The sequence below is a fragment of the Methanoculleus nereidis genome (assembly GCF_032944295.1).
GTDB lineage: Archaea > Halobacteriota > Methanomicrobia > Methanomicrobiales > Methanoculleaceae > Methanoculleus > Methanoculleus nereidis.
In genome coordinates this window covers 721958-776670 of the sequence record NZ_JABFFQ010000001.1, presented here as the reverse complement: position 1 = coordinate 776670, position 54713 = coordinate 721958, and the positions used below count along the sequence as shown (strand labels likewise).

Annotated in this window: 60 protein-coding genes, 1 tRNA gene and 1 pseudogene (2 of these 62 running past the window's edge); 15 read left to right on the top strand and 47 right to left on the bottom strand. The window is 60.1% G+C overall.

All coding sequences use genetic code 11. The features are described 5' to 3' along the window. Positions 1-148, top strand: the end of a protein-coding gene (mtrA, locus tag HL657_RS04105; protein WP_317295543.1) for a tetrahydromethanopterin S-methyltransferase subunit A. 593 nt of this gene lie to the left of the window's left edge; only the last 148 of its 741 coding nucleotides appear in the window; its start codon lies off the left edge, out of view; it ends in the stop codon at positions 146-148. Positions 149-163: 15 nt separating this feature from the next. Then, the gene (mtrH, locus tag HL657_RS04100) at positions 164-1201 is read left to right on the top strand and encodes a tetrahydromethanopterin S-methyltransferase subunit H (protein ID WP_317295542.1); all 1038 of its coding nucleotides are present in this window, start codon (positions 164-166) and stop codon (positions 1199-1201) included. A 948-nt stretch (positions 1202-2149) separates the two neighbouring features. On the opposite strand, the pseudogene HL657_RS13430 reads toward mtrH, so the two are convergent. The 3 genes and pseudogenes from HL657_RS13430 to HL657_RS04090 form a co-directional block, all read right to left on the bottom strand. Next, positions 2150-2266 (bottom strand): annotated as a pseudogene (locus HL657_RS13430) (type II toxin-antitoxin system RelE family toxin); the annotation flags it as partial. A 151-nt stretch (positions 2267-2417) separates the two neighbouring features. Beyond that, entirely contained in the window at positions 2418-2597 is a 180-nt protein-coding gene (locus HL657_RS04095) for a type II toxin-antitoxin system Phd/YefM family antitoxin (RefSeq protein WP_317295541.1), read from the bottom strand. Positions 2598-2941: 344 nt separating this feature from the next. Beyond that, on the bottom strand, positions 2942-3907 hold the full coding sequence (locus tag HL657_RS04090; protein ID WP_317295540.1) for an EF-Tu/IF-2/RF-3 family GTPase: 966 nt from the start codon (positions 3905-3907) through the stop codon (positions 2942-2944). Between the two features lie 163 nt (positions 3908-4070). Here HL657_RS04090 and HL657_RS04085 point away from each other — a divergent pair, with 163 nt between their 5' ends. The 4 genes from HL657_RS04085 (at position 4071) to HL657_RS04070 (ending at position 8222) form a co-directional block, all read left to right on the top strand. Further along, entirely contained in the window at positions 4071-5021 is a 951-nt protein-coding gene (locus tag HL657_RS04085) for a FecCD family ABC transporter permease (protein WP_317295539.1), read from the top strand. After that, complete coding sequence (locus HL657_RS04080) at positions 5018-6274, top strand: ABC transporter ATP-binding protein (protein WP_317295538.1); 1257 nt, start codon at positions 5018-5020, stop codon at positions 6272-6274. Before HL657_RS04085 ends, HL657_RS04080 begins: the two co-directional genes overlap by 4 nt. A gap of 157 nt (positions 6275-6431) precedes the next feature. Further along, a complete protein-coding gene (locus HL657_RS04075; RefSeq protein WP_317295537.1) occupies positions 6432-7469 on the top strand; it encodes an ABC transporter substrate-binding protein in 1038 nt (345 codons plus the stop codon). Positions 7470-7487: 18 nt separating this feature from the next. Next, a complete protein-coding gene (locus HL657_RS04070; RefSeq protein WP_317295536.1) occupies positions 7488-8222 on the top strand; it encodes a sugar phosphate isomerase/epimerase family protein in 735 nt (244 codons plus the stop codon). A 4-nt stretch (positions 8223-8226) separates the two neighbouring features. On the opposite strand, the gene HL657_RS04065 is transcribed toward HL657_RS04070, so the two are convergent. From HL657_RS04065 to HL657_RS04040, 6 genes are all read right to left on the bottom strand, one after another. Further along, positions 8227-8625 carry a hypothetical protein gene (locus tag HL657_RS04065; protein WP_317295535.1) on the bottom strand — a complete coding sequence of 133 codons (399 nt, stop codon included), beginning with the start codon at positions 8623-8625 and terminating at the stop codon, positions 8227-8229. 6 nt (positions 8626-8631) lie between these two features. Continuing rightward, the gene (locus HL657_RS04060) at positions 8632-9417 is read right to left on the bottom strand and encodes an energy-coupling factor transporter transmembrane component T family protein (RefSeq protein WP_317295534.1); all 786 of its coding nucleotides are present in this window, start codon (positions 9415-9417) and stop codon (positions 8632-8634) included. Next, positions 9348-10880, bottom strand: a complete 1533-nt coding sequence (locus HL657_RS04055; RefSeq protein ID WP_317295533.1) for an ABC transporter ATP-binding protein — start codon at positions 10878-10880, stop codon at positions 9348-9350. The genes HL657_RS04060 and HL657_RS04055 overlap by 70 nt, the downstream gene beginning before the upstream one ends. Further along, a complete protein-coding gene (locus tag HL657_RS04050; RefSeq protein WP_317295532.1) occupies positions 10870-11436 on the bottom strand; it encodes a hypothetical protein in 567 nt (188 codons plus the stop codon). The genes HL657_RS04055 and HL657_RS04050 overlap by 11 nt, the downstream gene beginning before the upstream one ends. A 215-nt stretch (positions 11437-11651) precedes the next feature. After that, on the bottom strand, positions 11652-12206 hold the full coding sequence (locus HL657_RS04045; RefSeq protein ID WP_317295531.1) for a hypothetical protein: 555 nt from the start codon (positions 12204-12206) through the stop codon (positions 11652-11654). A gap of 47 nt (positions 12207-12253) precedes the next feature. Further along, a complete protein-coding gene (locus HL657_RS04040; protein ID WP_317295530.1) occupies positions 12254-13279 on the bottom strand; it encodes a histone deacetylase family protein in 1026 nt (341 codons plus the stop codon). 117 nt (positions 13280-13396) lie between these two features. On the opposite strand from HL657_RS04040, the gene HL657_RS04035 reads away from it, so the two are divergent. From HL657_RS04035 to HL657_RS04025, 3 genes are all read left to right on the top strand, one after another. Then, positions 13397-14041, top strand: coding sequence for a GyrI-like domain-containing protein (locus HL657_RS04035; RefSeq protein ID WP_317295529.1), 645 nt, complete (start codon positions 13397-13399; stop codon positions 14039-14041). A 220-nt stretch (positions 14042-14261) separates the two neighbouring features. Next, entirely contained in the window at positions 14262-15386 is a 1125-nt protein-coding gene (locus tag HL657_RS04030) for a V-type ATP synthase subunit C (RefSeq protein WP_317295528.1), read from the top strand. Positions 15387-15396: 10 nt separating this feature from the next. Further along, entirely contained in the window at positions 15397-16041 is a 645-nt protein-coding gene (locus HL657_RS04025) for a V-type ATP synthase subunit D (protein ID WP_317295527.1), read from the top strand. On the opposite strand, the gene cmk is transcribed toward HL657_RS04025, so the two are convergent. The 28 genes from cmk to HL657_RS03885 form a co-directional block, all read right to left on the bottom strand. After that, positions 16038-16583 (bottom strand): (d)CMP kinase, encoded by a 546-nt coding sequence (gene cmk, locus HL657_RS04020; RefSeq protein ID WP_317295526.1) that lies wholly within the window; start codon positions 16581-16583, stop codon positions 16038-16040. The genes HL657_RS04025 and cmk overlap by 4 nt on opposite strands. After that, on the bottom strand, positions 16583-17203 hold the full coding sequence (locus HL657_RS04015) for a DUF106 domain-containing protein (RefSeq protein ID WP_317295525.1): 621 nt from the start codon (positions 17201-17203) through the stop codon (positions 16583-16585). Before HL657_RS04015 ends, cmk begins: the two co-directional genes overlap by 1 nt. 6 nt (positions 17204-17209) lie before the next feature. Next, a complete protein-coding gene (locus tag HL657_RS04010) occupies positions 17210-17785 on the bottom strand; it encodes an adenylate kinase (RefSeq protein ID WP_317295524.1) in 576 nt (191 codons plus the stop codon). 231 nt (positions 17786-18016) lie between these two features. Continuing rightward, positions 18017-19450 (bottom strand): preprotein translocase subunit SecY, encoded by a 1434-nt coding sequence (gene secY / locus HL657_RS04005; protein WP_317295523.1) that lies wholly within the window; start codon positions 19448-19450, stop codon positions 18017-18019. Between the two features lie 20 nt (positions 19451-19470). Then, positions 19471-19896: an uL15m family ribosomal protein gene (locus tag HL657_RS04000; protein WP_317295522.1), complete on the bottom strand. Its 426-nt coding sequence runs from the start codon at positions 19894-19896 to the stop codon at positions 19471-19473. A 5-nt stretch (positions 19897-19901) separates the two neighbouring features. Further along, complete coding sequence (locus tag HL657_RS03995; protein WP_317295521.1) at positions 19902-20363, bottom strand: 50S ribosomal protein L30; 462 nt, start codon at positions 20361-20363, stop codon at positions 19902-19904. Continuing rightward, positions 20363-20980 carry a 30S ribosomal protein S5 gene (locus HL657_RS03990; RefSeq protein WP_317295520.1) on the bottom strand — a complete coding sequence of 206 codons (618 nt, stop codon included), beginning with the start codon at positions 20978-20980 and terminating at the stop codon, positions 20363-20365. The genes HL657_RS03995 and HL657_RS03990 overlap by 1 nt, the downstream gene beginning before the upstream one ends. Before the next feature lies 1 nt (position 20981). Then, the gene (locus tag HL657_RS03985; RefSeq protein WP_317295519.1) at positions 20982-21509 is read right to left on the bottom strand and encodes a 50S ribosomal protein L18; all 528 of its coding nucleotides are present in this window, start codon (positions 21507-21509) and stop codon (positions 20982-20984) included. Continuing rightward, positions 21509-21961: a 50S ribosomal protein L19e gene (locus HL657_RS03980; protein ID WP_317295518.1), complete on the bottom strand. Its 453-nt coding sequence runs from the start codon at positions 21959-21961 to the stop codon at positions 21509-21511. The genes HL657_RS03985 and HL657_RS03980 overlap by 1 nt, the downstream gene beginning before the upstream one ends. After that, complete coding sequence (locus HL657_RS03975; RefSeq protein WP_317295517.1) at positions 21954-22385, bottom strand: 50S ribosomal protein L32e; 432 nt, start codon at positions 22383-22385, stop codon at positions 21954-21956. The genes HL657_RS03980 and HL657_RS03975 overlap by 8 nt, the downstream gene beginning before the upstream one ends. Positions 22386-22390: 5 nt before the next feature. Continuing rightward, positions 22391-22915, bottom strand: coding sequence for a 50S ribosomal protein L6 (locus HL657_RS03970; protein WP_317295516.1), 525 nt, complete (start codon positions 22913-22915; stop codon positions 22391-22393). Positions 22916-22928: 13 nt separating this feature from the next. Next, positions 22929-23321, bottom strand: a complete 393-nt coding sequence (locus HL657_RS03965) for a 30S ribosomal protein S8 (RefSeq protein WP_317295515.1) — start codon at positions 23319-23321, stop codon at positions 22929-22931. 12 nt (positions 23322-23333) lie between these two features. After that, the gene (locus HL657_RS03960; RefSeq protein ID WP_317295514.1) at positions 23334-23513 is read right to left on the bottom strand and encodes a 30S ribosomal protein S14; all 180 of its coding nucleotides are present in this window, start codon (positions 23511-23513) and stop codon (positions 23334-23336) included. Between the two features lie 3 nt (positions 23514-23516). Further along, complete coding sequence (locus HL657_RS03955; RefSeq protein WP_317295513.1) at positions 23517-24020, bottom strand: 50S ribosomal protein L5; 504 nt, start codon at positions 24018-24020, stop codon at positions 23517-23519. Continuing rightward, entirely contained in the window at positions 24017-24751 is a 735-nt protein-coding gene (locus HL657_RS03950) for a 30S ribosomal protein S4e (RefSeq protein WP_317295512.1), read from the bottom strand. Before HL657_RS03950 ends, HL657_RS03955 begins: the two co-directional genes overlap by 4 nt. Then, the gene (gene rplX / locus HL657_RS03945; protein ID WP_317295511.1) at positions 24751-25116 is read right to left on the bottom strand and encodes a 50S ribosomal protein L24; all 366 of its coding nucleotides are present in this window, start codon (positions 25114-25116) and stop codon (positions 24751-24753) included. Before rplX ends, HL657_RS03950 begins: the two co-directional genes overlap by 1 nt. Positions 25117-25128: 12 nt before the next feature. Continuing rightward, positions 25129-25527, bottom strand: coding sequence for a 50S ribosomal protein L14 (gene rpl14p, locus HL657_RS03940; RefSeq protein WP_317295510.1), 399 nt, complete (start codon positions 25525-25527; stop codon positions 25129-25131). Further along, positions 25524-25850 (bottom strand): 30S ribosomal protein S17, encoded by a 327-nt coding sequence (locus HL657_RS03935; protein WP_292727671.1) that lies wholly within the window; start codon positions 25848-25850, stop codon positions 25524-25526. The genes rpl14p and HL657_RS03935 overlap by 4 nt, the downstream gene beginning before the upstream one ends. A gap of 13 nt (positions 25851-25863) precedes the next feature. Further along, positions 25864-26136 carry a ribonuclease P protein component 1 gene (gene rnp1 / locus HL657_RS03930; RefSeq protein WP_317295509.1) on the bottom strand — a complete coding sequence of 91 codons (273 nt, stop codon included), beginning with the start codon at positions 26134-26136 and terminating at the stop codon, positions 25864-25866. After that, positions 26133-26336, bottom strand: a complete 204-nt coding sequence (gene rpmC / locus HL657_RS03925; protein WP_317295508.1) for a 50S ribosomal protein L29 — start codon at positions 26334-26336, stop codon at positions 26133-26135. Before rpmC ends, rnp1 begins: the two co-directional genes overlap by 4 nt. Further along, positions 26337-27041 (bottom strand): 30S ribosomal protein S3, encoded by a 705-nt coding sequence (locus HL657_RS03920; RefSeq protein ID WP_317295507.1) that lies wholly within the window; start codon positions 27039-27041, stop codon positions 26337-26339. It abuts the gene before it with no gap. Further along, positions 27041-27502 carry a 50S ribosomal protein L22 gene (locus tag HL657_RS03915; protein WP_317295506.1) on the bottom strand — a complete coding sequence of 154 codons (462 nt, stop codon included), beginning with the start codon at positions 27500-27502 and terminating at the stop codon, positions 27041-27043. Before HL657_RS03915 ends, HL657_RS03920 begins: the two co-directional genes overlap by 1 nt. Before the next feature lie 5 nt (positions 27503-27507). Further along, complete coding sequence (locus tag HL657_RS03910; RefSeq protein ID WP_317295505.1) at positions 27508-27921, bottom strand: 30S ribosomal protein S19; 414 nt, start codon at positions 27919-27921, stop codon at positions 27508-27510. Between the two features lie 10 nt (positions 27922-27931). Then, positions 27932-28651 (bottom strand): 50S ribosomal protein L2, encoded by a 720-nt coding sequence (locus tag HL657_RS03905; RefSeq protein WP_317295504.1) that lies wholly within the window; start codon positions 28649-28651, stop codon positions 27932-27934. 11 nt (positions 28652-28662) lie between these two features. Further along, a complete protein-coding gene (locus tag HL657_RS03900) occupies positions 28663-28911 on the bottom strand; it encodes a 50S ribosomal protein L23 (protein ID WP_317295503.1) in 249 nt (82 codons plus the stop codon). Then, positions 28908-29657 carry a 50S ribosomal protein L4 gene (gene rpl4p, locus HL657_RS03895; protein ID WP_317295502.1) on the bottom strand — a complete coding sequence of 250 codons (750 nt, stop codon included), beginning with the start codon at positions 29655-29657 and terminating at the stop codon, positions 28908-28910. Before rpl4p ends, HL657_RS03900 begins: the two co-directional genes overlap by 4 nt. Before the next feature lie 6 nt (positions 29658-29663). Further along, positions 29664-30677, bottom strand: a complete 1014-nt coding sequence (locus tag HL657_RS03890) for a 50S ribosomal protein L3 (protein ID WP_317295501.1) — start codon at positions 30675-30677, stop codon at positions 29664-29666. An 809-nt stretch (positions 30678-31486) separates the two neighbouring features. Further along, positions 31487-31891, bottom strand: coding sequence for a Tfx family DNA-binding protein (locus tag HL657_RS03885; RefSeq protein ID WP_317295500.1), 405 nt, complete (start codon positions 31889-31891; stop codon positions 31487-31489). Positions 31892-32030: 139 nt separating this feature from the next. Between HL657_RS03885 and HL657_RS03880 the strand changes: the two genes are divergently transcribed. Then, positions 32031-32873, top strand: coding sequence for a F420-dependent methylenetetrahydromethanopterin dehydrogenase (locus tag HL657_RS03880; protein ID WP_317295499.1), 843 nt, complete (start codon positions 32031-32033; stop codon positions 32871-32873). A gap of 775 nt (positions 32874-33648) precedes the next feature. On the opposite strand, the gene HL657_RS03875 is transcribed toward HL657_RS03880, so the two are convergent. The 3 genes from HL657_RS03875 to HL657_RS03865 form a co-directional block, all read right to left on the bottom strand. After that, positions 33649-35070: an aldehyde dehydrogenase family protein gene (locus HL657_RS03875; RefSeq protein WP_317295498.1), complete on the bottom strand. Its 1422-nt coding sequence runs from the start codon at positions 35068-35070 to the stop codon at positions 33649-33651. Between the two features lie 159 nt (positions 35071-35229). Next, a complete protein-coding gene (locus HL657_RS03870; RefSeq protein ID WP_317295497.1) occupies positions 35230-36159 on the bottom strand; it encodes a galactose-1-phosphate uridylyltransferase in 930 nt (309 codons plus the stop codon). A 177-nt stretch (positions 36160-36336) separates the two neighbouring features. Further along, positions 36337-37344, bottom strand: coding sequence for a 5,10-methylenetetrahydromethanopterin reductase (locus tag HL657_RS03865; RefSeq protein WP_317295496.1), 1008 nt, complete (start codon positions 37342-37344; stop codon positions 36337-36339). A gap of 342 nt (positions 37345-37686) precedes the next feature. Here HL657_RS03865 and HL657_RS03860 point away from each other — a divergent pair, with 342 nt between their 5' ends. Next, complete coding sequence (locus HL657_RS03860) at positions 37687-39639, top strand: tubulin/FtsZ family protein (protein ID WP_317295495.1); 1953 nt, start codon at positions 37687-37689, stop codon at positions 39637-39639. Here HL657_RS03860 and HL657_RS03855 read toward each other — a convergent pair. Both HL657_RS03855 and HL657_RS03850 read right to left on the bottom strand, forming a co-directional pair. Next, a complete protein-coding gene (locus HL657_RS03855; RefSeq protein WP_317295494.1) occupies positions 39623-40591 on the bottom strand; it encodes a DUF128 domain-containing protein in 969 nt (322 codons plus the stop codon). The two genes, HL657_RS03860 and HL657_RS03855, sit on opposite strands and share 17 nt — an antisense overlap. Further along, complete coding sequence (locus HL657_RS03850) at positions 40588-41013, bottom strand: dCTP deaminase (RefSeq protein ID WP_317295493.1); 426 nt, start codon at positions 41011-41013, stop codon at positions 40588-40590. Before HL657_RS03850 ends, HL657_RS03855 begins: the two co-directional genes overlap by 4 nt. Positions 41014-41068: 55 nt before the next feature. Here HL657_RS03850 and HL657_RS03845 point away from each other — a divergent pair. Then, positions 41069-41140, top strand: a tRNA-Arg gene (locus HL657_RS03845). Positions 41141-41179: 39 nt separating this feature from the next. Here the strand turns inward: HL657_RS03845 and HL657_RS03840 are convergent. The 4 genes from HL657_RS03840 to HL657_RS03825 form a co-directional block, all read right to left on the bottom strand. Further along, entirely contained in the window at positions 41180-44110 is a 2931-nt protein-coding gene (locus tag HL657_RS03840; RefSeq protein ID WP_317295492.1) for an Ig-like domain-containing protein, read from the bottom strand. Positions 44111-44635: 525 nt separating this feature from the next. Next, positions 44636-47641, bottom strand: coding sequence for a VWA domain-containing protein (locus tag HL657_RS03835; protein ID WP_317295491.1), 3006 nt, complete (start codon positions 47639-47641; stop codon positions 44636-44638). A 403-nt stretch (positions 47642-48044) separates the two neighbouring features. Further along, complete coding sequence (locus HL657_RS03830) at positions 48045-49439, bottom strand: PEGA domain-containing protein (protein WP_317295490.1); 1395 nt, start codon at positions 49437-49439, stop codon at positions 48045-48047. 39 nt (positions 49440-49478) lie between these two features. Continuing rightward, positions 49479-51002: an AMP phosphorylase gene (locus tag HL657_RS03825; protein WP_317295489.1), complete on the bottom strand. Its 1524-nt coding sequence runs from the start codon at positions 51000-51002 to the stop codon at positions 49479-49481. 180 nt (positions 51003-51182) lie between these two features. Here HL657_RS03825 and HL657_RS03820 point away from each other — a divergent pair, with 180 nt between their 5' ends. The 3 genes from HL657_RS03820 (at position 51183) to tnpB (ending at position 53158) form a co-directional block, all read left to right on the top strand. Beyond that, positions 51183-51401: a type II toxin-antitoxin system HicA family toxin gene (locus tag HL657_RS03820; protein WP_153011839.1), complete on the top strand. Its 219-nt coding sequence runs from the start codon at positions 51183-51185 to the stop codon at positions 51399-51401. Positions 51402-51415: 14 nt separating this feature from the next. Then, entirely contained in the window at positions 51416-51643 is a 228-nt protein-coding gene (locus tag HL657_RS03815) for a type II toxin-antitoxin system HicB family antitoxin (RefSeq protein ID WP_317295488.1), read from the top strand. A 288-nt stretch (positions 51644-51931) separates the two neighbouring features. Then, complete coding sequence (gene tnpB / locus HL657_RS03810; RefSeq protein WP_317295487.1) at positions 51932-53158, top strand: IS200/IS605 family element RNA-guided endonuclease TnpB; 1227 nt, start codon at positions 51932-51934, stop codon at positions 53156-53158. A gap of 422 nt (positions 53159-53580) precedes the next feature. Here tnpB and HL657_RS03805 read toward each other — a convergent pair whose 3' ends face one another. Beyond that, positions 53581-54713 carry the 3' end of an MEMAR_RS02690 family S-layer glycoprotein gene (locus HL657_RS03805; RefSeq protein ID WP_317295619.1) on the bottom strand. It continues 1156 nt past the right edge of the window, so the window shows 1133 of its 2289 coding nt (coding positions 1157-2289); its start codon lies off the right edge, out of view; the stop codon is at positions 53581-53583.

Below are 54713 nucleotides of genomic sequence, written 5' to 3'. Positions count from 1 at the left end.
GAGGATAGAGTTCGTCGATGCAGAGATAGCCCAGCGTGTCGGAAGAAAAGTCGGGCGCGATATCGGCATCCTATACGGACTGGTCGCAGGTTTGATTGTATTCATGATGTTGTTGGTATTACTGCCCAAATTAATTGGGTACCTGTAAGGAGGATTGACGAATATGTTCAAATTCGAAAAAGAGCAGACGGTACACGACTTCAACGGTACCATGATCGGCGGGCAGCCTGGAGAGTACCCGACCGTGCTCGGTGCATCCATCTTCTACAACAAGCACGAAGTAGTTCTGGATGACCACACCGGAAAGATTGACAAACCAAAGGCAGAGGCGCTCTGGAACCGCTGCCAGGAACTCTCGGATCTCACCGGCATTCCGCACTTCATCCAGATCATCGGGGAGTTCGGCGAGGCCTTCGAGAGTTACATCGACTGGTTCTGCAGCATCGATGACAAGACCGCGTTCCTGATGGACTCGTCCGTCCCGGCAGCGCTCGCCCATGCGTGTGATTACGTCACCCAGGCCGGCGTTGCGGACCGTGCGATCTACAACTCGATCAACGGTTCGATCGGACCGGAGAACATCGAGGCGCTCGCTAAGAGCGATGTGAACGCAGCCATCGTCCTCGCCTTCAACCCTGCCGACCCGTCGGTCTCCGGCCGCGAGAAGGTTCTGGTCGAGGGCGGTGTCGCCGGACAGGAGATGGGTATGCTCGAGATCGCGGAGAAGTGCGGCATCACCCGCCCGATCCTCGATACCGCGGCAACCCCGCTCGGTCTCGGTTCCGGCGGTTCGTACCGTGAGATTCTCGCCTGCAAGGCGATCCATGGTCTGCCGACCGGTGGTGCTTACCACAACATGACCGTCTCCTGGACCTGGCTGAAGCGCTGGAAGGGAACGAAGAAGACCCCCTCGCAGCAGCTGGCCGGCCTCGAGGGCAAAGAAGGACTCGTCGAGCAGCTCCTGCACCACTATCTCGGTGGGCTGGACGGCATGCGCCAGGCGGCCTGGTCTGCACCCGATATCGGCTGCAACATGATTGCAAGCACGCTCGGTGCCGACCTGATCATGTACGGCCCGATCGAGAACGTGGAAGCGATGATCACCGCACAGGCCTACACCGACATCGTCGTGCTGGAAGCGGCACGCGACTTCGGTGTCGAGCCCCAGGTGGACACTCACCCGCTCTTCAGACTCGTCTAAAACCCCACTTTTTTTACGTCGTGCAATCCCCGCCGTGGCTGCCCCGGGAGGTACAGCCTTCAGGCGTGAGTCACGCAGGTCCCCACGTACAACCAGAATGCCACCCCGGACATGACGAGCCCAGGAAGGGCCGGCAGGAGAGAGACACCAGCCTCAGGAATGCGAGCACCGAAGGTGCTGCCTTAAAATGGGAAAATATCACGGTGCAGTGGAGCGTGGGAGACTCGCACCTTTGGTGCTCGAACTCCGCCTGCCCTTCGGGCACGCATCGTTTATCGCCATTGGGGGTGGGGCTGACGGGGAGTGCGACGTTCCGAAGGAGCAGAGCTTGAGCACCGGAGGTGCGAGTGCGATGGGCGGAACGCCCAGAGCTCGACCACCGTCAGGTGGGGAGTGCGAGCGAAGCGAGCTTGAGCACCGATAGGTGCGAGGTGCGATGTTCCGCAGGAACGGAGCACGAGAAGAACGAAGTTTTTCGAGGGGGGCATCACCCCTCCCCTGTCTCCATCACACAAGCTGACGCCTACAACCCCCACTCGAAGACCTCCGGTCTTCTCGAGCTCCGGACGTCCCGTCCGTCGCACCCCACCCGGCCTCCTCAAACGCACCTCCGCTGCTCAAACTCCTGCCTTCACACCTAACGGCGCTCAAACTCCAGTTCTGCGAACCGTCGCACGTTCCGGCAGTCGTTCCACGCCCCTAAGGGGCGGGGGCAGTCATGGCGATAGGCGATGTCCTCACGGGACATCGCAGGAGAAGACCGAAGGTCTTGGACTGGCGACTGGCGGCACGGCGGTCGTTCGAGCACCCTAGATGCGCAGTCCCCCTGGAATCCGTGTCCGGGATGCAATCGATAACTCTCCTGAGAGGGTTTCAACAAAGCTCTTACTTGAGAACTTTCAGGGGGCTCATATAACAGGCAGGATTGGATTCACAAAACAGGTGTCGTCAGAGCCCACGATATGCACTACGACGGTGACGTACATAGAGAATTACAACCTCCCGCTCCTCATGATGCACGGCATATATAATCCGGTAATCTCCTACCCGGATCCGGTAGAGATGCTCTGCTCCGCTTAATTTACGTACACCAGACGGTGAAGGGTTTCAGATAGAGCCTGTATGCGCTGAAAAATGCGCAAAACAACATCGCGTGGCAATGGCGCAATATCCGCATCAACACTCGCCTTAACGCGGATCGTGTATCCCGCCATTACTACTGCTCGTACTGCTTCCGGAACTCATTGAACTCTACAGTCGGTTCTTCACGCCGCTCCGCAACCACGGCAAGGTCATGGAGATCTTCCTGCATCTGCTCGTACTCGCTGAGAGGGAGAATAATTGCGACCCGGTTCCCGTGCTCATCGACGACGTACTGTTCTCCTGTAGCACTCATCGTTCTCCTCACTTGTAGATGGAGCGCAAGAACCATTAATCTTCTTTTTACAAAGACCAGGCGAAGGGTATCGGCAGCCGCATTATCAAAGCGTCGCTCCTATGACATGATGTTCGAGTCCATGCGCCCCGGCAGGACGGGCGCGTCCCGATCGGTCATCCTTCACAAAAAGAAGAGTTTAGACTCTGTAGAAAAGCCTTGTCGGGAGATCGCACCACCTCTCCATGTCAACTGAGCAGTACCGGGGTTGGTTGAAGCAGTTCTCTTCGGTCGCACATAGATCTCGACTCACATCACTGATATCTACAGAGGCAGAGTTTGTTATTAGACGTAGCATCCCCCACTCACACCAGCTCGATATGCCCGGCAATCCGGAGTTTTCCGCCCTCGAGATAGTGGAGCACCGCCGTATCACCGGGGAGGTAGACGAGGTCCTTTTCCAGCGCAAGCGTGAGCGTCGGCTGCCGCCAGTCTCCGTCATCCCGCACCGCCTCCACCCGCGCCGGGATGAACTGCATCCAGTGGCCGAGGTGGAGCACCGTCCCCGCCGTGAGCGGCGCCGGCCAGTACCTGACCAGGGTCGCCCGTGCCTCAAGGGTTGACCGGGCCTGAAGCGCGGGGTCGTCCGAGAGGACAAAGCCCCGATCGAGGTCGTCGGACTCGATGTTCTTGAGCGCGAGCCCCACGCGGTCGCCCTCTGCGGCCCAGTCGAAGTCGTCGTCGTGCTTCTGGATGGACCGCACCGTGATCGTCTTTTCCCCGGGATAGACCTTCAGGGAATCGTGCTTCCTGATGCCGCCCCGCACCACACCTCCGAGGATGACCGTCCCGATGCCGCGGACGTTGAAGTGGTGATCGATGGGGATGGTCCCCACGGCACCGGTGGCGGGCGGCGTGGATGCACGGGCGGACGCCTCGCGAAGCAGGCGGTCGCGAAGCGCGATCGGGTCGGCGTCAACGAATTCATAGTGCTCGAGCACCGTCCCACGCAGGAGCGGCGCAACCTCACCGGGGGTTACGTAATTTTCGAGGACGATGTAACCCTGCTCCACCCCGACCTCGTTGAGCATCAGCACCCACTCCCCGAACGTCGGGGTGATCTCGCTCACCACGATGAGAACCGCATCCGCCATCGATGCGGCGTAAAAGAGCGGAGCCAGCCGCTCGGGGTACCGTGTCGGTTCGATGATGGTGACGGTATCGTCGCCCTTCTTCAGGTTATAGAAGGTTATATCAGATTCCGTGCCCTTCTTCCCGAGGTCCTTCGCATAACCAGGGGGTCCCAGCACGGCAACGTTCAGATTGCCCATATGCCAGATCTCTTGGTTATCCAGGGGTATGAGGTTTGCTCCACGCCACCCGGGCGTCGACGGTGCCCTGCAGGGGCATGCTGGATCTCCAGAAAAGACCGCACACGTCCGCGATTAATCCAAATAGATTTTAACAAAGTAAACTTAATTTTATGACACACCTATGCGGAGAACGGCACCGATCACCATTCTGACACTCACCTGTTTACTTCTCATCAGCATGGCCTGTGCGGTCGCTCTCGGACCGACCGGTATCTCTCTCGAATCTCTCTTCTCGTCGGAGAATACGTGGAAGATCGTCTGGGACATCAGGCTGCCGAGGGTGATCGCCGCAGCGCTGGTCGGGTGCGCGCTTGCCGTAGCGGGTACGGCCATGCAGGGACTGTTCAGGAACCCCATGGCCGACCCATACATCATCGGTACCTCATCAGGCGGAGCGCTCGGGGCCACGATCGCGATCGTCCTCTTTGCCGGCACAGGGCGGCCCGTGCTCGCGTTCATCGGGGCGATGGCCGCAACGTTCATCGTCTATTTCATCGCCCGCAGCGGGAGTAAGATCCCGGTCGAAACGCTCCTGCTCTCCGGTGTCGCCCTCTCAACGCTTCTTTCAGCACTCCTCTCCTTTCTCATGTATACCGCAGGACGAAGCCTGCACCAGATCATGTTCTGGCTGATGGGAGGTTTCTGGAACGTATCATGGAACGACGTCTTCGTTGCCCTCCCCATTCTGCTCGGGTGCGTGGGCATCTACCTCTTCGCACGCGACGTCAACATCCTCTCCCTGAGCGAAGAGGATGCAACCCATCTCGGGGTGAACGTCGAGCGGTTGAAGCAGATCCTCCTCGCCCTGAGCGCGTTCGTGGCGGGAATAGCCGTTGCGGTAGCCGGATCGATCGGGTTCGTCGGTCTGATCACCCCGCACGTGATGCGCCTGATCGTCGGACCCGACCACCGCTTTCTCTTCCCTGCAGCTGCTCTCGCAGGCGCGATCCTCCTCATCTGGTCGGATACGCTCACAAGAACCTTCACGAACGATATGCCGGTCGGGATTATCACTGCCTGTTTCGGCGCACCGTTCTTCATATACCTGCTCCGGAGCCGGATGAAAACATGAAACCAATTGAAATCATTGATATCGACGTCTCCTACGGCGCTAAAAAGATCCTCGAAGCGATCACGTTCCATGCCGACACGGGCGAGATCCTCGGGATCATCGGGCCGAACGGGTCAGGGAAGACGACCTTGCTCAAAGCGATGAGCCGGGTTGTCGCCAGGGACAGCGGAGAGATCCGGCTCGATAACCGCGATCTGGATACGCTCGGGTACCGGGAACTTGCACGTCAGGTTGCGGTCGTCCCGCAGGACATCTCGATAGGCTTTGATTATGCAGTGCGCGACGTCGTTATGATGGGGAGGCATCCCTACATCGGGAGGCTTGCCTCTGAGACGCTCCGGGACGTGGAGATCTGCGACCGCGCCATGCATCTCGCAAACGTCGCCCACCTCGCCGGGATGTCGATACACAGCATCAGCGGCGGAGAACGCCAGAGGGTGCTCATAGCACGGGCGCTCGCGCAGGAACCGAAGATCCTGCTGCTGGATGAAGCAACCTCAAACCTCGACGTCAGCCACCAGGTCGATATCCTCAACATCATCAAGGAGCTCGCGGGGAAAATCACGGTGGTGAGCGTATTTCATGACCTGAACCTGGCTGCATACTACTGTGACCGGCTCCTGCTCCTCAAAGACCGGAGAGTCTACGCCACAGGGACGCCCGAGGAAGTTCTGACCTACGAGAATATCCGTGAGATCTTTCAGATGGAGGCTCTCGTCAGGCCGCACCCGCTGACAGGGAAGCCGTATATCCTGCCCGTATATGCACACCAATCGAGGGTGGGGACAAACCGGCGGGTACACGTCGTCTGTGGCGGGGGGACGGGATCCGATATCCTCCACCTGCTCTATGCTGCAAGCTTTACGGTCACCTGTGGCGTCTTAAATGTCCTGGATACGGATTACGGTACAGCCATGCGCCTCGGCCTCTCCTGTATTGCAGAGCCCCCGTTTCACGGCATCACTCCCGGATCACTCTCAGACCTCCGGAAATGCCTGGATAGCGCAGACGCTATCATCGTTACGGCAATGCCGATCGGCAGGGGGAACCTCGACAACCTCCAGGTGCTGCTCGACTACCCGAAAAAGCCCATACTCCTCTACTCAGGGAACAGCAACTCCCGGATGGAGGACTATACCGGGGGCGAAGCCGATGCAGTGCTGACTGAACTGGAGTCGCGCGGGGCGCTCCGGATCGAGGGAGGAGAGGAGCTCCTTGCCGGTCTCCCGCAGGGATATTCCGATCAAAGATAACCCCGGTAATCTCGTCCAGAGCGGCAATCCCGGCAATATGCGTGGGATCTATCCGGGGAGACGATGCAGGAAGGCGCCGCGCGGCAACCGGCGCGGTGCCGTAACGTGATGTTAATTTGTAAACTGTTATTACCGTAACGCAAGTGTACCTATGATAATGCGAACCACGTGCCTGATACTCTCTGTTTCAGCGATCATCATATCCGCTCTGCTTGCCGGTACAGCAGGCGCGTCACCCGTAACGGCGGGTGAGAACGAACGATGCGTGACAGTGACCGACGATCTCGGAGGGACCGTCGTCATCCAGGGAACACCGCAGAGAATTGTCTCGCTCGCGCCCTCCAACACCGAGATCCTGTATGCCCTCGGCCTTGAGGACCGAATCGTCGGTGTCACCGACTGTTGCGACTATCCGCTGGCGGCTGCCGATAAACCAAAGGTCGGCGGGTTCATCACCGGCAACGTCGAAAGGGTGCTCGCGGCGGAACCGGACCTGGTTTTCGCCTCGCGCAACACCGAGGACGTTGCCAGCCGCCTGCGAACGCTCGGGATGACCGTTGTTATCCTCAACCCGCAGACGGTCGATGGTGTCCTGCGGGACATCGAACTTGCCGGAAAAGTGACCGGGCAGGAAGCGCAGGCATCGGCGTGCGTTGAGGAACTCCAGCAGCGCATCCAGGCGGTGATCGGAATGGTCGAGAACCAGACCGAGCGGCCGTCCGTCGCCCATATTGTCTGGTACGATCCGCTCTGGGTCAGTGGCCGGGGCACGTTCCAGGACGAGGTGATCACGATGGCCGGCGGAACCAACGCGTTCGGCTCTGTCGAGGAATGGAGCATCGTCAGCCTTGAAGAGTTCATCACCTCGGATCCCGATTACATTCTGGTCAGTTCAGGCAGTGGCATGAACAGGGACGGGTACGATGCCGTTTATAACTACGTCATAAGCGAACCCCGGCTGCAGGGGCTCAGCGCGGTCAGGAACAATCATGTCTACGTCGTCGACGCCGATGTCGTCAGCCGTGGAAGCCCGCGGATCGTGGACGCCCTGGAAGAGGTGGCAGGGGACCTTCACCCGGACCTCTTCGGAACAGGCACCCCGAAGGCGGCAGAGACAGTCCAATCGCCGGGTATCGGCGTGCTATCGCTCATCTGTGCGTTATCCGCTGCCATCCTGCTCTGGAAGAGGGGCTAGAGCTAAGGGGAAGATCGCGTGAAGGATATCGGATGCTCCACCTGCTGCCTGATGGACCGGCCACTTGGGGAGGCGCTCGACCTCATCGCCGACCGTACGGGCCTTGCGGAGATCCTCTCCGACGGCCCCCACACCCTCTCCAGGTTCGAAGAGGCCTGTTTCTCATTTGAACTGCGCTACACGGTCCATGCGCCGGTCGCCGATATCAACATCGCATCCGATAACGAGCACCTGCGAAGAGCGGCCGTCAGGGTCATCAGAGACCTCGCAGAAGTCTGCGACCGGATCGACGCCGAGCGGCTGGTCATTCACCCGGGGCACACCTGGGGAGAAGAGATGTGGAGCGCCGCACAACGAGCCCTTGACCGATCGCTTGGCGACCTCGCCGCAATCCAGAAGGACATGAACGTCAGGTTCGCCGTCGAGAACATGGGGGCGTGGGATATCTGTTTCTTCCGGGAGCCAGGGTTCCTCGACCGCCTTGCGGACCACGGCCTCGGGTTCACCCTCGACGTGGGGCATGCCCACGCAAACGGCAACCTGGAACAATTCCTGGAACAGGGAGGAGCAATTCACGTCCACCTGCACGATAACTGCGGCAATCGGGACGACCACCTGGCATGCGGCGACGGGAATATCGATTTTCACCGCGTGTTTGCGGCTCTCCCACCGGGCGTCACGATAGTCGTCGAACCGAACTCGTTTCAGGACTACGAACGAAGTCTCGAACACCTGAGAGGCCTTTTCTCCTGAACGCTCAGGGGGTTCGGCCGATCAGCCGCTTCACCGCCGTGAGGAACTCGCGGAACTGCTTCGAGACCTCCGGGCCGGATGAGCCCGGATAGGCGTTTGCACCCCGGACAACGGTGCTCCACCCGTCCATCTCCAGCCGCAGGTGCCAGTAGGTGACGTCGCAGCAGGAATGGGCGGAGACGTGCTCCGGCTCCCACTCCCGGACACCAAGCCGGTTGACGCTCTTTCGGAACCGCGCCCACTCCTCCGCTCCGGGCGACGCCTCCATCACCACCCCGGAGTAGCCGCCGGCACTCGCCCATTCGTAGAGGAGCCGACCGTCTACGAGCCTGACGTAGAGGGACGGCCCGACACTTCCGCCCAGGTAGAACTCGAACACCTTCGGAGGGGTGCCGTTGCGCATATCAGGTTATACGAGCAGCACGGCAAAATACCCTGCGACGAGAAGGCCCATGCAGCAGATCCCGGCGACATCGGTCCTGGACGGAGAGAGGTCGCGCATCGGCGTCCGCCTGCCGGAACGGTACCCCCGAAGATCGATCGTCAGCCCGAGAACCGTGGCCTTTCCGAGGGAGTTTGAGACCAGCGGGATGATGATGGGAAAGAGACCTCGTATCTTCCCGGCAAGGCCTTTTCCGGGGTTGTAGGCACGGGCAAGCTGCGCCTCGTGGATCCGCTTCCCTTCAAGCTGCAGGCTCGGGATGAACCGGAGCGCGATCAGGAACATGAGCGTGTAGTCTACAGGCATCCTGAGGCGGTCCATGACATGGACGAGGTCGCGCGGCTGGGTGGATATGACCAGGAGCTGGAACGCAAAGAGCATCGCCGCGAACCGAAGCGACATCGCGAGCGCGAGGTCAATCGCCCCCACCGTGACGGGGAACGCCCCGCCGATGACCGGGACCGACGGCGGAACCAGGTAACAGATGATCTCCCCGCTCCTGATGGTGATGATGGTGAGGGCAAGCAGGCTCACCGCAAGCGAGATCAGCAGCGGAACCTGCCTAAGGAGGTCCCGGGCGAGCCCGCTCGCTATCGCCACGGCTACGACCGCCCCTGCAAGGGCCGCAAGCATCACGGTATCGCTCGTCAGCACCGCAAGGGCCACGACGACAACGGCAAAGATCAGTTTGGTGAGCGGGTGGAGGCGGTGAAAAGCGCTCTCCCGGGTGACGTATTGCATAATCTCGGACATGGTTCCTCCTTACAGGTTTTTCCGTCACGGACGATCCTTCCCTGCTCCATCCTGACGATGCGATCCGCATACTCCTCTCCGAGAAGCATATCATGCGTCACCATGATGATCGTGCGACCATCCTGCCGCAGGCGGGCGAGGATCTCCATGACCCTTCCCGACTCCCGGGCATCGAGCCCGGTCGTGGGCTCGTCGAGCACGATCACCTTCGGTTTCATGGCGATGACGCAGGCGATGGCCAGGCGTTGCCGCTCGCCTCGCGAGAGCGAGCGGGGGTAGGCTGCCTTCCGGTGAAGGAGGCCGACCTCGCGAAGGGCCGCGTCGACCGGTTCCCCGGGGTCGCCGGAATCGATGTTTTTGAGGCCGAACGCCACTTCGTCCTCCACGGTCTCCGCAAAGAGCATGGTGTCCGGATTCTGGAAGACAAGACCCACGTGACGCGCGAGTTGGGCTATCGGAACGCTTCCGGCGTCGAGCCCATCGACGATGACGGTACCTTCGGTGGGGCGAAGCAGCCCGTTAAAATGTTTGACAAGCGTCGTCTTCCCGGACCCGTTCTCCCCGACCACGGCCACGATCTCGCCGGGAGCGACATCGAGGTCGAGACCCCCGACGGCCATAACACCGTCGTAGCGGTGGACGAGCCCCCGGACTGATACCACAGGAGCCGCCTCGCTCTGCGTGATGCCCGCCGGTGCAAAGCGGCGAGCACTGCCGCCCTCCGGGCGCTGCAGGATGCCATCGTGCAGCATCTGCGCCGGGGACCCCTCCGAAACGATCGCTCCGTTCTCGACGACGACCATCCTATCTGCAATGGCAGCGAGCTCGCCGAGTTTCTGCTCAATGATGAGCACGCCCGTACCCTCGCAAGAAAGCCGGCGGAGGATCGCGGATACCGCACCGGTCGCCTCCGCATCCAGTTCGGCGGTTGGTTCGTCCAGAACGAGGACCTCTGTCCCAAGGGCAAGGGTTGCGGCGATGGCAACCCGCTGCTTCTGCCCTCCGGAGAGGGTGTGCGGGGCCCGATCCGCAAGATCGGCGATCCCGGTCGCCTCCATCACCTCGCGGAGCCTCCGCTGCATCTCCTCCCGGGAGAGGCCGAGATTCTCAAGCCCGGAAGCCACCTCCTCCTCGACGGTCGTGAAGATGAGCTGGGCATCGGCGTCGTCAAAGACCACACCGACGTGTCTCCCGATCTCGGCCATGCTCCGGTAGTCACGGACGTCCTTGCCGAGGATGGTGATCGCACCCTCAAGCATGCCGCCGTACTCGTGGTGGAGGATGCCGGATGCCGCAAGGCAGAGGGTCGTCTTCCCGGCCCCGGTAGGACCGGTGACGAAGACGATCTCCCCCTTCCCGACGGCAAGGTCGATCCCGTCGAGTGCCGGCGTCCCGGATCCCGGGTAAGTGTAGGAGACGCGCTCGATAGAGAGGACGCTCTCCCGGCCTCCCTCAGGACTCATCTGCCGGCCTCGCCTCCCGTGCCGGGGCCTTCTCTTGGGCTCCACGCATCAGCGCCCGCGACGCGGGCATCTCGAGCGCCTGAGCGACGGCGGCGTTGACCCCCGCCGTGATCAGGACGATCGGCACGGTGACCACGAGGAACGCCTCGAGGGTTCCGAACTTGTCAAGAACCGTCGGAGCCACGGCAAGGATGGAGATGAGGATGAACGAAAACCCGCTCGCGAAGGTGGCAACAAGGGTCGTCACCGCCGGGGCGAGCACGAACCGGTCTCTCAGCACCAGGTAGGTCCCAAGACAGACGACCGCCCCGATGGGTTCGCTGATGAGATTCGCGGGCGGAAAGATCGAGTGGCTGAGGAGGGCACAGACAACACCGGCCACGACACCGATCCCGAGTGCCTCACGGAACGTGGGCACGATGAGGATGATGGCGAGGCTATAGAAGGCGATCACGAGGTTCGATACGATGGGGCCGGGGATCAGGAGGGACATGTACCTGATGATGGCCCCTATGGCAAGGAGTATGCCGACGATTGCAATATCTCTCGATTTCATGGTATCGGTTTCACAGTATGGGGTTCGACAAACAATTCGATGGAGTCGATGAGAATCAGTGCGAACGCCAGCGGGGCTGGGGTCGAGGCCAGAAGAGGCTTCCCGGGAAGTTCCCGGAAGGGATAGGCGGGGCAGAAGCCACCTGTAGTTTACCGCACATTGTTGTACATAATAGTGCATTAAGGCATATATATTTTCCGGGGCCCGGGGGGAACTCACTGCCGCGAGAGCAGGAGCATCGCAGCAAGCACCGCACCGGCCGCCACAGGGACAGCTGCAGGCGCCGCTGCCGTGGGTGTGGGTGAGGCCACGGTCGCCGGCATCGTGGGTGTCGTGGTAGGCACAGCAGCGGTCGGCGTCGCAGGGGTTCCCGGGGGTGTCCCAAAGGTGACGGGAATAGTCGTGTAGCCGTGACCGGAGAGGTCCGACCGGTCCACAGGCGCCTCCACGGCGTAGACGGTGTAGGTCCCGGGATCAAGTTCGGCCTCACCGGCCTCCCAGCGGTAGGTCCAGCTGCCGTCGGCACCGACCGTCGCCGTCGTGAAACTCTGCAGGTCTCCGGTCCGGACGGGTGTCTGCGGGTCTTCAAGCCGCCCGCCGTTGGCGGGGAGGTTCGGCCCGGTCACGAAGAGGTAGACGGTATCACTCCCGGTGCTCGTCCCTGCAAGTGTCACCTCGCTCCCCGGGTATACCGTGACGGCGGAGGCGGCCGGAGCGGTGGCGAACGCGACAAGGAGGACAACTGCGAGGATCAAGGCGTTATCGGGCATATGGTTCACCTACCCCCGGTCAGCCAGGGAGATAATGAACCTGCCTGTCACAGGGGAACGGGCTGCCCCTCACCGGCATACGCCTCGACGAGCAACCGGGTGCTCTCCTTTGGCCTTCCGGCCTCGGGCACGAAGCGCGCCCCGTCAAGGGCCGCGCAGATCGTCCGGACAACCTCCGCATGAGAACGCCCGTAGCCCCCCTCGAGGACAAGGGCGAGAGCCTGGCTGCTCGCGTCCACAAGCATCCCGGTAAGAACCCCGAAATCACCCGGGCGAAGGAGCATTGAACCGAGCGGGTCGTCAAAGAGCGTATCCTGCCCCGCCGAGACCACCATTACGTCCGGCCTGAACTGCTGGATCGCCGGGATGAAGACCTCCCGAAAGACCAGAGCGTAGTCGGCGCCGGCCGAGCCGGCCGCAAGTGGGGCGTTGACGGTATACCCGGCGCCCGGGCCGGCGCCCTGCTCCTCCGGCCACCCGGTCCCGGGGAAGATCCCCGCCTGGTGGACCGAGCAGTAAAGCACCCTGTCCGAAGTGTAGAACGCAGCCTGTGTCCCGTTTCCGTGGTGCAGATCCCAGTCCACAATCGCCACCCGGCTGATCTCATTGAGCGCGCGGACTGTCGCGACGGCAACGTTGTTGAAGAGACAGAACCCCATGGCCCGGTCCGGTGTGGCATGGTGCCCTGGCGGGCGCACCAGGGCGAAACAGTGCTCGCCGTCGAGCGCCCGCTCCACCGCCTGCCATGCGGCCCCCGCCGCATACAGGGCCGTATCGAACGACTGCCGGGTGACGTAGGTATCGGGGTCGAGGTAGCAGGCCCGGCCGGGCGGGCACTCCCTGCAGAACGAACGGACGGCCTCGATGTGACGGTTGGTGTGCACCCGCGCCAGGTCTTTTACCGTCGCTTTTGCCGGAGCGATGCGGCGGGCCTCAGTGGGGACCCCGGCAAGGGCGGCATCGAGGCGTGCCTGCGACTCGGGGTGACCGGGCGCGTCGTGGCCGGCAAAGAGATCCCCTGTCACGACCGAGTAGGACATGGCAATCGACGATGGGTTGGCGGCGCGGGACATGAATCTTACCTGTCGGACGGGGACCCGGGGACACGGTGGCAGGGGCCGGATCATAAAGCGGTCGACGGGGCTGCTCCCTGTTCAACCGGCATACATGAGGTGGTCCGAGGTAGAGCAATGAACAGAATGCCGTTCGTGCGCAGGAGGTGCAACGCAACGAGGGGCAGGTCCGCCAGCAGAAAATATTTGAAGAGAGAAAAGGAATCATCAGATGGTAAGACGAAGCTCAGCCCACTTACAGGAAGAGAGAGGCCCTATCAAGGAGCAGAGCGATATTGCACATCGAACCGGGGGAGTAAGATGCCAAGAGTTTCGAAAATCGATGTTTTCCGAAAAAGAGAGCAACCCACCCTATCGATCCGCACCAGAACAAAAGTCGAAGATTTGCCCGTGCTGATCGGTGAGAGTTACTGCAAGATGGCGGCTTATCTGAAGGAACTGAGCGAATATCTCTCAGATGTCCCATATGTTGCATATCATAACATGGATATGCAAAATCTTGATGTAGAGATAGGGTTTCCCGTACCGGCAGCACTGCCGGCAAAGGAAGATATCCAATCGGGCTCTATCCCGGCAAGCAAAGTTGTCTTTTGCATATACCGCGGCGCATACAGAGATATGGCGTCGACATACGGTGAGATGGCAACCTGGATAGAGGAAAACGGGCTTAAGCCTGTCGGCACTGCTTACGAGCACTACTACAACGGGCCCGAGTACCCGGAGAGCGAACTGTTGACGATGATCGTCATGCCGGTAGTATAGACATCCTGGAAACGCACCCTCCACCCTGTCCCCGGAAGAGGCAGGCATCCGCCTGAGCACCCCGGGCTCCGGCATTTTTGACGCCCGGACATCGTCATGACCATCGACCCGTGCGATCCGGCCTTTGTTCCTGGGCCCGGTCCGTGAATTGCGCCCGGTTCGTCCCCCATCTCCGATCAACCGGATGTGCATTTATAGGAAGGAACGATAATGGAGTTCCATGCCACTGTGTGGCCCAATATCCCCCTCATGCATCTATGCCTGCACCCGGTTCCGGGTCCGCAGGACGACACTCCTCCCCCGTGAAGAGTACCTGCGGATCATGCGGATGAGCATACCGGAAGTCGTCGCTCACCTCGGCCGGCAGGAGTACGGGCAGGAACTCGCAGACCTCGCGCACGACTTCTCCGGCGCCCAGCTCATCGAAGAGGCGGTGCACCGCAACCTGGCGCAGTCGTTCCGGCACGCCATGACGATTGCTCCCGGGGACCTGCGGACCCTGACCGGAGAGTACCTCAACCGGTGGGATATTGCAAATGTCATGGCAGCTCTGCGGGGCACGGTCCATGGCATACCCCGGCAGCAGATCCGCGACCTCCTCATCCCGGCGGGCGAGATCGACAGCGCTCTCCTCGACCGCCTCCTCGGGGCCACGACATGCGACGAGATCCTCGAGGGCCTCCAGGGCTGGCGGCTCTACCCGGTCCTGGCGGAATACTACCGGATATGCGGGGAGCAGGGAGTCTTCGCCCGGATTGAGAACGAGCTCTATCGGCAATACTACGCCGGGCTGCTCGAACTCGGCTCATCCGGGTGCAGCGGATGCCAGGAGTTGATCGGCTACCTCCGGTTCGAGATCGATATCACCAATATGAGGAACCTCCTCCGGCTCCACTGCGCAGCAGAAGCATGCGACATCGCGGTCATCGACCGGACCATGATCCCGGGCGGCCGCATCCCCACCGGGCTCTTCCGGAAGCTCTACGGCATCGAGACGGAGGAAGAGTTCGTCACTGCCTTTTTGGCGACCGATATCGCCCCGGTTCTCGCCCAGGCGGTACGCGAACTCCGGCAGGACCCGAACTTCTCAAGCTTCGACGCCGCGGAACTGATCTGGCAGCGGTGGCACCACCGCCGGCGACCCGTTCATGAGATCGAGGTGGCGGTCACCCGCGTCAGGCTCCACCAGCTGGAGGGACTCTCCCGGCGTCACCCGTTCTCGGTCCTCCCGGTGCTTGCGTACCTCGAACGGAAGAGGTACGAGGTTGCGAACCTGCGGGCAATCGTGCGAGGAAAAGCATTCAATCTGCCGCCCGAGCGGATATGGCAGTATATCGTGCTGTAAGAGGAGCCTCATGCCGGTCGACGACATCAAACCCACCCGGTCCGGCCTCCTGCTCGTCAGGCGGCGAATGGCGCTCGCGGAGAGGATACATAAACTTTTATCGATGAAACTGGACGGCATGATGCTGGAGCTGGTCAAACAAACTGATCGGACCGCCCGCGAGCGCCGGGAACTTGAAGAAAAACACAACAGGGCACGAGAGATGGTAGCGGTCGCCGCCATGATGGAGGGGGCTACGGGGGTGCTCCTTGCAGCGCTCTCGGTGGAGACGTACCCCACTTATACGGCCGGGTACAAGAACGTCTTTGGTGTGCAGCTCCCGGACTTCGAACCGGTGATGGTGAAGAAGACGCTCGATCAGCGGGGTTACGGTATCCTCGGGACATCGTCGGTCATAGACGACGCTGCCGACGCCTATGAGGATCTCCTTGAAGCGATCATCACAAGCGCCGAACTCGAAGAAGGGGTCAAGCGACTGCTCGACGATATCGAACGGACCCGCCGAAGGGTGAACGCGCTGGAGCTCAAGATCATCCCGGAGCTCGAGGAGGCACGCCGGTTCATCGAGAATCAGCGCGACGAGATGGAGCGGCAGGAATGGACACGGCTCCGCCGCATCAAAAAGATAAAGGCAAAGAGGGCAGGGAGGCTCTAGAGGTCGTCGGCCTGCTGCCGCGCGAGGCACACGATCGCGGTATCCACAATCGCGCCGAGAGCGTCCACGCCGAAGGTCTCGGACGAGAGGATGACATCATATGCCGAAAGGTCGTCGATCTCGATACCGTAGTAGTTCCGGTAGCGGGTGGCCTCCGAGCGCTGCCGGTTCTCCGTGAAGACACGGGCCCCCTCTTCGTCCATCCCGTCACGGCCTGCGATCCGCTTCGCGCGGCAGGCGAGCGATGCGGAGAGCCAGATCCGGAGATCGGCGTTCCCGATCATCCGGCCTGAGAGCCTGCCCTCGACGATGATGTTCTCGGCGCCCTCGCCGATCTCTTTCTGCCGGGCGTCGATCATCTGGTCGACCGAGGAATCGTTCTCTGCGAACTTCCCGAAGTCGGCGAGGTCCATGTCGTGCTCCCGGGCAAGCTGGCGAAAGACCTCTCCCGCGGAGATGAGGTCGAGCCCGTGCTTCCCGGCGAGGTAGCGGGCGAGCGACGTGGTGCCGCTCCCCGGCGGGCCGCTGATGGTGATCCGCATCAGAGCCCTCCGATGTTGAGGGCCTTCCTTATCACCTGGCTGATGGTCAGCGAACAGAGCATGTACCAGAGAATCCACGCAGGGACAACCCAGAACGCAAAGCCCGAGAGGCTGACGGCCCCGAGGAAGGGCAGCACGATACCGTTTGTGATTGCGATCTCCGTCCCGACCGGCGGGAGCCGGAGGAGGAGCCAGAAGAAGATCGGCACGGACAGCACAAGGATGATCGCCATCGGGGTGAACTGCTGCCGGGATATGTCGAGCTGGTCCTGCATCATCCGCTCCTGCTTCCCCTGGAGTTTCTTGATCCGCTTTTCATCCCCGGATAACTGGGCCTCCCGGAACTCTTTCTGGAAGACCTTCATCTTCGCCTGCGTCTCCTGCATCTTCTCATAATCGATGGTGTACTTCTGGACAAGCGACGAGTACAGCCCCGTCATGCCGGAGAGGATCATGATCATGACGAAAAACGGCACGCCGAGAGTATCGATGAACGGGCCCAGCACTACATTCATCGCCGAACCGACCGTCACCCGTATCCACTCGACGCTGTACGAGAGCATCACCAGCATGGTGAAGAGGAGGGCGATCGTCGGGCCGTGCTTCTTCAGGTCCACCATACCAGGTTACCTCAGCACACTCACCAGGTCGTCAATGCCCTGTTCGAGCAGGAAGTTTTCGTTCCGGACGATCTTGATGGTGCAGCCGGTGTACATCGCATATGCCGCGGCAACCGCGCGGTTGAACTCCTGGTGCTCGGCGATCGCACGTGACCCTTCCATATCGCGGGTTCTCGACTCGTCACCGAGCCGGCGCATCAGGATCTGGTCGGGATCGGTCTCCACCAGCACGACGATATCGGGCATCAGTTCCCGGAGCACCCATTCGGGCAGCCCCGCAAGGAATCCCGTCGGGGTCTTGACACTGCTGTGGGTATCAACGATGATGTTCGCATCGCCGCTCATAGCGGCGATCCCCGAGGCAGCCGCCTGCTGAAGACGTTTCTGGACATCTTTTCCGAGCTTGCGCATTTCGTCGCGATTGGAGACCAGGTTCTCTTTTTTCGCCACGTCAAACATGAACGTGCCGAAGTTGACGGGCTCGTAGGAAACGCCCTCGGCCGCCAGTCTCTCCATCGCACCATTGATGACGGTGGTCTTTCCGACACCGGGAACCCCCGTCACGACGACTTTCTTGCCCAACTTTATCACTCCATTTAGAATATAGTTCAGTATAAAATAAATCCGCGCCTGAAGAGTAAGTCCTTTCGGAATCACTTCGGGCCCGGGCGGTCCCGCGTGGAAAATGGATGTCGTGCGGAATTTGGGAAAAGGGAATGAGTTCCGGACCCACCCCTGGTCGAAAAAGGTGCTGACGCACCTTTTTCTCCAGGAGTAACTCCTCCGGCCCGACCCGGGGTCGGGCCTCCGGACTTACTCCTTCCCAAAGAACGACCGCATGAACGGGTACATCTCCATGATCTGCTGGCTTGCGACCTCTTCATAGAGACGGTAGGTGATACTCACCGCAAGCAGCAGCCCGGTTCCTCCGACCGCGCCTATCACACCGAAGAGGTTCGCGACGACCGAGAGGAGGCCGATGAAGACACCGCCGATGACGGTGATCCGCGGGATGTAGCGGTCGAGATACTTCACAAGCACCTGCTCGTTCCGCCGGTAGCCGGGGATATGCATCCCGCTCCTCTGGATCTGCCGGGCCACATCCTTCGAGTCGAGGCCGGCGGTCTTGACCCAGAAGAGCGCGAAGATCGCGCCCCCGACCACCATGACGGTGATATCGATGCCCATACGCAGCATGATCTCCCAGGGGGCGTGCCCGAGGTCGGAGAGCCACCACATCCAGTCCTGCGGCTGGTTGATGGGAGCGATGTACCACATCAGCCCGTTTACCGGCATCTGCCCCTGGAACGTGCCCAGGATCGTTATCCCGGCGTTCGAGAGGAACATCCCGATCATCTGGATGTTTGCCTGCAGGACACGGACCAGGATCATCGGCAGAACGCTTGCATAGATGAGCTTCACCGGGAACCGCGCGCGAGCCCCGCGGACAGCGGTATGCGCGAGCGGGATCTCGATACGGGTCGACTCCACGTAGACGATGACCATGAAGATGGCAATCGTCGTGATGAGGGCCAAGAGGTCCGTGCCGAAATACTCGAGGAAGTTCGCACCCGAGGTTCCTATGGCAAACAGCCGCGGGAAGAACCCGATCGGGAAGGGATCGGTGCCCGTCTGCCAGTTCAGGAAGCCGTTCACGAGACCCTGCGAGACCCCCGCAACGATGAAGAGCCCCACGCCTGAGCCGACGCCCCACTTCGTGACGACCTCGTCCATCAACACCACCAGAAGTCCGCCGATGCAGACCTGGAGGAAGATCAGGAGCGAGACCGTGAGCATATTGCCGCCGAAGAACTGCATCGCCACCGACGCATCGGGCATCATCATCCCGCTCGCGACCATGGGGAACGCTTCGACGATGATCATCACGAAGATGAGCAGTTTCTGCAGGCCCATATACATGACCTGGCCGCGTGCATCGCTGGTATCGATCTGCAGGATTCCGGCACCCTTGAGCAGCTGCAGCACGATCGACGCGGTGACGATCGGCCCGATACCGAGATGCAGGAGCGAACCGCTCGCACCGGCAAGCAGGGCCCGGTACATTCCGAAAATATCCTGTGACTCAGCAGAGAGCCCGAAGATATTGATGTTGGTCAGTGCAAAGTAGAGGAGCAGGATCGCAAGCGTCCACATGAGTTTATTCTTGAAGTGGACGTGGCCCTCCGGACCTCTGACTGCAGGCATCGCTGCAAGGATGGGTTCAAATCTATCCAGCAGATCTCCCATGGTTTCACCTAAAAAGAAGATCAGACGGTCGTTGCCTGACCGCCCATCTCCTCAATCTTTGTCCGGGCCCGTTCTGAAAATCCGCGGGCGGAGATACTCAGTTTATGGGTGACTCTTCCGCCACCAAGTACCTTCTCGATGCCGATCTCGGCGGCATCGAGGGTAATAAGGTCTCCTTCCTGGCTCGCAAGCCCTTCACGAAGCAGTGCTTCGGCCATCTGGTCGATCTCCCCCACGTCAAGAGCGGATACCGACACGGATGTCTTGCTGATAAAACCGTGCTTGCCGTTGGCTATCTCGCCCTTCAGGTAGAAATGGGAGAAGCGGTGATCGCGCTGCCCGGCTCTACCTCGTCCACCCCTGTTGCCGGCGCCACGCCGGTTTTTGTGCGTGCCGCCGCCGCAGGTCCGTGAACCCCTGTATTTGGATCTCTTGTTTACGGGCATCAATCTCACCTCATCTTGTAGAGGAGATCGTTGATCTGGGGGCCATAGTAGCCGAGAGCTCCACCCTGCTGAAAGGTTCGCTTGATGGTTTTATAGCCCTTTCGAGGTGGGTGCAGTCTCAGCACCGGTTTGATCTCCACCAGATCGCGGAAACTCATCTCGCCGTTGCAGAGCGCTGCCGCGAATTCGTCGATGTCGGCATACGGGGTATGCGCACGGACGTAGTCGTCGGTCAGTTTCTCGTCGCCGGTCAGTCTGCCCCGGGTGCGCAGGAGGGTGGCCAGGGTCTCCCGGTCCACCTCGCCGTAGGCCACGAAGTCCTTCACCTTGCGGATCATGCCAAGATACGCCGGCGTATCGGGCACCAGAACGCAGTGGTTGACGTGATGCAGGCGGAGCATCTTCAAGGTGTCCTTGATCTCGCGGTTGGTCTTGACCACGCCGCGCACCTGTACTACCGCGTACATCACTCCGTCCCTCCAATCCTGACGATGTTCGTCTGCTTGAGCGCCTCAAACGTCGCCTTCGCGTAGTTGATGGTTGTCCGGGTCTGTCCACGGTTGAACGCCCAGACATCCTTGATGCCTGCAAGCGTCAGGACCTTCTTCGGGGTCTCTCCGGTCACGAGGCCGATACCCTGCGGGGCGGGCTTCAGCGTCACGCGGACGCTGCCCGACTTCCCGGTCACTTCAATGGGGATCGAGTGGCCGGTATCGCAACCGCACTCCCAGCTCCCGCATCCCCGGGAAACCTTGATCAGATTCAGTTTTGCGTTTACGATTGCCTTCTGGATCGCGTTACCGACCTGAACGTCCTTCCCCTGGCCGAACCCGACGTAGCCGTTCCGGTTGCCGACCACCACGACGGTCCGGAACTTCACACGGCGTCCCGAATCTGTCATCCGCTGGACCATATTGATGTCCAGCACTTCGTCCTCCAGGTCGGGCAGGAGGAGATCGACGATCTGCGGCTCCTTGATCGGCCTGCCGCTCGCGAGCACCTCATCGATACTGGTGATCTCGCCTGCGGCGACCATGCGCCCGAGACCGGTGAGCGGAATCCATTCTTCCTGTACGTATGCCATGTCACACCAGCTCCTTCTTGATGGCCAGAGCCACAGCCTCTACATTCGCTACCAGGTTGCCCGCCCGCTCGGGAGCATACCCGGCGATGTGGGCACCCTTGAGCCGCTCCTCGTCGGGGAGGATTGACTCGCCATAGGGGACGTCGAGACCCCCGTCCACTGCCCCCTTGAGGGCGGCAAAGACACGCGCACCGGGTTTTGCCCGGGCGAGCCCGATATCCAGGATGGCCTGATCGTATCCCGCGTTCAGCGCCTTGACCGCAAACAGCATCCCGGTCAGGTAGGCGGCCGGGGTGTTCGCGGTCGATCCCTCGTAGCCGTAATCGGCAAGTTCCGCCGAGTATGCAGCCACCAGGGTGCGGTCTCCCTCAATCTCGGGAACGACCAGCTGCACGATGATCTGCCGGTTTGTCCTCCTGACGACCATCCTCGGGCTTCCCGATGACAGGAGCGACATCCGCTTGTAGTAGTCAGTCTTGCCTTCGTGCCTTCTCCGGAAGGGCACGAAGTATCTTGGGCCGGTTGCCATTATTTCATCCTCCCTGCCATCGTCTCAACATGAGCCGCAAGGTGCGACACACTCCGGAACTGCCCTCCGGAAGCCCGCCGGTACATCAGGCGATAGAGACTCCGATCGATTGTACCTTCATCACGCATCTCGCGCAGAGTCCGCCTCTGCGCCCGGATCTTCCGGATCCATGACCGCTTGCTGGAACCGCGTGCTCCGGCGGCACCCTTCCTCCGCCCCGGTCCTTTACGGTGGCCGTAGGAACGCTTTGCCATCCGGATGCGGGCCCTGCCGCGGCTATTCCCCTTCACGGGATGCGCCTTGATCGCGCCTTCCCCGATGAGGTCGCGCAGGTCGTTTCTGGAGATCGCTGCTTCGATATCGGTCTGGCGCTCGGGATCGAACCAGACGCGGTTGACCCCGCACTTGAGAATGGCGGCCGCCATTCGCTTCTGGCTGGCGAGATCACTCATCCTCGTTCACCTCTTCTTCGATTTCGGCGGGCATTTCGGCCGCACGGGTGAAGTCCTTTGCGTTCAGCACCTTGAGTCCCAGTTCCAGGGCCCGGGTCTGAATCACTTCACGCTTCTTGTTGCCCACGGATCCGCCGATCCGGACAGCCTGGGTCTCCGGGTTCAGTCCTGCAAGTTCTGCCGGTGTGAACACCCGTACCTCCGCATAGCCGCTCGGGTGCATGCCGCGAACTGCGGCGGGGCTCCCGTATCCCGGCCGGGGAAGGGCTCCCTTTGCACTGAACTGCCGTCTCTGCTTGTTGTGCAGACCACGCGGACGCCGCCAGACATCTGCCAGCTTCGCTTTGCGGTGAAGTCCCCGCCTCTTGAAGGCAGGCTTGTTGTGCCGGGTGCGGACGCGGATCAGTCTTCTTGTTTCATCCATCGGTTTCACGCCCTCTCGGTGATATAGATGCCGTCCTGGAACACCCGGGGGTCACGCTTCGTGATCCTGGTCGCGTGCTCGATGTTTGCGGCCGTGTTGCCCACCTTCTCCTTGTCGATACCGGTGAGAGTCACCTCGTCGTTTCCAAGCTTGACGGTGACGCCCTCGATGATCTTTGCGACCCGGGGCTGTTTCTCGCCAAGGAAGTTGTTGATCTCGAGGCGGTTGCCCTGCTGTTTGATCTGGATCGGGAAGTGGCTGTAGACCACCTTCATATGATACTCGTAGCCGTCGACGACGCCCCGGATCATGTTCTTCACGTGAGCCTCGAGCGTGCCGCTCATAGCGAGGATCCGCTTCTTGTCGGATGCCGTGGAGACGACGACTTCGCCGCCTTCGACCTTGAGATCGATCTGCGGGAAGCGCATGTCACGGACCAGTGTGCCCTTCGGTCCGGAGACTGTGATCACACCGCCTTCGAGTTTCACGTCCACACCGGGAGGGATCTCGACCTGTCGTGTAATTCCCATACTCGCTCCCTCCTCAGTAGACGTATCCCAGCAACTGCCCGCCGATACCCTCGCTCCGGGCCTCTGCATGGGAGATGACTCCCTTCGAGGTCGAGACGATCAGGATGCCGAAGTTCTTTGCGGGGAGGTACTGCGACTCCCAGTATTCCATATCAGCCATCGCCACCGGGAACCGGGGAGTGATGGCGCCACACTTATTGATCGTTCCGGAGAGTTGGACCCGGAACTGGCCGCCACGGCCGTCGTCGATGAACTCGAAGCCGCCGATAAAGCCGTTTTCCTGCATAACGCGGAGCATTGCACCGAGAATTTTGCTGGCGGGTTCAACGATAACCTCACTCTTTCCAGAGTCGCCGGCATTCTTGATCGTGCTCATCGCGTCAGCGATTGGATTCAGTCGTGCCATATTCCTTAACCCCTAGTTCATCTTCTTGAAGCCCATCTTGCTCGCCCACTCGCGGAAGCACTGGCGGCAGAAGTAGATACCGTACTTACGCACAAGGCCCTGCTTCCGGCCGCAGATGCGGCACTCGTTCGCGCCACGGCCAAACTTCCTGGCGTTACCACCTGACGCAGGCGCTTTTGACTCTTCTGCCATTCCTTACACCTCCACCTGGTAGCGCTCGCGCATGAATGCGATGGCTTCCTCTTTGCTCACTTTCTGGTCTTCTGGCAGTTTCCTGCGCTCGACGCTTCTGCGTGCAATCCGCACGCCTTTGTGCTCGAGCACCACGTTGACGTCCATACCGTAGATCCCGATCGTCGGGTCGTAGGACATGCCCGGGAAGTCGGTATGCTCCTCGATGCCGAAGGAGACGTTCCCGGTTCGGTCAAACTGCGAGGGTGCGAGCCGCTGCTCGACGATCGCGAGCGCGGTCGTGATGAACTTCTCGGCGTTCTCCCGGCGCAGGGTAACCTTGCACCCGATGGGTGCGCCCTTCCGGATACCGAACGCCGGTTGGGTCCGCTTGGCGATGGTGCGGACGGGCTTCTGGCCGGTGATCTGCTTCACGAGGTCTTCGGCCTTGACCAGCCGCTCGCCGCTCTCCCCGACGCCCATGTGCACAACGACCTTGTCGACGTAGACATCCTTCATCGCGCTCATGCCGAACCCTCCAACTCAGGTGCAATCGCGGAACGACCGACCATGAAGATGTACTCCTCGATGGTCTCAAACCGCTCATCGGCCGAGTCGTCCACGAGAACCACGCGATTCGGAACGGAACTCGCCGTCTTGATGATCTCGACGACCCTGCCGACCTTGCCGGAGTGCTTTCCACCGACGACCATGGCCACGTTGCCTTCGGCGAAGGGGAAATGGTCGACGATCTGGAACCGGCCTTCATCGGTCTTTCCGTCGCCGAGGGTCACCACGACAGAGTCTTTTGCCCTGTAGGTGTTGTCGGCGAGGACGTTTGCACCGAACGCGAGGTTCAGCTGCACCTTGCCGCCCTTGATGGTGGTCTTGTTCCGGATCTTGCAGAGCCGGGTCTTTGCGGACTCCGCCGGGATCTCGACAGCGACCAGATTGCCCCGCATGTCGAGCTGAATGCGGTAGTGCTTTCCGAGCTTCGGGATCGAGACAATGTCAAAGACACCGAGGCCCATCTGGGGGTTCTTGCAGGCCCGCCCGTTGACAATGACATCCCGCTGGTGCAGGATCTTTTTGACCTCGCTTGCATTCTGTGCAAGGCCGATGTGCTCACGGAGCCAGACACCGACCGGCAGAGCGCCGGCGTTATGGGGGCCCGGAGCGGTCTTCATGACAAATTTCTGTACTTTCTTCGGGATATGCCAGGACCCTGGCGCTACCAGCCGCTTGAGATGCTTGGACATTATGCTCCGCCTCCGAGTCTCTCCTCACGTAGTTTGTCTTTCAAGTTGAGCTTCGTGATCTGCACGTTCGAGGGATCGACCGGCCGGGGGACCTCGGTCCCGTCCGCTTTCGTCACCATCACGCCGTGCACGATCACCCGGCACATCTTCATATCCACCGCATCGACGACACCTTCGTCACCGGCGAAATCTCCACGGAGTACCCTGACGGTGTCGCCCTTGACAATACGGGTTCTCCGGGCGTTGTACTTCCCACGGAGTTCGGGGGAGAGAGATGCGGAGAGGAACCGGCCCCGGGTGTGGTTCGGTGCGTTGTAACGCGCCTTGCGCTGTTTCCTCGGCTGTTTGCTAACTATACGTACCATATTTACCACACCTTACACGATTATCGTCGCCATGGAGGCGATCTTCGGGAACCGCTCCGCGATCTCACGCGGGACGGCGCCCTTAATCTCGGTCCCCTTCGGCTCGCCGCGCTCGTTGATGAGCACCATAGCGTTGTCTTCGAACGAGAGACGGATGCCGTTTGGACGGCGGATCTCCTTCTTCTGTCGGATGACCACTGCTTTCTCGAGCTTCCTCCGCATATCGGGGGTGCCCTTCTTGACGCTCACGGTCGCGACGTCGCCGAGGCCCATGCAGGGCTGCCGGCGTCGGACACCGTGATAATAGTCGACCGAAACGACCTCCACAAGCCGTGCGCCGGTGTTGTCGGAACAGACCATCCGGGAGCCGGTGGCGAGGGCGCGCGGAATGGTCGACTGCATCGCCTTCATTCCTTCATCACCTCGACCACAACGAAGTTCTTGGTCTTTGAAAGCGGCCTGCACTCCGCGATCCGGACCACATCACCAACGCCCGCGTTGATACAGGGCGTGCTGTGGGCATGGTACCGGGACCTGCGTTTCTCATACCGCTTGTATTTCTTGACGTAGTGGAGGAACTCACGCTCCACGACGACAGTACCGTTCATACGGTCGCTCACGACTTTGCCGGTAATCACCTGGCCGCGTACCGGCAAAGTGCCGTGAAACGGACAATTTGCGTCCTCACATTCCGTTTCCGGAATGGGAACGTCCAACCCAATGTTTCGTGCCATTATTCATCCTCATTTATCTGATGCGCATACTGATCCGCCGTTCCGGCTGCGTCTCCAGGCTCGATCCGTCGACATCGACGGTCGCGCCGTCAGGGAGCCGGAAGCGAAACACGCTGAACCGTTTTGGTATCTGCTTTTCGCCCCGCCCGGTCAGGATAACCAGGGTATTTCGGGTCTCATCAGTGACGCGACCCGATACCCCGGCATGACCCGGGTTGCTCGCACGAACGACCAGAACATCCAGGCCGATTAACTCGTGCCGCAGGACGTTCTGGGGGGAGATCATGCGTTCCTCCGTGCGTTCTTCTCGGTCAGGATGCGCGCAATCGTCCTTTTTACCTCGCGAATCCTCCCGGGATTCTCGGTGGCACCGCCGGCGCTGACCTTTCCTCGCTCCTGGATCAGTTCGAGGGAGAGCTTCTGCTCCTGCTCGAGGAGTTCAGTGTCGGAGAGTTGCCTCACTTCCTGTGCGCGAAAGATTGCCATTTACCTCTCCTCCACGTACTCCTCTTCGGAGGTCTCCTCGAACTCTTCCGCGAACACATCGTCGCCGACTTCTTCAGGCTCGATGGGCTCTGCCGGAGCCTTCTTCGGCTCGGGTTCAAGGACATCGAAAGCATCGGGCAGCCGTGCGTCCGGCGGGACGATCTTGACCTGGACACCGATAGTCCCGAGTTTCTTGATCGCAAGCGCATAGCCCTTCTCGACGATCGTCTCGCTGGGCTCACCGCAGTGCTTAACATAGCCCTCGGTGAACTTCTGCGTCCGCGACCGCGAGCCGGTCAGTTTCCCGGCGACGATGACCTCGCAGCCAAGGGCGCCGGACTCCATCACCCGGCGGATCGTGCTCGATCCGGCCTTCCTGAAGTACCAGCCGCGCTCAAGAGCGTTTGCCAGTCTCTCAGCCATGATCTGGGCGTTGAAGTTGGGGTTCTGAACCTGCTGGACTTCCACCTGCGGGGACTCGATATCGTAAGCGGTGGCAAGGTCCTGGGTAAGCTGGCGAACCTGCTTGCCGCCTTTCCCGATCACGATACCAGGCTTCTCCGCAAAGATGGTCACCTGGGTGCCGAGCGGCGTCCGGGTGATGTCCATGCCGCCGTATCCAGCCCGCTTGAGTTCCTTCGTGAGGAACTTCTCGACGCGGACGTTGCGCACGCCTTCCGTGATAAATTTCTTCTCAATTGCCATTACGCCACCTCGGTCACGACGATCTCTATGTTCACAGTCTCCCTGCGCTTCGGGGTGGCGCGGCCCATCGCACGCGGGAAGAATGCCCGGAGGCCACGACCCGTGTTAGCGGCGACGTGGTCGATCCGGAGGTTTTCGACATCAAGGCCGATGTATTCGGCGTTCTTCTCGACGGACTCGAGCAGCCTGATGTAGGCCTCTGCAGCCTTGACCGGGTACCGGCCGGCGGGCCACTTCTGAAGGCCGCGCTTGTGGGCGACGTTCCGGTTAAACCGTTTGAAGGGGATGGCCTTCTTCAGCGCCACCACGTCGGCGAGATACGCCTTTGCTTCAGTGGTGGTCATCTTCCGGATGAACCTGGCAATCTCGATCGAGTGCTTGGGAGAGACAGGAAGCTCGTTCGCCTTGGCGCGAGCGACGTTCTCACCCTCGATCTGTGCTGAATAACCTGTTCTTGCCATAACCATCACTTCAGCGGTACGTACTTACTCGACCGGGTTGCACCGATACCGGCGCTGCCGTGGGAAACCCTTCTGCGGGTCAGTGCAAACTCTCCAAGATAGTGGAAGACCGCCTCGGGCTGAATCTCCACCGCCTGGAACTCCTTCCCGTTGTGGATCTCGATGGTTCTTCCCACCATCTCGGGCATGACAATCATGTCACGCAGATGGGTGCGGATTTTCGCGTCTCCCGACCGGAGATCGGCAAGGAGTTTCTCATGTTCTCGTGAGAGACCCCGGTCAAACTTCCTGCGTGCCCGGGCCGGCATGAGCGGCAGCAGCTCGGAGAGAGCCATCTGCTGCAGGTCCGCAACGGTGTAGCCGCGATAGGTGAACTCCTCGCGGCGCCGCGGCATTCTCTTCTGTGTCTTCTTTGCCATGCTTCACCCCTCACTTCTTCCACTTGCCGGTTCTCCGGGCGGCAATGTTCCCGACCTTTCTCCCGGGGGACGTGCCGCGGGAGACGGTCTTGGGCCTTCCGCAGTGCTGGTGCCCACCGCCACCGAACGGGTGGTCGATGACGTTCATGCAGACACCCTTGACGCGAGGCCATTTCTCGGAAGAGGACCGGACGTGGAAGTGCTTCTTTCCTGCCTTGACGAACGGTTTTTCGCCCCGTCCGCCGCCGGCAACGATACCGACGGTTGCCATGCAGGCACCGTTGAACCACTTGTTCTTGCCGCTCGGCATCCGAACACCGACTCTGCCGTCATCGGCCTTGCCGATGACGAGGGCCTGGACCCCGCTCGAGCGGACGAACTTGCCGCCGTCGTTCGGGCGCGCTTCGATGTTGCAGACGTATGCACCGACCGGGATCTCCCGGAGCGGCAGGGTGTTTCCGTTCTTCACCGCGCCTCCTATTCCCCAGGAGACTGCGTCGCCGACACCGAGCCCCTCGGTGGCGAGAACGTAGACCTTCTCGCCGCTCTCAAGCCTGGCGAGAGCGATCGGTGCGTGGCGGGCCGGGTCGTGTTCGATATCGACGACGGTCCCGGTGGTCAGGGCGTCATTCTTCCCTACGTGCCGCAGCTCAGCCTTATACCGGTGCGACGGTGCACGGTAGGTTGGGCCGCCTTTTCCACGGTTCTGTGCTATAATTCTATGTGCCATCGTCACTCACCTTACATGATTCCCAGTCGGCTGAGGATCTCTTCAGCCGCCTTCGCATCCGAAAACGTTACAATGGCCTTCTTTTCGCCCTTCATGGTCATCATGGTGCGGACATTGGCCACTTCCTGTTCAAAGGCCGACTCCAGCTCGCGCTTGATATCCTGCTTGGTGGCATCCCTCTGCACGATAAACTGGAGCTTGCTCTCACCTTCGAGCATCATCGTTGCTTTTTCAGTAACGAATGGGTATTTCAGTATCATGAGAACTCCTCCAGCCTTCGGATGGCAGATTCCGTCCAGACCGTCAGGCGTCCTGCCTGCGTGCCGGGTGCCAGCAGTTCGGTGTTGAGCTGGCTGACCGTCACGGCATCGACTCCGGCAAGATTCCGGGCTGCCCGGAGCGGCTCGTTCCCCGTGACGATGAGAACGCTCTTGCGCTGCTTGTAGCGGCGGCCACGCATGGTGCCCCGCCCTGCACGGACTTTCTTGCTATCCTTCGCCCGCTCGACGTCGGCATAGACACCGAGCGCAGAGAGTGCGGAGATGACATCGCCTGTGCGGGTGATCTCCTCGAACCGGTCCTCGAAGACCAGCGGGAGGTCGCCCTCAAAGAGGTGCCCGCGTTCCTGGACGAGGTCCTGGTAGGTGCTGGCTGCGACGGCAGACCGGAGAGCTTTCTGCTTCTCTTTCCGGTTGATCTCCTTGACGAGGATCTTTTCTACCTTCGGGGGGTGCGCTGCGCGCCCGCCGGTTGCCTGCGGCACCCTGGCCACCCTGCTGCCGTTTTTCAGCCGGGGGACCTGAGCGACACCGCGGCCGCTGCCCCAGGACTCTGCCGAGGTGCGCATGCCGGCATAGGGGTTTGTCCCATGCGGCTGGAACCGGGTGCTCTGGAGCGCGAGGACGGCCCGCTTAATCAGGTCGGGTCTATACTCTTCGTTAAAGATTTCCGGGAGATCGATCTCGTGAGCGATCTCGCCTGTCAGTGTTCGAACCTGTGCCTTCATCGCTGCTCACCCCTGCTGGCTCTGCGCGCTGACGAAACTGATCGTCGGCGTGCGGACGGTGTGTTCACCCTGCCGTATCGCGGAGCGTATCCGGACCAGCCTCTTGTTCGGTCCCGGGACGGAGCCCTTGATCAGCACGTAGGGGCCGCGCACAAGGCCATAGTGCAGGAACCCACCTGCCGGCGTTATGTCGTCGCCGTCGGTGCCGATCTTTAAAATGCGCTTGTTGAACTCGGTACGCTGCTGGTAGCCCATCTGACCCGACTGCGGGACCTGCCACCGAACATGGTGCGGGTGCCACGGACCGAGGTTACCGATGTGACGCTTCTTGCCGCCGCGGGAGTGTTTCCGCTTCCGGACCTGGACGCCCCAGCGCTTGACGGGGCCTTCCGTCCCCTTGCCGGTGGTAACGGCGGTCACATCGACGTACTCGCCGACCTCAAGGTTGCCGGAGATCGTAATCTCCTTTCCGAGAATATCGGCGGCGTAGGCAATCTGGTCGTCAAGGCTTCCGCCGGCGATCCGCATCTCCATCAGATCGGGGACCTTCTTCGGGACCCCGGTGAGTTCCATGGGCCGGGTGTAGGCCAGAGCGTAGAGTTCCACGACCTTGCCTTCGCCGACGGCGGCCTTGATGGCGTCGAGGGCGGCGGCGGTGTCGTGATTCTTCGGGACGTTGACGCGGCGGGACAACTCCTCATCGAGGTCAGTCGTCCACGCTTCGGTCAGCGCATGCTTTCCGTAGGTATCCTCGCTGTATGCGCGCACGCCTGCCACCCGCATGGGCGGGACCTCAACCACGGTCACCGGCACCATCACATCCTTGCCTTCGGTGGGGCTGCTCTTGTGGTCATCGACCATGATGACGTGGGTCATCCCCACCTTGTACCCTGCGAATCCCTGCACGGCCGGGGCTCCCGTATACTCCGGCCATGAGCCGTAGCGGGGAACCGGGCTTTTTGCCCGTTTTCTCGGGCTGTACGCGAGGGATCCTCTGCGTGGTCTGTTAATCTTCGGCATTTTTCAATCAACCCTTCGTGCGTTGTAGCGTGAGGCATCACTCTGCAGCAACCTGCAGAGCGATGCATGCGCTGGGCCTCGTGCCGAACATGCCGGCACGATGGACCTTCTGGCGAACCCGTAAGGGGCAGGATATCGAACGCCACGCCATTTTGCCGTAGCGTAAGGGAAACAGTTGATGGAGGCAGCAAAGCCCAGAAGGGCAGAGAGACGTTCGTCTCCGTGCGCCCAACCGCTCTCGCTGCCGTCCCGGTGTGCACCAGGTGCATTCCAGTCGTCGCCAACAGATCCTGACTCTCCGACGCTTCCGGGAAGAGTATTCCCGGAACCGGGCGCGCTGCACTGGCGTTGGCCCAACGTCTCGATCAGATCCAGCTCCTGTCATCCCGTTGTGACGAGCACAACTCCATATCGACATCGGCCCTCCGTGAGGAGGGTTCGACCTTGTGTCTTGTACCTTCCACACCCTTCCGCCGCGGGTCCCTGATCCGCCTACGCGGGAGATTTGGGGACACTCCGGGAATCGGGGGCACGTATAGTGCCGCCACCCACCCGGATCCGGGTGGAATTGTGCAGAGCGGTTTCTTAAACATTACTTAAAATGTGATATAAATCTTGTTATCGCATTTTCCGGGAATATACGTCGAACACCTCTGCGCTGCAGGTGCGGCACCTATGCACCGGATTACACGGTCGTGTGGATAAACGGAGGGCTGCAGTGACCCGGTTCGCAGCAGGCGACCGGGTGACACTCTCCCACGGGGCGTCCGCTCCGGCACGGAGCCTGTGCGCGCCCGGGGAAAACCGCATTATCCGAAGTACAGGTCGCCGTCTTTGTTGATATAGATCTCAACGTCCTCGCGGACCTGCCTTCCTCTGAACCGCTCGGGATTAGCGTCCCTGAGCCTGTTAATGAGCGAGATCGTGTCGTATTTGACCTTCAGCCCCTTCTTCTCGGCTTCGGCGTAGATGAACTCGGGAGCCTTGAGCAGGTCGAGGCCGCTCTGAAGCGTACAGAGGTGCACGGCGTCGAGGGTGTAGAGGAACTCGAGTGTCTCGCGTGCGCGCGAGATATTCTCGAGAGCTGCCTTTTCGATGGTGCAGACGTTTGCCTTTGAGGTATGGATAATCTCCGCGATCTGTTGCTGCGTCAACCCCTTCTTCCGGTAGCGCAGCACTTCTTTCTGGCGATCGGTAAGCAGACCCTGTTTCATCAGGTATATATGGACGGTATAAATTTAAACACTTTTCCTTAACCCTACCTCTCCGGGCGGGATTTGCGGGGCTTTTTCAAAACGTTTATATGAGAACTTGGTGATACTATCGTGTTCTCAAATTTTGAGAGGTGTTAAAGTGGTTGTTAAAGTAGGAATTGCGAAACTGGGAAATATCGCCAGTGGTGTAATGGGTGAACTGCTGCTCGACGAGCGCGCCGACCGTGAGGATATCATTACCTTCATGGCGACCTCCGGTACGAAACTGCAGCCCGAGGATATCGACCGCGTTGTCAGCAATATGAAGGCATGGGGCCCGGACTTCTGTATCGTCGTCTCCCCGAATGGCGTCCTTCCCGGACCCACCCAGGCCCGTGAGGACCTCGCAGCGGCTGGAATTCCCTGCGTCGTCATCACCGATGATGTCACCACCAAGAAGGAGCAGTTCGAAGCGCTCAAGGCGAGCAACTTCGGCTACATTATCATGAAGGCCGACGCCATGATCGGCGCCCGCCGTGAGTTCCTTGACCCCATCGAGATGGCGGACTACAACGGGAACCTCGTCAAGGTACTCGCCCTCACCGGCGCGTTCCGCAAGATGCAGACGGAACTCGACAAGGTGATTGACCAGGTGAAGGCAGGCAAGAAGGGCGCGGACCTCGCGCTCCCGAAGGTCGTCATGACCTCCGACAAGGCCGTCGACGGCGAGTTCAGCAACCCCTACGCGCTCGCGAAGGCCCGTGCCGCCTACGAGATCGCACAGGCGGTCGCAGGCGTCAACGTCAAGGGCTGCTTCATGACGAAGGAGTGGGAGAAGTACATCCCGATCGTCGCGAGCGCCCACGAGATGATGCGTCAGGCGATGGTCCTCTGCGAGGAAGCACGCGACCTCGAGAAGGGCATGGACGCGGTCATAAGGAAGCCGCACAAGAAGACCGGCGAGATCGTCGCAAAGACGGCACTCATCAGCAAGCCCGAGTAACCTCGGCACCACTTCTTTTTTCGAGTTTGTAGAGCACTTTACCCGTGAGAGAGTATGCCGTTTGTCTCCGCCGGTAAGCGGGGTGAGAGCGGGATCTTCGGGTGTCCATCTCCCCATCGGTGCCTCGCATGAAGTGCGACGGGCCAAAGGGCTGGAGCATGAGCACCGCTATGTGCGAGTCACGACGGTTCAAAGCGTGATGGTTCGTAAGAACCGGAGCGTGAGCACCGTCAGGTGCGAAGAACCGGAGCGTGAGAAACCCGAGGGGTTTCGAGTGCTGGCAACAACGCAACTAAAATAAAAAAAGAACCCCGTGCAGTGGACCGTGGGACTATCGCCATAGGGGGGAACGACTGCCGGGACGGCAGGAGTTCGAGCACCGAAGGTGCGAAGAGGGGCTGACGGGGAGTGCGATGGGCGGAACGCCCGGAGCTCGGCCACCGTCAGGTGGGGAGTGCGAGCGAAGCGAGCTTGAGCACCGGAGGTGCGAAGGGGGGAGTATCCCCCCCGTCTCCTCACACTGGATGGCTCTCCTCAAAAGCCCCCCACCGCCCGCGCTTCGCGCTCCTCCCGCCCCCCCAAGGGGGGCGGGCAGTGCGTGGCGATATTACCTCGAAAACCGTGTCAGTGTGGTCGCAGAAAAGTGGCAGATGCGGGAAACGAGAGGCAATTCGCGAGCATCGGCCTTCTCAAACACCTTCCCCCTCGGGAAGCCATTATTCGTGTAAGAAACTATTCGCCCGGCACCTGCCACCTCATTGACGGATAGCACCACCTACGGCGAAAAGATCATCATCCGCTCTTCGGTCATCTCCTCGATCGCGTATTTCGGCCCCTCGCGCCCGATGCCGGAACCCCTGACTCCGCCGTAGGGCGCGTGGTCCATACGGAACGTCGAGATGTCGTTGACCACCAGGCCGCCGACCCGGAGCTCCACAAACGCCTGCGCGATCCTCCGGGAATCGTGGGTGAAGATGCCCGCCTGCAGCCCGTATTCGGTGTCGTTCACGAACGCTATCGCTTCCTCGAAGGTCTCGTAGGGGGTGACCGTCACCACCGGGGCGAAGACCTCGGTCCGGTTCACCGCCATATCCGGTGTCGTGTCGACAAGGATCGTCGGCGCAACGACCGACCCGTCGCGGGTTCCGCCGACGAGCACCTTCGCGCCGCCTGCGACGGCGTCCTGCACCTTTGCAAACGCCGCGGCGGCGGCAGACTCCGAGATCATCGGACCCACGTTGGTGCCGAGCTCGCGCGGGTCGCCGACGGTAAGGGTACGGACCCGGTCGACGAGCATCGTGAGCACCTCCTCAAAGATCGGACGGTGGAGGTAGACCCGCTGCACCGCGATGCAGGTCTGGCCGGCGTTCGAGAAGGCGCCGGCGACGATGCGGCCGGAAGCGAAGGGGATGTCGGCATCTTCGTGAACGACCACGGCCGCGTTGCCGCCAAGTTCCAGCCCGACACGTTTCCGGCCGGCGATCTCCCGGAGGTGCCACCCGACGGCCGGGCTCCCGGTGAAACTCACGCAGGCGATACGGTCGTCCCGCACCATTCTCTCCGCAAGATCGGTGCGGCAGGGAACGACGCTGATCGCTTCGGGCGGCATCCCGGCGTCGAGCGCCATCTCGCCGAGCATCACCGCGGAGATCGGGGTGGCCGACGCGGGTTTGAGGATGACGGAGTCTCCGGCGGCGATAGCCGGCCCCAGCTTGTGGCAGGCGAGGTTGAGCGGGAAGTTGAACGGCGTGATCGCGAGCACCGGGCCGAGCGGGAACCGGCGGAGGCAGCCGACCCGTCCTTCCCCGGCCGTGTTCCAGTCAAGCGGGAGGATTGTGCCGTCGATTCTGCGCGCCTCCTCAGCAGACACCTCGAGGGTCTCCCGTGCACGCACGACCTCGCTTTCGGCGAGAGCACGGGTCTTTCCCGCTTCGAGCATGATTGTATCAATAAGGTCCGCTGCACGTTCCTGAATGAGCCCGGCAAGGGCGTAGAGGATCTCTGAGCGGCGGTGGGCCGGAAGGCGCCGGGTGAGATCGAAACCCTGTTCTGCACAACGGAGGGCATCCTCGATATCCCCGCTTCCGGCAAGGCAGACCCGGCCGACGACCTCCCCCGTGTAGGGGAACCGGACGTCCAGGATATCGGTGCTTATTCGCCATTCTCCCCCGACCAGGAATGCATGCGGGTCTGTCATAGAAGATGGGTTGGTACGACTTGGAGATAATTTTTGGCTCTGTTAAAATCCTTCACGCAACTTCCAGGTATTATCCGGTTGCCAATAGAGGCGGGGGTGCGACCCCTGTCGGGATAGCTACACTAAAAGCAGCGGTACACCTGGGGATATTCAAAAGAACTACTTGTGCTCCCGGAAGAGCGCGCCCAGGTCTTCGGGGAGCGTCAGGATGACCGGTTCCAGGTGCAGCCGCTCCATGAACGCCGAGTCGCACATGGAGAAGGTGTTCGGGTTTAACCGTGCAATGATAGAACAGAAAGCACGATGGCCCTGCCCGGCTGTTCCGGGGGCATCAAAGAAGATCGAGGCGTTGAAGGCGTGCGTGCCGAGGCTCCGGTAGAATTCGACGATACGGAGAATCCCGTCGGCCAGAGGGTCGATATACGGTTCGAGTTCCTCAAGCGTCGATATCGGGAGGATTCCCCGCACCTCACGCTCGCCGAGGGGGACAGGGTTTGCCGACCAGAAGATCTCGTTCTCAAAGAGGAACCTCTCAGAGCAGCGTTCGCGCTCCACCAGGTCCTCCCAGTAGAGGCGGCCGTGATCGGCGAGGTAGCGGCGGCCAGCGGATATGTAGAGGTCCGCAAGGTGGGTGGGCTCCAGGTCAGCGATGCCCTGCAGGTGCGGGTGGACGATGCTCGCGCCGGCAGAAGGGAGGTGGTTCCAGTTGATGCTCGCGTATCCGGAAGACCCGGACAGGGCCTGTGCCGTGCCGGATATGGCATCGGCGAGACACCTTCGGTCGAACCGGCCGGGCGTGTGATCGGACGTGATCACCGTGACCACGTGCCGCTCGGCAAAGGGGTAGAGGTTCGGGAACGTCACGCTCTCCCCGCACCGGAGACGGCCACCGTCCTCAAACGTCGGGGTGGAAGTATTTATGGCGCCGGGGCAGAACGGGCAGCCGTCACGAGAGTCGGGCATGGCGGGGGCGGTGTCGATCTGCCGCTTGAAACGGACAGGACTGATCCGGCACCGGATACCGGTGAGCGACTCCCGGCGGTACTGGAGAACTCCCCGCTCTGTCCGAATCTCGTGGGTGGTGAACATAGCCCTTGTACACCGGTTAGCGCGCCGACTGTATAAAACCCTGTCCGGGTTCGCGCTGCCGGCAGCCCGGGGTGTGGAGAGGATGTGCCACTGCCGGAAATACCCGTGGAACCGATCCGCATCAGCTATCCGGCAGTACGGTCCAGGAGGAAAAAAGGTGATGAGTGTTTACCCGCCTCAGACAATGTACTTGCCGAGGAGGCGGATGGAGTTGGTCATGTCGGGGCCGAGCGGCGAGCCGAAGATGATCTGGGTAACTCCGGACTTTGTGAGGTCATCGCACTTCTGCTTGACCATGTCGGGGGTTCCGGCGATGGTGAAGGCGTCGATCTCCGCGTCGCTGACGAGTCCGCCGACGGTCTTGAAGTCGAAGCGGCCGAGCGCTTCCTTGATCTTCGCGACGTTGTCCAGGTTGAGTCCGTGGCGCTGCAGGAGCGCGGGCGGGGAGCCGGCAGCGATGAACGCGGCAACGATCTTTGCGGCGTTCCGGGCCTTCTTCTCATCCATGTCGATGGACATGGCGGTGTAGGCGCCGACGTCGAACTTCTTCTTGCCGACTGCATCCATGGCCTTCTTGATGATCGGGATGGCGACGTCGAAGTCCTTGGGGTTCGAAGCGTTGATCAGGGCGCCGTCACCGATGGTTCCGGCGAGCTCGAGGACCTTGGGACCCTGGGCACCGATGTAGACCGGGATGCCCTTCTTGCCGGGCAGGTTGACGCCGGTCAGCTTGGCACCGTCGTAGTCGAAGAACTCCATGTTGCCGCTCTTCTTGACTTCCTCACCGGCGAGGAGTTTCCTGATCTGCTCGACACCCTCTTTCAGGTGACCGACGGGCTTGACGGGGTCGATCGCGAGCTTCGGAAGGGTCGACAGGTCGCCGGGTCCGATACCGAGGACGGCACGTCCGTCGGAGATCTCGTTTAAGGTAGCCATGAAGGACGCAATGGCTGCCGGGGTGTCGGTGAATGTGTTCATGATACCCGGTCCCATCTTGATCGAGTCGGTGTTTGCCGCGATCATGGCGAGGGTCGGGTATGCGTGACGATTGTTGTAGTGGTTGGTAATCCAAGCGTAGTCGATATCCTTCGACTCTGCAAGCTTGGTGTAGTTCACCACCTGCTTGACATTGATTGCTCCGGGCACAAATTCAATTCCATATGTAGTCAAGGCTATGCACCTCATTGAGTAGTTACGTGCAGGGAGTTAAATATATTATCATTTTGTGCTCATCAAACGACACGTACCGCACAGGTAGTGCAAAACGGAGAGGTGTGCCAGGTTCCCGAGGAAATCCGAGGAGTCTTTTCCCTTACCCTGCAGGGGTCTCCAGCACGAGGAGATTAAACCGGAATGCATAAGTACAGGCATTGAACGAGAGGATGCGTTCCTCCCTCCAGGGTACGTACAGAAATATATATGTTCGCCCGCCCACATATTCATCAGTAGTTTGGGGTGAAATGCATGCCTCTTTCGTGGCAAAGGTCACTCCAGCGATGAAGGGTACCAGGCAGGGAGTATAGCGGTATGCGAGTGCTGACGATCGGGCTCGGGGGCGCCGGGTCACGGGTTGTGGATAACCTCTACGACCATGACCGGCGAAGCAAAATCTGTTGCATGAGTGCAGTAGCGATTGACATCGACCCAAACTCTCTGCTCCAGCTCCGCCATCTCCCGAACCCCGCGAGAATCTTCTTCCCGCGGGTCGATATCGCGGATCACGCTCAGGTCACGGACGTGATCGATATCGAAGAGGTGATGACCCGGCTCCAGAGCATGGATACGATGGAGATCGACGCCATCCTCCTCTGCTGTGGGCTCGGGGGCAGCGTCATCGATATCGCGCCGCTCATCATCGATGAGATCCGGAAATCCTACGTGGAACCGATCTTCGCTCTTGCCATACTGCCGTGCCTGGATGAGGGGAAACGGGTCTCATCCAAGGCCGCTGACGACCTCGACATGCTCCAGGAACTCGTCGACGCCGTCATCCTCTTCGACAACGAGACCTGGTCGCAGAAGATCAGGGCAGCCGTAGATGCGGCCGAGACGGAGAACACCGGCGTCATCGCCCAGCTGCGTCAGACTCCTGCGGCATCCGACCCGAGGACCCATTACAATATGCTCAATGAACGGGTTGCCCGGCAGATCGGCCTTCTGCTTCGCGCCGGGGAGTTCAACGAGTCAGGTCTCGATGTCGCCGAGGTCGTCCTGGATGCCGGAGAGGTCCTCAACACCCTGAAAGGGAACAGTTTCGTCGCGGTCGGCTATGCCACCGAGCGGCTGCCGACCGGGTGGCTGAACATCCTCCGCAGGCGGCAGTCGCTGAAGGACTTCATCCAGGGTTCGCAGGAGAAGGCCGCCCGGATCATTTCTCTCGCCAAAAAGGCTGTCTATGAGGAGATTTCGGTCCCCTGCGATCTCACGAGCGCCGACAAGGCGCTGGTGCTGATCGCCGGCCCTTCGACCGAACTCTCGATGAAGGGTTTCCAGACTGTCCGGAAGTGGATTGACCGGAGCATCGCCGGGCTCGAGATGCGGTCCGGAGATTACCCGGTGAAGAACACATCGTTTGTCGGGATCATCATCATGCTCGCGGGGTTATCCAACATCCCCCGGGTCGAGGAACTCCGGGATATCCGGACGGAGTACCGGCTTGAATGCGAGGAAGAGCAACTGAACGTCGAAGAGAAAGAGCGGCTGCGCGACGAGGAGGCGGCCCTGGCATCGAGTGCCGACGCCGGACTGCCGGAATGGGACGAAGACCCGGGTTTCGCCTCCCCCCTTGAGTCGGCATATCTTGAGGAGAGTGGATACGTGGCAGAGATGCCTGCACCAGAAAAAGACGAAATGATCACGCTCCCGGGCGGTAGCGAAGGCGGTGAGAAGCGCAGAGACGATACCATCGAGATGATCCCGAAACCGGATAAGAAACAGGACGACGGGGCCGTTATCCTGCCGCCCAGGCAGGGCGGGAGAGAGATCGACCTCACCGGCTCCGCCTCGGTCACCTCATCTGTGCCCGCTCCAAAGAACGCCACCTTTGGCCTGAAGGGGATCAGCATCGAGAAGACCGCTCCGAAGGATGATGCGGCAACCTACTCTGCACTCTTAAAACCCGTGCAGCGCCCGAAAGACGGGGTGTTCGACGGAGAGCAGGTCACATTCGATCGCAGAGTGCAGCGGCCGAAGGACGGGGTATACACCGGGGATGCGATCGTGCTGGACCGGAAGACGCAACGGCCGATCGACGGTGCATTCGATAAATTTGGCCTGCATGTGCGGGGGGCGGCCCCCGCGCCGAAGGATACCCAGCTCGACCAGACCGGCCGGGGATTCGCCCGGCCGGGGCCCCGCCCGAAGGAGGCCGGCCCTTCGCGCGGAAAGCTCGAGGTGATCGACGCGACAGCCCGGCAGAAGAGCGGGGAGGAGAAGAAACCGGAAGACGACCCGGACGACGGGATCACCTGGATCCGGTAGCTTCCGCTATTCGTTCGAACGGTATGATCCCGGCGCCAATTTCGGTCCTGAAAGCGTAGCCTTTCTCAATGGCGTTCCCCACCATGTTCATGCCGGAAAATGCGACGATCGAGAGCCGGTAGGGGTGTTTAGGGAGGTTGAACTCCCCGATGCCTCCCCCGACAGGGAAGGTGAACCCGCATTCTTCCATCAGGCCGACCGCCACCTCCACCCGATACCGTGCGGCAGCAGGCACTGCGCGGACGTTCGCAAGCGCGACGCCGGCACGGGTTGTCACCAGCCGGTGTATCGAGGTAAGTCCGGCGGATATGAAGAGGTGGAGCGGATCGACCGATGCTCCCCGGTAACCGATGAGATCGAGGAACCCGGCGGAGCCGTTCTCATCGACGGCAATCCTGCCGGCATATTCGAGCCTCGTCGGAATACCCATCTTCTGGAGGACGCCGTCCAGGGTGACGCTGCAGGCCGTCATGATCCCAACATGGCCGTCGGGTATGCGGGGATCGGAGTCGACGACCCGGTAGGTGTTCAGGAACCCATAGCCCGCTCCTGCCACCTCGTCGAAGGCTGCCGTGACGGCGGGAAGATCCTCATCCCGCACAAAGGAGAGATTGTAGGCAACGCTTCCTGTCCCGGTTGCCGGATCGAAGGTGCTCCGGAAGGCGAGCTGTTCAAGCCTCGATATGATGAACCCGATCCGCTCGTCGACGAGCGCGCTCTCGCTCTCGGCAATCCCCGCCTCGGTAAGAATGCGCCCCCGGTTCCCGATCTTCTTCGTAAATCCCATCTCGTCGAGGTACTGAAGGTAGTACTGGACGGCGCGGTCGCTCAAGACAAAGCCCCGTTCGGCCATCTTCTCGCTCAATCTCTTCGCGCCCAGGGGTTCGTGCGACTCCGCGAGGATCCTCAGAAGTTCAAGGTACTTCCGCTCCGAACGTATCGATGGGGTCATCGTGTATGCACCGCGCCCCGGCTATCCTGATACCGCCCCTCATAGAGCAGGTCGCCGTTCAGCACTTCCTGCAGGATCATCTGCACAACCCGATCGCCTTTTGAGAGGCAAATTTCTTCCGCACCGGCGTTCGTCAGGCAGAGTGTCAGCTGACCGCGGAACCCGGGGTCAACGAACCCGCCGCCGAGGAGGACGCCGCGGCGGGCAAGCGAAGAGCGGCACCGGAGGGTAGCCGCGAGGTCTTTTGGAAGCTCCACCCGCTCGATCGAAGGAACGAGGGTACATGCCCCGCGCGGAAGCACGGTCTCTTCAGCCACACGAAGGTCATAGGATGCGGGCTGCTGAGATCCACTGTGATACGGCTCGATAACAAGATCGCCGTTCTGGAGACGGCGAACGATTTCGCTGGACGAAATAATCATTGTATAGGGTACTGGCACAAAAACGCTTAATAACTTATGATAGAAAACCATGAGGGGACCCATGGGGTAGAGGACATCCTTTTGGGCTTCGAACCCAAGGACGCGGGTTCAATTCCCGCTGGGTCCGTTATTTTTTGCCAGGTGCATGCTTTACCTACAAAAATGGTTATGCGAGCCGGATATACGCCGCACTGAGTTCTCCAACCCTGATCGAGGGGAAGAACAGCACGGCATCAGGCGCATCGTCTGCAAAGGCGCGTATCCGGACCTGGTATTCACCCGGTGGGAGCGCCCCGACATAGAGAGAGGAAATTTCCCCGGTCACGGTGCCGTCCGCGGTCAGGGTGTCGAACCGCACCCAGGAGAGGCCGCCGTCATTTGAGTATTCCACGAATTCGGTTGCGGTTGTCGACCCGGTGTAGGTGAGGTCCCAGGCAGCGGTGAGGAACTCCTCGACCGGCTCTGTGCAGGTGTAGTGCGGGTTTGAGAGGGTGAGCGTCGCGGCACCGAGGCCCGTGTTGTTGAGATCCGGAACCGCTGTGATGAAGGTGTCAGGGAGGCCGAGTTCAGCCGCACCGTCGTTGAACGTGATCGTTGAACCGGGTCCGAAGATGTTGATGTTGCCGTCGGTGAGCACCCGGAGGCGGAACGTCGCCTCCCAGGTCTGGTCGAGGTGGACCGTGCCGACGTCGAACTGCAGGGTGTGGTTGTCGTTCCAGTCATCGGTCTGGTTGATGGTTGTCAGGCGGATGATCTCATGGTGTCCGGTCTCGTTCTCGACCCAGCTCTCGATGACGGTCGAGACCTCGTTCTCATAGACGTAGGAGAAGACATCCCGGCCATTCCGGTCATCGTCGTTGACCCGTATTGTGCCGAAGTCAAGGGTTATCTCGGTGTTGACACCGGCCTCGGTTTTGAGTTCGCCGGCGATGTCGGTGTAGACCCCAGAAAGCCCCTCAGCGGAGTCTGCATGGTAGTACTTGCCGCCGGTCGCGTCTGCAAGGATTTTCATCGTATTCCAGGTGTTGCTGTTCGTGCCAATGTCTTTTGTGAACGCTATCGTGTATATTCGGATTTTCTTATCTTTCACATAGGCCGATAGATTCTGCTGCTGCTCCGTAAGATCCGTGAACGTTGTATAGTCGTAGTCGTTCCATCCATAGTAACCCGTCCCACTATGAGCAGTGCCCCGGGCAAGTGGGTCACCATAATAGTTGTACTCACCGTCGGACATCAGGATAACGGCCTGTACGGCATCAGGATTGGAATTGGGATTGCCGATCATCTCCTGGATCGCGACATACAGCCCGTTTCGAGTACCGGTTCCACTTCCGGTCTCGAGCCCCTCAATAGTGCTGTTCACCCCCAAATATTCATCAGTCAAATGCAGGTCACAGGAGGCATCCTTATCATATGAAACCAGGCCAATCTTATCCCGGGCAGGGTTCATCTCCCCAACAAAAATTTTTGCCGCGGCCTTTGCTGCCTTTATCCTCTCCCCAGATGGAGAGAAGGATCCATCAATAGCCCAATTCATACTCCCCGACCGGTCGATCGCCAGCACCACATCGATCGGGTCCGGCCGGAGTTCCCAGCCGTCGCCCTTCAGCCGAATCGTGACATCGGTTGTATTGTTCACCGCAACGGTCTCATTGGAGACACTCGTCTCTACTGAGAGATAGGGGTAGTTCATCCAGGTAAGGTCGAGAGACTGAGTGACATGACGGTTCAGGGTGCTGTTCTCCCACGTCGCCTGGACGGTCGCCGTGCCCTTTGCGGCGGCGTCCCAGCCTTCCTCCTCCGGACCGGCAAACTCACCCGGGTGGAACCAGACGATGGCATAGCCGTCGTCGCCGGTGGTGGTAGACATCTCATTCTGCCCCACGGTCTGGAGGTACGGCGCCCCGGTCTGGGTGTAGCCACCAACGTGGATCGATCCGGGAACGATAGCAAACGTCACCTCCTCCCCGGCAACCGGGTTCCCTTTGACATCCATCACCTTGGCCCGGAGTTCCGCAACAGAGTTTCGATGGACATCCCGGCTCGGCATGGACTGCGGGCTTGCCGAGAGGAGCATGTTCACCGGATCGGTGTGGATGAACTCGACCTCCTGTGCTATTGTCACACTCGCATTGTCCACAGCCGTCGCAGTAAAATTGATGATACCGGTAGTGTCCTTCGGGCCGTAGGTGAGGCAGGCGACGCCCGTGCTGTTTGTCGTCAGGACGGCATTCTCTCCGAGGGAGGTGTTGACCCGGAAGCCACGGCCGGCCGCCGGGTTGCCCCAGGTATCGAAAAGCCTGTAGGTCAAAGTGAACATGCTCTCGCTATCGGCGGGCTGGTAGGGGACCGGGTCGGCATCGGGGCTGACCGAGACGGCGATCGCAGCTGGAATCCCTGTAGGCTGCCCGTGGACGGAGATGTAGCGGCTGGTTCCATCCTGGAGAACACCTATCCGGACGATGTTTTCACCGACGGTGCGGCTGGTCCGGAAGGGCACCTGGACGAAACCCGTGGCGTTGATCGTCCGTTCTAACTCGGGCACCGGCTCTCCCCCGTCGTCGATGAAAGCGGCATCGTCATCGACCGAACCGACGCTGAAATGCACGGTCTCGGCAACTCTTTGATCGTCCACCGGGTTGCCGTGCAGGTCGGCCAGCCCCACGGTGATGGTGGTGGTGGCGCCCGCGGTCACTTCCGACCCGTAGTCAAGGTGCGTGACGCGGCAGGGCAGGTCATGGTCGATCGAGAGGTGGAGTGCCTCTTCCACCGCCCCGGCCCGTGCGGTTATTACAGCAGTGCCGCTCGTCCGGTTGGCGGTAAACGTGGCAGTCGTGATCCCGGAAACACCGGTGGTGACGGTCGCGGGTGAGATGCGGCCGTAGATCGGGTCGACGGAGAGCGCCACGGTGCAGTTCTTAAGCGGCGCTCCACTCGCATCGAGTGCCTGTATCGATATAGCCGCCGAATCAACTCCGCTCGCCACCAGCCAGTCGGCATCGGTCGAGAGCTGGATCCGATCCGGGTCCGCCGCGCTCACGGCAGAAACGATCAGGCCGAGCAGGATCGTGAGGAGCACTACTTTTTGAAAATACATAGTGAGATCAGGGAGCCGTGATCCTACATCATATATATATGTTTCCTGATTTGATCTGAATTTAAGGCAGGTATTCAAAACCTGCAAAAACCACCCTGATTGCCACTACAAAGGAAATTTAAACGATATTTTTCGCTAGAACAGTTTTACAGATTACTATTAGCACCACACAACAATCATATAGGGAATCCAGGACATATTTTCCGCACATCAGTATCCAAAAAAAGAGTCGTTATGAGTTCAAATCAAAGATTTAAATGCAGATGTCCAGGATCGATTAAAAATATGCCATCCGCGGAGCGCTGGGCATCCCGCTTGAATTAAATATAGGTTTGTGCAGGTGCGCCGGACGGCGTCCGGAGAGGGAGCCGGTGCCGCAGCCGGAACGAAGCCGAGGGGAAGAAAGGCATCGGGCTTTTATCTCCGCGCGGCATGAGCAAGACGGCCGACCGCAGGACGAGGGTACGGGCCGCAGGGAGTTCAGGGGCGCACCCCACCTGCTGGAAAAAAGGGTGCCGGAGCCCCTCACTGGATACGTATATACGCGCTTCCGGTCGCCCCGGCAGTTACAGTCCGGGTAATCTTTGCCGAGGCGTCCTCGGTATCCGGTGCGTAGCCACGGACCCTGATGATGTATTCGCCGGGCGGGAGGCCCCGCACGTCAAGCGTGGATTCTCCACTCGTTGTCTCGTTTGTGGCGGAGAGCGTGTCGAATTTCACCCAGGTGTACTCGTTGTCGTTGGAGTAGAAGACATCCTCCGTCACGCCGTACAGCCCGGTGTAGTTGAGGTCCCAGGTGACCGGGAAGAACTCATCGATCGGCTCTGTGCCGGTGAAATTCAAGTTGCTAATGTTGAGCACCGCAAAGTCCATCCCGGTGTTGTTCAGGGGGTAGGCCGTGATGAAGGTGTCGGGGAGTTCCAGTGAATCGGTGCCGTTGTTGAACGAGATCGTCGAACCGGGGCCGAAGATGTTGATGTTCCCTTCCGTCTTCACCGCAAGCCTGAAGGTCGTCTCCCAGGTCTGGCCGAGGCGCACGGTGCCGATGTCGAAGTGGAGGTTCTGGTCGTCCCAGTCGTCGGTCTGCTCGATGGTGGTAAAGTTTATGACCTCATAATGTCCCGTCTCGTTGTCGACCCAGCTCTCGACGGTGGTCGATACATCCTCTTCGTAGATGTAGTCGAACACACCAGATCCAGAAGTGAGATTCCCGTTCACCTCGACTTGCTTGAAGACGACGTCCAGTTTGGTATCGACACCGGCCTCGGTCTTGAGTTCGCCGGCTATTTTGGTGTAGACTTCCCGGAGTTCGTCCTCGTTCCCTGCCCAGACGTATTCGCCGCCGGTCGCCTCGGACAGAACACCAAGATCCTCCTCGACATCGGAGTCCAGCACCGAAGCGAACCCAATGCTGTAGATTGTCACGTTACCGGTTTCATCGCCGCTATTGGCGTACACCGACATGTTCTGGTTGGTGAACTGACCGTTGTCGCAGATATTGTTCGTGGGAGTGCGGTACTCCTTCTCGTTATAATTCCATGTATCATACCAGTATCCAGTATCAAGTTTTTGTGTACCACTGGCATCGCCCTTCGGATCTGGGAGGTCATGGTACCACTCGTACCTCTCGTTTGAGAAACTGTAGCTGCTCCCGCTCCAGGGGTATCCTGATAGCGGGGCCCAGTAGGGATATGAATACCAGTCGCTGGTGAGATAGCGATTATTGTCGGCGTAACCGGTGCCCTTCGCCAATGGGGAGCCGTGATAGTTCCAGTCGCCGTCCCCCATGAGGATGACTGCCTTGACGGCATTGGACCTTCCGTTCTCCTTGAGGTACTTGATCGCGGTGTAATACGCCATCCTCATGTTCGTTGCACCGTCCGCTGACAGGCTGTTGATTGATCCCTCAATCTCGTTAGAGTCACTGGTCAACCCCTGGTCCAGCGTGGCATCGAAGGCGAACGAGACCAGTGCCACCCGGTCACGAGTAGAGTTCATCTGAGCGACAAAGTTGTTCGCTGCATCCTGTGCTGCCTCCATCCTTTCATTTGAGGTACCGCTGTTCCTGGCGATATCATACTTCATACTCCCCGACCGGTCGATCACCAGCACCACATCGATCGGGTCCGGCTGGAGCGCCCACCCGTCGCCCCGCAGCCGGATCGTGACGTCGACCGTATCGTTCACCGCCACCGTCTCGGGGGAGACCTCCGTCTCCACCGAGAGGTAGGGATAGTTCTTCCAGGTGAGCTCGATGTCCCGGCTGACGTTGCCCCACGTCGCCCGGACGATCGCCGTCCCGGTCGCGGTCTCGCTCCAGCCCGACTCCCCTTCGCGGGCGAAAGACCCGGGGCTGAACTCGACCAGAGCATAACCGTTGTCGTTGGTGATGGCAGACGTTGTATTCAAGCCCTCGCCAATACATGGCCCCTCGGTCTGGTTGTACCCATCGAAATTAACCGAGAGTATCTCAAACCACACCGTCTCATCCCCGACCGGGTTCCCCCTGACATCCATCACCTTGGCCCGTATCTGCGAGACGGAATCGGATTTAACATCCCGGCTCGGCATCGACTGCGGGCTTGCGGAGAGGAGCATGTTCGTCGGGTCGGTGCTGGTGAACTCAAGCTCCTGCGTTGTGCTCACGTCCACATTCGCGGCCGCCGTCGCGGTGATGATGGCCATGCCGACGGAGTCCTCGGGCCCGTAGGTGATCATCACCTGTCCGTGGGCGTTGGTGTTGAGGAGACGGCTCTCCTGCTCATCAGGCTGGCTCAACCGTTTCAGTGTGGCGTTCACCCAGAGACCCTGCCCGGCGGAAGGATTCCCGAATTCGTCCAGCAATGTGTAAGTGAACGAAACCTTCGTCTTCCCGTCGGCCGGAACCGAACCGCTGTCCGGAGCGACCGCCTGCGTGATATCGGCCGGCAATCCCCCCAAACCGGTGATGGAGATACTACGGCTCCCGGAGAAACCGATCAGTGCAGGCTGGATCCAGACAAGATTCTCCCCGGCCACCGTATCAACCCGGAGCGTTGCGATGGCGTCCCCGGCAGTATTCACTGGCATCTCGATTTCGTCCGGCTTTGTGGCTCCGATGAATGTCGCGTTCTCGGTGGGCGAACCCACCATGAAGAACACTTCCTCGGGATCGCTACCCTCGGCGCTCTCCCGCCTGCCGTCCACCAGGTTCCCGTACCTGTCCGCCACCTGGACGACGATCTCCGTCGTCTCCCCGGCGGTCACCTCCGGCTCGTACCAGAGATTGGCAATCTTGTTCGGCGCCGCATGGTCGATCTGCTGCTCGACGTTATCGGTCAGTGGCTCATCCAGTTCCTCGTGCGACATCGTCGCCGTTATCGTTGCCGTCCCGCTTCGCGTCCCGTGCCTGAAGGTCGCTGTTGCCTTTCCGTCATCGTTCGTGACCACGCGCACAGGTGAAATACTTCCGTAGACACTGTCCACCGCAAAATCAATAACAATCCCATAGATCGGGCCGCTACTGTTCGCAGCCTCCACCTTGACGTCCACAGTCTCCCCGCTCCCCGCCGTCAGCCACGGCTTATCGGTGCTAAGGGTAATATCATCAGGTATCAGCGCACCGGCCGGGGCCGTCAGCAGAAGTAACCCCACTGCCAGACACGCATATGTCCATCCTCTCATACGTCACCGTAGGTGTTCCTAGCACACCATATTATATAAATATTATCCACACAACGAACAGTCAGGAAGGCTTCTTTTCCATAAAGAACAATAATATACACTCTGATTGAACAAATGTTCTCCAGGGAGGACAGGGGGGAATAAAACGCATTTCGCACCCCGGGACTATAAAATATCCTTTCTGTCGCATGTGAATTCTGCCGCCAAACTTCCGGGGAGTTGTGCTCCCGAAGGAGGGCCAACTCCGGGAAAAAAGTGATCGCGGGGAAGCCTAAAGGCTGTCCCGGCCGCGTGACTTGCCCTTATTCTTTCCGGCACGCCTGCGCCGCACGACCATGACCCCTGCGAGGAGGGCCGCGGCGACAACCCCGACGCCGGCAACGAGCAGCCAGAGGTTGGACTCCCGCTCCATGACGAGCGGGACGGTGAACTCGGTTGTGCCGAGCGGGATATCGGCGTCGACCGAGATGTTCCGGTAGCCGTCACAGGCAGCGGTGACCGCATACACCTTGTTTGTAACGAGCGCCGTGTTGAAGCATCCCTGGCTGTCCGTCACCCCGACGACCTGGCCGTCGATGACGATGACTGCATTGCCCACCGTGTTCTGAACAGGGTCTTTTGCGCGGATGGTCACGCTTGCCCGTTCGTAACCAAGCTTGGCGACGATATCCTCACCCTGACCAGAGATCTGGCGCGTTTCGCTCCAGTCCTGGTAGCCGGGTGCCCGCACCAAAATCTTGTAGGTGCCCGCATGGATTTCGGAGAGCATGAACCGGCCGTACTGGCTGGTCTTGCCCTTGAGCGTCCCGTTGAGGTAGACCTCCGCTGCCTCGACCGGTTTCGTCGTCTCGTCGAAGGCTGTTATCGAAACCGGGTATGCTGACTTCGAGAGGGCCACCGTGAGGAGGACGTCGTCCTCCTCAAGGTAGCGGCTTTCCTGGTAGGGCTGGTAGTCCGGCGCCGTAACCCTGAACGAATACCGATTCGCCCGCTCCAGGTGAAGCGGCAGCCTGCCGTCGGCGTCGGTCACCCCGGCGCGCACATTGTCGATGTACACCTCAGCGTCTTTGAGGGGAGCGGATGTCCCGGCGTCCCGGACCTGGATCGCCAGAAGATCGTTAGAGAAAAGCCAGTACTGAACGATCCTTTCGCTGTTCTCCATCTGCACAGTCTTAGAGAGGTCGTAATAACCAGACGCGCGGATCTCGACGTTGTATGACTCTCCCGCCTTCACCGGGAAGTTCACGCTCCCGCTGCTGCCGGTGACCTCCGAATCGGAGTAGTCCGCACCCTCGACGCGCACCACGGCACCGACAACCGGTTTCAGGGTTCCTGCGTCGTACAGTTCGAATGTGAGGGTTTCGTCCTCCCGAACCATATCAACCTGAACGCGAGTTTCATCGTAGTCGACGTAGTCTACCCAGGTCCGGTAGCCGTTCCGAACGACTTTCAGGTTCAAATCCCTCTTTCCGGAATGGACGTAGGAATAGGTGCCATCTGATGCTGTTCTCCCCATGTAGTCGCCGTCGACGTATATGGAAGCATCGGCGAGCGCATCATCGGTCTGCTTGTCGGTCACGCTGATGCGAAGAGTGACCGCCTGCGCCGCGCAACAGAGGAGAACGCAGGAGACAAGAAGAGCTATAATGAGGCGACGTTTCTTCATGCTGGAGTATACTGCGGTCAAAAATTTGAGTGCTTCGGTTTACACCCACCGTTCGTGGGGGATACGTTCAAGTACCATACCTTCCACAAGCACCGGCATCAGCGTCCGGCCGACCTCGATCGCACGTTCGAGCCGCCATTCCCGGTCGGCGTAGATGGTGAAGATGGGATCGCCCTTCCTGACCCGGGTCCCCTTCTTTGCGTGGACGAGCAGGCCCGCGCCATGGTCATAGGGTGAACCGGCGAGCCGGGCGAGCGTAACGAGCGCGCTGTTGTTCAGTTCGATGACGTAGCCGTCCTGCGGCGCATTTACATCGAACCCGTACTCTCCCGGAACGATATCCTCAGCTTTTACGTTCGGATCGCCGCCCTGGATCTCGATAATCTGCCGCATTTTCTCGAGCGCCTTACCGCTCTGGAGGATGTCGGCAGCCACCTGGGCACCCTGCCCCGGTCCGGCCTTCCCGGCCATCTCAAGCGCGATCCCCGCGAGGGAGAGGCTTTTCTGGATCAGGGAGTTCGGTTCGGTCGCTCCTTCGAGGACGGCGAGCGCCTCGTGCACCTCGAGGTTCGGGCCGATGGTATGGCCGACGAGCGATTCGCCGTAACTCAACGCGCACTCGACCCGCATGCCGAGCCGTTCCCCAAGATCGATGAACTCCCGGGCGAGTTTGCGTCCCTCTTGAGGCGTCGCGATCTTGGTGTTCTGGCCGACCGGGATGTCGATGACCACGAGGTCGGCGCCGACGGCGAACTTCTTCGCCATGACGCTCGCGATCATCTGGCCCCGGGCGTCGATCCGAAGCGGGTACTCGTAGGTGATGATCTTGTCGTCGGCGGGGGCGATGTTCGTGGCCCCGCCCCAGACAATGGCACCGCCGACCTTCTGGGTCATCTGCTGCACCTCGATCGCCGGGAACGAAACGGGCGCGAGGACTTCCATGAGGTCGGCGGTCCCGCCGGCGCCGGTGATGGCGCGGGAACTGGTCTTCGGGATCATGAGGCCGCTGGCGGCGATGATGGGCGCGATCAGGAGGGTGATCTTGTTCCCGGGCACGCCCCCGATGGAGTGTTTGTCGACGATGGGGTGCCGGGTGAAGTGGAGTTGTTCCCCGGTCTCGACCGTTGCTCTCGTCAGGTACTCCACCTCGTCCATGTCGAGGCCGTTGATGTAGGACGCGGTGACGTAAGCGGTGATCTCCCCAGGCGAGAGGACGTCGTCGACGATATCCCTGACGATATCCGCAGTCTCGTCCTTGGTGAACCGGCCGCCGTCCATCTTCTTCTTGATGTGCGAGAGGGACGCAGGCCGCTCGGCGCCGCGGACCTCGACGGAGGTCCCTTCATCGACGGCAAGCGTGGCGTTCACCGGTTGGTAGACGCCGATGGCGCCCGATTCGATGAGCGACCCCGTGGTGCCGACGTGCGCCTGGGCGGTCTTTCCGGTCGCTTCGTCGACGATCTGGACGCGGTCGCCGTCGCGGACCCGCATGTTCTGTGCGTCGGTGCAGTGGAGAAGGACCCCCCGATTTGCGATGTCGAGCAGTTTCACGGTCAGTTTCATGTGCGTAATCCCATCCTGGTTGAGATTGAGGTGTTGTACTACTTAAGGACGGCTGATCGGGAGGGTGCCGGAGTTGGGAGACCCGGGGATGGTAGAGCCGGCCGTCACTCACAACGCCGTGGCTTCCCGGCAGCGAAACGAATATCCTGCAGTGGGGCCACTACTGAATGGAGGCATGGTGTGGGAAGACTCCGGGGGATCAAAGGTCACGAGGCGGTGCGGGCCTTTGTGCGGGCAGGCGGCGTGATGCGGCAAGGAAAAGGCGATCACGTCAACATTAAAATGCCATCCGGAGCGATTATAACTCTGCCCTGGTCAAAGGAGTTAAAGATCGGGCTTCTTACGGCGGCAATAAAGAAAGCCGGTTTAACAGAGGAAGAGTTTCTTGCATTACTTTAAGTGAGGGGCTAAAAATGGAGTTTACCGTTGTGATCCAGAAGGCTGAAGAAGGAGGGTTCTGGGCAGAAGTTCCGGCGCTTCCCGGGTGCTACTCCCAGGGAGAGACAGTCGAGGAGACATTGGAGAACATCAGGGAAGCGATCGAAGGGCACATGGAAGCATTGCGGCAGGAGGGGCAGGCGGTTCCCCCAGAGGAAGACCTGATCATCGGCAGGGTCCGGGTCTCCGAAGGCGTGGCGTAAGTGGGTGATGAGAGGCCTTCAGCCTGCATTCTCTGTAAAAACAGTGCAGTGGCTCATGGAGGTGACAATCTGTGGAAGTAAAGACGCTCAATGAGATCAGGATCCGGGGGTTCGAAGTGCTGGTGAAGAATCTCGGGCCTGCAGATGCGATACGGTTTATCTTGTGGGGTTGAAGGGGCGGAGCGAGAAGACCCCGGTCTTTAGGCCGGGGATGGAAGCGGAGCCCCTTCGTCATATTCCCGATGAATTACTCGAATATATATTATTATAAGAATACGTAATACTTGTATGCTTCAAGCCTACAAGTATCGGATGTATCCCAATGGGGGGCAGATTGCCACTCTCCTGCAGCACATCCATGCCTGTCGGTTTGTGTATAACCATTCTCTGGAACAAAAGCTCCGGGCATACGAACAGGAAGGGCGAAAACTCTCCTGTTCCGACCTGAACACCCGCCTTCCCGCCCTCAAGGAAGAGCATCCGTGGCTCAAAGAAGTTAACTCTCAATCACTCCAGAGTGCCAACAAGAACCTCGACAATGCCTTCACCCGGTTCTTCCGCGAGAAGAAAGGTTTTCCCCGGTTCAAGTCGAAGAAGAACCCGGTACAGTCCTTTCAGGTACCCCAGTATTACACCGTGGACTTCGATCAGGGGTGGATCAAACTCCCAAAGATCGGTGAGGTCAAGACAACTCTCCACCGGACATTCACCGGGAAGCTGAAGTATGCAACAGTCTCGGTGACGTCGACCGGGAAATGGTTCATCAGTATCCTCGTCGATGATGGGGCAGCAACGCCCGATCCCGCACCGTTTGCTCTGGATACGACGCTCGGGATCGATGTTGGGTTGACGGACTTTGCCACCCTCTCGACCGGGGAGAAGGTTGAGAACCCCCGGTTCCTGAAAAACTCCCTCCAGCGCCTGAAGGTATTGCAGCAGCGAGTATCCCGGAAGGTAAAAGGATCGAAGAATCGGCAGAAGGCAATCCTGAGACTTGCCCGGTGCCATGAGAAGGTCGCTAACCAGCGCAACGATTTCCTGCACAACCTCTCTTTTCGCGTTGTGAGCGAGAACCAAGCCATTGCAGTCGAATCGTTGAATGTCGCTGGAATGCAGAAGAACTACAAATTGGCACGGAGTATCAGCGACGTGTCGTGGAGCACGTTCTTCACGATGCTGGAGTACAAGTGCCAGAAGTATGGAAAGACTCTCCTGAAGATCGGGAGGTTTGAACCATCTTCAAAGATATGCAGCACCTGTGGGTACCTCAAGCGGGATCTCATCCTTGCAGACAGAGAATGGGTGTGTCCTGACTGCGGCACTCACCACGACCGCGACATCAACGCGGCGATCAATATCAAAAAATTCGCTCTGCAAGATCAGAATCTTGTTGGAGTATCAGGTGTGGAACGCACCGTCAAGCCTGTGGACTCGCTCCCGTTGGGGAGGAGAATGAAGCAGGAAGCCCCGCCCAAGAGGAGCGGGGTAGTTCACCCAGAGTTATTCCCATGGTAGCGGGGATTACACCAGAGAGCGCAAAACCTGGCTTGAGAAGGATCTCGATACGGTTGCTGCAGGAATCCTGGAGCGCCGGAAGAAGGAAACCCGCGCCTGAGGCTGCACCCGTTCCCGGGTGTCCAGACAGGCAGATCTGTTTTTCCCGCGCTGTTTTTCGCCGCCGCCGGCTCCGACGAGTCGGTCGGTGCCGTCTTCAATCAACACTCCCTGGATCACCGGGAATACCGAGATCATCGGTGGCGTGATCGTTCGGTCAAGCCCCATGAAATAGTCAGGTCTCTCTTCAGTGCTTTTCGGGGTGAAGTCCCGGGGGATTCAAAAGAGCCTCAGGTGCAGGACACAAAGCCAGACATCCTGTCCCATATCCGAAATAATGCTCAGTAGAACAGACTGAAAGAAAAAATAGGGTTAGTTAGGGTTTAGTCCCGACGCAGGACCAGGAAGGCAACCGCACCAAGGCCGGCAAGAGCAAGGAGTGCTCCGAATCCGGGGGACTGGGTCGGGGTTGCTGTAGTGGTCGTGGTCGTGGTGGTCTCAGTCTCGGTCGGGGTCTCGGTCACTTCGCCCGTGGGCTGCGTGGTCGGCTGGCCCTCGATCACGTTGAAGACTGCGGTCGCGACCGTGCCGGTGTCGATGGACTCAACCGTGATGATGTACTGGTCGACATTGAAGCTGGTTCCGTCGACCTCGAAAGACCACGTGTTCATGCCGTCACCCTGCTGGATGATTGCAGAGCCACCGGCGCCGGAGAAGGTGGAACCCTCAGTCTTCTGGCCCGGCTGGAACGCAGCGGAGGTGACCTCAACGTTCAGCGTTTCGCCGACAGCAAGGTTGGTGGTGCCGGTGATCGTGAACGTGCTGCCTGCAGCCTTGTCACCGATCGGGTCGATGAAGAGCTGGGGCTCGTCGACGACGAACGTGAGCTTCACGTAGGTGTCAGGGATGTTCGGGGAGTCAAGGGCATTGATCAGCGCAGCCGCCGCGGCGGGTGCCTGCAGGCCGGTGAGCTGCACCATGTTAATGCCAGATCCGCTAATCCATCCAGCGGTGGTCCAGGTGATTGACCCCGCGTTACCAGTAGTAACACCCATCGGGTGCTGGACGACAACGAAGTACTGACCTGCAGCGAGATCGGTGGTGTCGATGTCTTCTTCGAAGGTGCCGTCAGACTCAACAGAGGGTGAAAGCACATCCAGTCCACCGCCCAGGCTACCATAGTAGTTCTTACCGAAGACCCAGATGAACACATTGTCGGGGTTGCCCTGTGCGGTTCCGGAGAGCGTCAGGTCGTCTCCTCTTGCGACGGTGGCACCGCTCGTGGTCGCGCTGATGAACCCGGATCTGAGCGATACAGAGACCGTGTCATACTTGGCGTCGGAGAGTTTGTCCTTGTTTACGTTCTTCGAGACGGCGTAGATCGTGTAACTGCCGGCATCGATGTTACGGGTGGTGTCGGCGGTGTTCCACTTGAACGACCAGGTGTCGTCAGCTTCGACGTCTACCTGGTAGGGTGTCGTGTCTGTTACGTTCTTTGGATTGACACCATCTCTGT

Excerpts from the sequence above, each read along its gene's own strand:
- HL657_RS04045 (WP_317295531.1), bottom strand. The coding sequence starts at position 12,206 with ATGCCCGATAACGCCTTGATCCTCGCAGTTGTCCTCCTTGTCGCGTTC.
- mtrH (WP_317295542.1), top strand. The coding sequence starts at position 164 with ATGTTCAAATTCGAAAAAGAGCAGACGGTACACGACTTCAACGGTACC.
- tnpB (WP_317295487.1), top strand. The coding sequence starts at position 51,932 with ATGCTTCAAGCCTACAAGTATCGGATGTATCCCAATGGGGGGCAGATT.
- HL657_RS03870 (WP_317295497.1), bottom strand. The coding sequence starts at position 36,159 with ATGTTCACCACCCACGAGATTCGGACAGAGCGGGGAGTTCTCCAGTAC.
- HL657_RS04050 (WP_317295532.1), bottom strand. The coding sequence starts at position 11,436 with ATGAAATCGAGAGATATTGCAATCGTCGGCATACTCCTTGCCATAGGG.
- HL657_RS03975 (WP_317295517.1), bottom strand. The coding sequence starts at position 22,385 with ATGGATGAAACAAGAAGACTGATCCGCGTCCGCACCCGGCACAACAAG.
- HL657_RS03875 (WP_317295498.1), bottom strand. The coding sequence starts at position 35,070 with ATGACAGACCCGCATGCATTCCTGGTCGGGGGAGAATGGCGAATAAGC.
- HL657_RS03970 (WP_317295516.1), bottom strand. The coding sequence starts at position 22,915 with ATGGGAATTACACGACAGGTCGAGATCCCTCCCGGTGTGGACGTGAAA.
- HL657_RS03990 (WP_317295520.1), bottom strand. The coding sequence starts at position 20,980 with ATGGCATACGTACAGGAAGAATGGATTCCGCTCACCGGTCTCGGGCGC.
- HL657_RS03915 (WP_317295506.1), bottom strand. The coding sequence starts at position 27,502 with ATGGCAAGAACAGGTTATTCAGCACAGATCGAGGGTGAGAACGTCGCT.
- HL657_RS04060 (WP_317295534.1), bottom strand. The coding sequence starts at position 9,417 with ATGTCCGAGATTATGCAATACGTCACCCGGGAGAGCGCTTTTCACCGC.
- HL657_RS04000 (WP_317295522.1), bottom strand. The coding sequence starts at position 19,896 with ATGCCCGTAAACAAGAGATCCAAATACAGGGGTTCACGGACCTGCGGC.
- HL657_RS03955 (WP_317295513.1), bottom strand. The coding sequence starts at position 24,020 with ATGAGCGCGATGAAGGATGTCTACGTCGACAAGGTCGTTGTGCACATG.
- HL657_RS03830 (WP_317295490.1), bottom strand. The coding sequence starts at position 49,439 with ATGAAGAAACGTCGCCTCATTATAGCTCTTCTTGTCTCCTGCGTTCTC.
- HL657_RS04055 (WP_317295533.1), bottom strand. The coding sequence starts at position 10,880 with ATGAGTCCTGAGGGAGGCCGGGAGAGCGTCCTCTCTATCGAGCGCGTC.
- HL657_RS03950 (WP_317295512.1), bottom strand. The coding sequence starts at position 24,751 with ATGTCCAAGCATCTCAAGCGGCTGGTAGCGCCAGGGTCCTGGCATATC.
- cmk (WP_317295526.1), bottom strand. The coding sequence starts at position 16,583 with ATGCGGATCACCATCAGCGGCCCGCCGGGGAGCGGCACCACGTCGCTC.
- rnp1 (WP_317295509.1), bottom strand. The coding sequence starts at position 26,136 with ATGATCTCCCCCCAGAACGTCCTGCGGCACGAGTTAATCGGCCTGGAT.
- HL657_RS03890 (WP_317295501.1), bottom strand. The coding sequence starts at position 30,677 with ATGCCGAAGATTAACAGACCACGCAGAGGATCCCTCGCGTACAGCCCG.
- rpmC (WP_317295508.1), bottom strand. The coding sequence starts at position 26,336 with ATGGCAATCTTTCGCGCACAGGAAGTGAGGCAACTCTCCGACACTGAA.
- HL657_RS03840 (WP_317295492.1), bottom strand. The coding sequence starts at position 44,110 with ATGTATTTTCAAAAAGTAGTGCTCCTCACGATCCTGCTCGGCCTGATC.
- HL657_RS03960 (WP_317295514.1), bottom strand. The coding sequence starts at position 23,513 with ATGGCAGAAGAGTCAAAAGCGCCTGCGTCAGGTGGTAACGCCAGGAAG.
- HL657_RS03825 (WP_317295489.1), bottom strand. The coding sequence starts at position 51,002 with ATGAAACTGACCGTGAAACTGCTCGACATCGCAAATCGGGGGGTCCTT.
- HL657_RS04040 (WP_317295530.1), bottom strand. The coding sequence starts at position 13,279 with ATGTCCCGCGCCGCCAACCCATCGTCGATTGCCATGTCCTACTCGGTC.
- HL657_RS04095 (WP_317295541.1), bottom strand. The coding sequence starts at position 2,597 with ATGAGTGCTACAGGAGAACAGTACGTCGTCGATGAGCACGGGAACCGG.
- HL657_RS04075 (WP_317295537.1), top strand. The coding sequence starts at position 6,432 with ATGCGAACCACGTGCCTGATACTCTCTGTTTCAGCGATCATCATATCC.
- HL657_RS04025 (WP_317295527.1), top strand. The coding sequence starts at position 15,397 with ATGCCGGTCGACGACATCAAACCCACCCGGTCCGGCCTCCTGCTCGTC.
- rplX (WP_317295511.1), bottom strand. The coding sequence starts at position 25,116 with ATGGTACGTATAGTTAGCAAACAGCCGAGGAAACAGCGCAAGGCGCGT.
- HL657_RS04065 (WP_317295535.1), bottom strand. The coding sequence starts at position 8,625 with ATGCGCAACGGCACCCCTCCGAAGGTGTTCGAGTTCTACCTGGGCGGA.
- HL657_RS03865 (WP_317295496.1), bottom strand. The coding sequence starts at position 37,344 with ATGAGGTGCATAGCCTTGACTACATATGGAATTGAATTTGTGCCCGGA.
- HL657_RS03985 (WP_317295519.1), bottom strand. The coding sequence starts at position 21,509 with ATGGCAACCGGCCCAAGATACTTCGTGCCCTTCCGGAGAAGGCACGAA.
- HL657_RS04030 (WP_317295528.1), top strand. The coding sequence starts at position 14,262 with ATGCCACTGTGTGGCCCAATATCCCCCTCATGCATCTATGCCTGCACC.
- HL657_RS03920 (WP_317295507.1), bottom strand. The coding sequence starts at position 27,041 with ATGGCAATTGAGAAGAAATTTATCACGGAAGGCGTGCGCAACGTCCGC.
- HL657_RS04085 (WP_317295539.1), top strand. The coding sequence starts at position 4,071 with ATGCGGAGAACGGCACCGATCACCATTCTGACACTCACCTGTTTACTT.
- secY (WP_317295523.1), bottom strand. The coding sequence starts at position 19,450 with ATGGGAGATCTGCTGGATAGATTTGAACCCATCCTTGCAGCGATGCCT.
- rpl4p (WP_317295502.1), bottom strand. The coding sequence starts at position 29,657 with ATGAAGGCACAGGTTCGAACACTGACAGGCGAGATCGCTCACGAGATC.
- HL657_RS04015 (WP_317295525.1), bottom strand. The coding sequence starts at position 17,203 with ATGGTGGACCTGAAGAAGCACGGCCCGACGATCGCCCTCCTCTTCACC.
- HL657_RS03995 (WP_317295521.1), bottom strand. The coding sequence starts at position 20,363 with ATGTACGCGGTAGTACAGGTGCGCGGCGTGGTCAAGACCAACCGCGAG.
- HL657_RS03965 (WP_317295515.1), bottom strand. The coding sequence starts at position 23,321 with ATGGCACGACTGAATCCAATCGCTGACGCGATGAGCACGATCAAGAAT.
- HL657_RS04035 (WP_317295529.1), top strand. The coding sequence starts at position 13,397 with ATGAACAGAATGCCGTTCGTGCGCAGGAGGTGCAACGCAACGAGGGGC.
- HL657_RS04090 (WP_317295540.1), bottom strand. The coding sequence starts at position 3,907 with ATGGGCAATCTGAACGTTGCCGTGCTGGGACCCCCTGGTTATGCGAAG.
- HL657_RS03900 (WP_317295503.1), bottom strand. The coding sequence starts at position 28,911 with ATGATACTGAAATACCCATTCGTTACTGAAAAAGCAACGATGATGCTC.
- HL657_RS03935 (WP_292727671.1), bottom strand. The coding sequence starts at position 25,850 with ATGGCACGAAACATTGGGTTGGACGTTCCCATTCCGGAAACGGAATGT.
- HL657_RS03980 (WP_317295518.1), bottom strand. The coding sequence starts at position 21,961 with ATGAGTGATCTCGCCAGCCAGAAGCGAATGGCGGCCGCCATTCTCAAG.
- HL657_RS03910 (WP_317295505.1), bottom strand. The coding sequence starts at position 27,921 with ATGGCAAAGAAGACACAGAAGAGAATGCCGCGGCGCCGCGAGGAGTTC.
- HL657_RS03850 (WP_317295493.1), bottom strand. The coding sequence starts at position 41,013 with ATGATTATTTCGTCCAGCGAAATCGTTCGCCGTCTCCAGAACGGCGAT.
- HL657_RS03885 (WP_317295500.1), bottom strand. The coding sequence starts at position 31,891 with ATGAAACAGGGTCTGCTTACCGATCGCCAGAAAGAAGTGCTGCGCTAC.
- HL657_RS03905 (WP_317295504.1), bottom strand. The coding sequence starts at position 28,651 with ATGGCACATAGAATTATAGCACAGAACCGTGGAAAAGGCGGCCCAACC.
- HL657_RS03855 (WP_317295494.1), bottom strand. The coding sequence starts at position 40,591 with ATGACCCCATCGATACGTTCGGAGCGGAAGTACCTTGAACTTCTGAGG.
- rpl14p (WP_317295510.1), bottom strand. The coding sequence starts at position 25,527 with ATGAAGGCGATGCAGTCGACCATTCCGCGCGCCCTCGCCACCGGCTCC.
- HL657_RS03815 (WP_317295488.1), top strand. The coding sequence starts at position 51,416 with ATGGAGTTTACCGTTGTGATCCAGAAGGCTGAAGAAGGAGGGTTCTGG.
- HL657_RS03860 (WP_317295495.1), top strand. The coding sequence starts at position 37,687 with ATGCGAGTGCTGACGATCGGGCTCGGGGGCGCCGGGTCACGGGTTGTG.
- HL657_RS04080 (WP_317295538.1), top strand. The coding sequence starts at position 5,018 with ATGAAACCAATTGAAATCATTGATATCGACGTCTCCTACGGCGCTAAA.